This window comes from Sphingomonas sp. (assembly GCF_036402235.1).
Taxonomy (GTDB): Bacteria; Pseudomonadota; Alphaproteobacteria; order Sphingomonadales; family Sphingomonadaceae; genus Sphingomonas.
Genome location: NZ_DASWTG010000010.1, coordinates 1 through 50,268 on the forward strand (window position 1 = coordinate 1; position 50,268 = coordinate 50,268).

The window sequence follows — 50,268 nt, forward strand, 5'->3', positions numbered from 1 at the left end:
CGGTGCCCACCGATCGGTACATCACCACTGAAGGCACGATCAGCACGAGGCTACGGCATTCTTCGAGCCATTTGTCGCCGTAACGGCAGCTCGCCTGATGCGTGTCGCGCTGCCAGCCCGGCAACGCCAGCGGATCGACCGTCTCGATCGGTGCATCGGCCGGGACGGTTGCCGCAACCCAGCGCTGATCGTCGGGCGGTGTCTCGCCCTGTAGATGAACCAGGCGCTCCAGCATCATCAGCGCCATGGTGGTCGACCCGTAGATCGTCTCCCGCCCCTCGCTGTTCCAGCGTCCGCCCCCCTGGCGGGGCTTCCACACGGGGTCGCCGTTGCCGGCCGCGGTGAAAAGAACGAGCGGCGCCTTCATTGCCGTCAGGCCCGTGCGCCGAGAGCCTTCACGCTGTTGTGGCGCAGAGCCTCGAGCACCGTCTCGACGATCGCCGCGGCGTCGAGCCGCGCGTCGGCATACTGACGGTCGGGTTTGTCCTGATCCTGGAAGACGTCGGGCAGGCGCAGCGTGCGGACCTTGAGGCCCGCATCCAGCAGCCCCTCGTCCGACAGCCAGGTGAGCAGATGCGCGCCGAAGCCGCCAATCGCGCCCTCCTCGATCGTCAGTACCACCTCGTGCGTCGCGGCCAGTCGGCGGACGAGCTCGTAGTCGAGCGGCTTCGCAAAGCGCATGTCGGCGACTGTAGTCGACAGCCCCTTCGCATCGAGCTCGTCGGCGGCCTTCAACGCTTCGCCGAGACGGGTTCCGAGCGAGAGGATCGCGACCTTCTTGCCTTCGCGGACGATGCGGCCTTTGCCAATCCCCAGGCGCTCGGGCGTGGTCGGCAGCGGCACGCCGATGCCTTCGCCACGCGGGTAGCGCACGGCGATCGGGCTCGAATCATGCATCGCCGCTGTGTGCACCATGTGCACCAGTTCGGCTTCGTCGGCGGCGGCCATCACCACCATGTTCGGCAGCGTCGCCAGATAGGTGACGTCGAAGCTGCCGGCGTGGGTCGAGCCGTCGGCGCCGACGAGTCCGGCCCGGTCGATCGCAAAGCGGACCGGCAGGTTCTGGATCGCCACGTCGTGGACGACCTGGTCGTAGGCGCGCTGCAGAAAGGTCGAGTAGATGGCGCAGAACGGGCGGTGGCCCTGCGCGGCGAGGCCGGCGGCGAAGGTCACCGCATGTTGCTCGGCAATGCCGACGTCGAAGGTGCGCTCGGGGAACGCCGCCTCGACCTTGTCCAGTCCGGTGCCGGACGGCATCGCAGCGGTGATGGCGACGACCTTCTCGTCCCGCGCCATTTCGGCCTTCAGGGCATCGGCAAAGACGGCCGTATCGGCCGGCGGACCGCCGCCCGGGCCCTTGTCCTGCTTGCCCGAGACGATGTCGAACTTGACCACGCCATGATATTTGTCGGCGGCATTCTCGGCCGGGCCGTAGCCCTTGCCCTTCTTGGTCACCGCATGGACCAGGATCGGCCCTTCCTCCGCGTCGCGGACATTCTCCAGGATCTCGACCAGCGCCTCGACATTATGCCCGTCGACCGGCCCGACATAATAGAAGCCGAGTTCTTCGAAGAGCGTGCCGCCAGTCACCCAGCCGCGAGTATATTCCTCCATCTTGCGGGCCGCCATGTGCAACGGCTTCGGCATCGCCCGCGCCAGCTTCTGCGCAACGCGCCGCGGCCCAAGATATTTGTCGGACGACACCAGGCGGGCCAGGCTGTTGCGCAACGACCCCACCGGCGGCGCGATCGACATGTCGTTGTCGTTGAGGATGACGATCAGGCGATTGCCTGCCTGCTCGGCATTGTTCATCGCCTCATAGGCCATGCCCGCGCTCATCGATCCGTCGCCGATCACCGCGATCCCGCGGCCCGGCGTGCCTGCGAGCTTGTTGGCGACCGCAAAGCCCAGCGCGGCCGAGATCGAAGTGGACGAGTGCGCCGCGCCGAACGGGTCGTACTCACTCTCGCTGCGCTTGGTGAAGCCGGAGAGGCCCCCGCCCTGGCGCAGCGTGCGGATGCGATTCCGCCGGCCGGTGAGGATCTTGTGCGGATAGCATTGGTGCCCGACGTCCCAGACCAGCCGGTCCTCGGGCGTGTCGAACACATAATGAATCGCGACGGTCAGCTCGACCACGCCGAGCCCCGAGCCGAGATGCCCGCCGGTAGTGCCCACCGCGCTGATCGTCTCTGCGCGCAGTTCGTCCGCCAGCTGGCGGAGCTGGGCGGGCTTGAGCTTGCGGAGATCGTGCGGCGTGTCGACCGTGTCGAGCAACGGCGTCTTGGGAAGGTCGGCCATCTTGCGCACTTACTCCAGCGTCATGATGCTGTCCAACGCCCCTGCAGCGGCAAGGGGTGCACGGTCATGAGCGAAAGGTGAGCAGTCGCTGAAACGGCCCCCGGCCCTCAGGCGGCACGACGCATCGCCAGGGCGCGGCCGAGGCTGCGTGCCGCATCGAGATTGGCCTGCTGGCTCTCGCCATGCGATTCGAGCAGCAACTCGTGCCGCACTACGCGCGCGCCGCAATAGTCGAAGATGCCGTGATCGATCTGGGTGCGCATCGCCCCGAAATAGCCGTGCCGCGCATATGTGCCGGCATCCGCTCCGGCCACGGCGACCAGCACCACCTCGAGGCGGCCAAGCTTCTTGCGCTCGTCATCCCCCGCATACCCATAGGCCCAGCCATTGGTGAACACGCGGTCGATCCAGCCCTTGAGCAGCGCCGGGAAGGACCACCAATAGACAGGGTAAACCAGCACCAGCCGGTCGGCGCGGTCGATTCGCTGCTGCTCGGCGAGCACGTCGGATGCAGGCGTCGCGGTCAGCAGATGCGCGGCGAGATCTTGCGCGGTCTCGCGCGGATCGAAGCCCTCGGCGGCGAGATCGGCGATCTCCACCGATGCCGCGGGATCGGAGTCGCGCAGCCCGTCCGTCACCGCCGCCGCGACCGCGTGGGTCAGCGAATCGGGATCGGGATGGGAGATCACTACCAGGTTACGCATCGTCAGCCTCCAACATGTCTGGAAATCGGGCATCAAGCTTATATACTGATAGTAAGTTACTAATGGTAGGTTATATGTCAACCCCTCGCACCCGAATGTCGCGCGAAAGTCGGCTGGCGCAGTTGATGGCAACCGCCTGGAGCATCATCCGCGCGGAGGGGACCGATGCGCTGACGCTGGGGCACCTCGCCGAGCGTGCAGGCGTGACGAAGCCGGTGGTGTACGATCATTTCGGGACGCGCGCCGGGCTGCTCGCGGCATTGTTCCGGGATTTCGACGCGCGCCAGGACGAGCTGATGGACGCGGCGCTTGCCGCCAGTCCGGCCACGCTCGACGATCGTGCGCAGGCGATGGCCGGCGCCTATGTCGATTGCGTGCTGACGCAGGGGCGCGAGATCCCGGGCGTGGTCGCCGCGCTGGAAGGGTCACCCGAACTGGAGCAGATCATGCGCGCATTTCGCGCGATGTTCCTCGAGAAATGCCGCGCGCTGTTCGTGCCCTTCGCCCCGTCGGGCACGATTTCAACGCCAGCGCTCTGGAGCATGATGGGGGCGGCACAGCTGCTTTCCTATGCCGCCGCGACGGGCGACGTCACGCGGGAGGAAGCCATTGCGGAGCTGGCGCGCACGATCCGTGCGATGACCATGGCGGAACGCTAGTTCAGTTGCAGTCCGCGCACTTGCCGCGCACCTCGATCACCGGCCGTACCGGCGTGAAGCCCGCGCCGCGCGCGGCGGTGCGCACAGACTTGGTGATCGTATCGTCGTCGATATGGGTGGTCTGGCCGCACGAGTCGCACACCAGGAAGATGCAGTCGTGCAGGCAGTCAGGATGCGCATTGGCGACATAGGCATTGGCGCTCTCGACCCGCCGCGCGAGGTTCGCGCTGACGAACAGGTCGAGGATGCGATAGACGCTGTTGGCGGCGACGCGGCGTCCCTCACGCTTCGACACCGCTTCGGCGATGTCATAGGCCGAAGCCGGCTTGTCGAACCCGGCCAGCGCCTCGAAGATCGAGGCACGCATCGCTGTCCATTGCTCGCCGGCCTTCTCCAGCGTCGCCTGTGCGGCGTGCGCGAGATCGGCGCCCTGCGGCTCGTGATGGCTATGGTCGTGCGCGTGCATGGGTGGAATGTAGGCTTGCGAAGGCTTCGCAGCAAGCGTCAGTAGGTCGCGCGCCGGTTGAGGTCGTGGCCGAGCGCGAGGACGGCGACGCCGATCACCGTCCACAATATCTCCTGCCCGCCATGCGGCAGCGTGAGGGCACCGGCCATCATGCCGAGGCCGAAGGCACCGACGGCGGACGGCATCATATAGCCGTGCTTCCAGATGCCGCGGCCGAGCGCGACCAGTCCGAACAGGATCGCCAGGACGAGCCCGATCTCATGGATCGCGGGATGGAGGAAAGACCCTGCCGCCGATGCCAGCGCGAGCAGCACCGTGCTGGCCACGCAATGCGCCAGGCACAGGCTCGACAGCCCGATCGCAAAGCGATCGAATCGCGAATCGACCTGTTCCCAGACTCGGGGGGCAAGCGCATGGGCCATGCGCGCCATATAGAAGCAGGCCCGCAAAGTTACAACATAACATCGTCTGCCCGATACCGCGGTTTTTCGGGCGTTTCGCTGGCATTTGCGGTCGGCAGCGCATACACCGCGCGCGTGTCACAGTTCAATCAAACCGCCCGCCCCCGCGCCATCGCCAACTGGCTGTTCGCCGTCGCCGTGCTGATCGTCCTGATGGTTGGCGTGGGCGGCGTCACCCGGCTGACCGAGTCGGGGCTGTCGATCACCGAATGGAAGCTGGTGACGGGCACCCTGCCCCCGTTGTCCGAAGCCGCGTGGCTCGCCGAATTCGAGAAGTACAAGCGCATTCCAGAATATCAGCAGATCAATGCGGGGATGAGCCTGGAGGCGTTCAAGGGCATCTATTTCTGGGAGTATCTGCACCGGTTGCTCGGCCGGCTGATCGGCGTCGCCTTCGCGCTGCCGCTGGCGTGGTTCGCGATCCGCCGTGCCATCCCGCGCGGCTATGGCCTGCGGCTGGCGGGGCTGTTGATCCTCGGCGGGCTGCAGGGCGTGATCGGCTGGTGGATGGTGACCTCCGGCCTCGCCGAGCGCACCGACGTCAGCCATTTCCGGCTCGCCGCGCATCTGCTGCTCGCGCTGTTCATCCTGGCCGCGCTGATCTGGACCGCGCTCGACCTGCGCGCGCTGGCGCGCGATCCCGGCTACCGCCCGGCGCGGCTGACGGGCGTAGCGTTGTGGACTGGCCTCATCCTCTTCATCCAGCTCGTCTATGGCGCGTTCGTGGCGGGGCTGAACGCCGGGCTCGTGACCAACGAATGGCCACTGATGAACGGCAAATTCTTCCCGTCCGAAGTGCTGGCGGTGCGGCCGTTCCTCGATGCGATGCTCAACGATCCGGCGATGATCCACTGGTTCCACCGCTGGTGGGCGTGGGTCACCGTGGCGGCCCTGATCGTGCTGGCGCGCCATGCCAAGGCAGCCGGCGACCGCGGGGCCTCGATCGCGATCCATTGCGCGTTCGGGACGCAGATCCTGCTCGGCATCGCGACGGTATGGACCGGCGTGAACATCCATGTCGCGGCGACCCATCAGATCGTCGGCGCGCTGGTCGTCGCGGCGACGGCCTGGGGCGCGCATTCGGTGGGGCGGCGGCGGTGAGCGACATCGCGCTCGTTCATGCGACCTTCACCAGCGCTGCCGAGGCCGAGACGATCGGGCGGCAAATGGTCGAGGCGCAGCTCGCCGCCTGCGTCAATCTGCTCGGCCCGTGCAACTCGATCTATCGCTGGGAAGGCAAGGTCGAGACCGCGGCCGAATATCGCGCGCTGTTCAAGACGACGCCGCAGCTCGCCCGCGAGCTGGCCGACCGGATCGCGGCGCTGCACAGCTATGACCTGCCGGCGATCGAGATCTGGCCCGCAGCCGCGGGAGATGCGATCGCGCGGTGGGTCGACGATTCGACGCGTTGATCGCCGCGATCCTCCTCACGGCGCAGGCGAGCGCCGCCATGTTCGCCCCGCCGCTCGACCGGCCGCTGCGCGCGGTTACCGAAATGGCTCGAACCGATGCGGGAGTGACGCGGCGCTTCACCAACGCACGGCGGATCGTCTTCCGCCGCCAAGGCGAGGACTATCGCGCCGAGGTGACGCTCGAGGCCGGCACGCCGGTGGCGGAGGGCGACGATGATCCCGCCGCGATGTTTCGTGCAGGATTCGCGCGGATCGCGGGCCGCACCGTGGTGCTGCATCTCGACTCCGCCGGGCGCGTAACCGCGATCGAGGATCAGGCTGCGGTATGGAAGGCGTTTCTCGACGGCATCGCGGCGCTGGCGCCTGCGGGTTCGGGCGATCTCGACCGAAAGCGTGCGGGCCGGATCCGCGCAATCCTCACCATGCTGGCGCCGATGCCGCCCGAACGCCAGCGCGCGACGCTTGCCTCGCTGGTCGAGCCGCTGATCGCCGCGGACATCGCCGCGGCGGGCGAGTCACCGCCGCGCGCGGTCCGCGTTCCCGCAGGGCCGGCCTTCGGCGCCGCGCAGTTGAGCGGCCTCCGCAGCGTGCGACGTGCCGCGGGCAAGCTGGAAGTCGTCGTTACCGCCGAGGGCCCGGTCGCGATCGCGGGGCCGGACGCCGCCGCGCAGGGGCGCATGTCGCTCGAAACCCTGCGGCGCGTCGATCCTGCATCAGCGCTGGTGATCGAGAGCCGCGAGGAAGTCCGAACCCGCCTTCCGGACGGCTCCACGGTATCCGAACGGACCACGACGACACGCCTGGAATAGCGAGGGTATCATAATACCCGTCAACAAAGCCGCGGTTTTCTTGACTTTCACGCCTCATTTCGTCATTTGGCCGCCGTTCGCGCCGTCCGTGATGGGCGGCGCCATGCATTTTAACATGAGGTCTGGCCCCATGAAGGCGCTGATGAAGACCACCAAGTCGGTGAAGCCGGCCGAGGTGGAGAAGAAGTGGCATATCGTCGACGCCGAAGGTCTGGTCGTCGGCCGCGCCGCGGTGGTGATCGCCAACGTGCTGCGCGGCAAGCACAAGACGAGCTTCACCCCCCATGTCGATTGCGGTGACAATGTCATCGTCATCAACGCCGACAAGGTGCGCTTCACCGGCAAGAAGCTGGCCGACAAGGTCTATTACAAGCACACCGGCTATGCCGGCGGCATCAAGGAAATCACCGCCGCCAAGGTGCTCGAGGGCCGCTTCCCCGAGCGCGTGCTGGAAAAGGCCGTCGAGCGCATGATCCCGCGCGGCCCGCTGGGCCGCCAGCAGATGCGAAACCTGCGCATCTACAAGGGCGCCGAGCATCCGCACGAAGCGCAGAACCCTGAAGTCCTCGATATCGCGGCGATGAGCCGCAAGAACAAGGTGGGCGCATAATGTCCGACAATCGCCAGTCCCTTTCCGATCTCGGCGCCATCGCCGCCGGCGCCCCCGAGGGTGCCGAGGCCGCGACCAGCGCCGACGCCTATCTGGCCGGTGCCCCGGTCGTTGAGACCGCGCCGCTGCGCCAGCAGGAGCTCGACGCCTATGGCCGCGCCTATGCGACCGGCCGCCGCAAGGACGCCGTCGCCCGCGTGTGGATCAAGCCCGGCTCGGGCAAGATCACGATCAACGGCCGCGACCAGGAGGTCTATTTCGCGCGTCCGACGCTGCGCCTCGTCATCAACCAGCCGTTCGGCGTCGCTGAGCGTGACGGCCAGTATGACGTGATCTGCACCGTCAAGGGCGGCGGGCTTTCGGGCCAGGCCGGCGCGGTCAAGCACGGCATCGCCCAGGCGCTGACCAAGTATGAGCCGGTGCTGCGCGGCCCCGTCAAGGCGGCCGGCTTCCTGACCCGCGACAGCCGCGCGGTCGAGCGCAAGAAGTACGGCAAGGCCAAGGCCCGCCGCAGCTTCCAGTTCTCGAAGCGCTGATCCTTTCCGGATCGAACGCTACAAGGGCGGCCCCGCAACGGGCCGCCCTTTTTCGTTGCACGGCAGGGCGAACGCACCGCGCGAAACGCCTGGCCCCATCGCCCCACCCGTCCATTTTTTCGATGAAAGCTCAATCCGATACCCGGATCGGTTAAGAACTGTGGCACCTGCGCATCAATCGGCGCGTAATAGAGTCATTTGTAACGACGGAGACTTGACGTCACTCCGCATCCGCATAGCCTCGCTCAAATCCAACCCGGTCTGGGCCGTCCGGGTCAAACACAGGGGGCAACCATGAACTTCGCTCGTCCGCAGCGGCGCGTCCGCGCTTCGCTTCTCCTTTCAGCCGCCGGGCTCGGCCTGGCGCTCACCGTCCCGGGCATCGCCCAGGCGCAGGCGCTGACCCCCGGCGAGCTGGTCGATAGCCCGCACGACACCGTGCGCATCGCCGACCTTGTGGAAGCGCCGCACGCCGCCCCGCTCAGCGTGGCTCCGGCAACGCAGAGCGGCTTCGTCGCGCCGGACGAAGCGATCGATTCGCCGCACATCACCATCAACAACAATTTCACGCCGACCCAGGCATATGACCCCACCAACATCACCGGCATCGGCCAGGTGATCACCGATGCCGGCGGCGGCTTCATCGGCACCTGCACGGGCACGCTGATCAATCCGCGCACGATCATCTTCGCGGCGCATTGCGTGAACACGCGGGCGGCGACCGCCTATGGCGCAAATTCGGGCGGCGTCGGCGTCGGCGTCGGCTTCGAGACGAATACGCGCGCCAACGCCGCCGGCCAGACCGACGAGCTCGTCCGCTGGCTGCTCGGCGGCACCGGCGGTGCCGGCCGCTTCCAGTCGAACACGGCGCAGGCGTTCTACAACATCAACCAGGTGTTCTACGATCCGCGCTCGCAGGCGCCGGCATCCTGCACCAGCGCGACCTCGTGCTTCCTGGAGGCCGACGTCGCGACTGCGGTGCTCGACACGCCCGCGCGCAACGTGCCGACCTGGGCGCTGCTGTTCTCGCCGCTGCCGACCCCCGGCAGCATCAACACCGCGACCGGCACCGGCTATCACGTCAACATCGGGGGCTATGGCGCGTTCGGGAACGGGACCACCGGCTCCTCCACCAACGGCAATTATCGCCGCCGCGCGGCCGAGAACATGCTCGGCGCGCTGGTGTCGATCAACACGCGCAACGAGTTCCTGTTCGGCACCCCGGGCTCGCCCTCGCGTCCGCAACAGCTCTACTTCCTCGATTTCGACGATCCCGCGCGCGGCACTGCAAGCGCCAATCCGCGCGACTTCAACGGTTTCCGCGACAATGCGCTGCCGCGCGAGGGCACGACCGGCCCGGGCGATTCGGGCGGCCCCCTGATCCTCGACCGCACCTTCTCGAAGCAGGTCGTGATCGGCGTCCTCTCGGGCGGATCGACCTTCTTCACGGGGCAGCCGGGCGGCAGCTACGGCACGCAGAGCTTCTATCAGCCGCTTTTCCTCTACTGGGACTGGATCGTCGCCAACAACCCCTATCGCTATGTCACCGCAGTGGCCGGGAACCGCAACTGGGAGGACGGCACCGCCTGGGTCACCGAACTCGACCCCAATTACCAGATCATCGCCAACGGCCAGCTGGTCAACGGCCTGCCCACGCATCTCGGCGGCGCCAATTCGGGCAACGGCCCGCAGTTCGGCGAGATGTGCTTCCAGTCGCCGAGCAGCTCGTCCAACCCGGCGAGCAACGAGTGCGTGGACATCGCGACCGGGCAGGTCCGCAACAACGTGCCCAACGGATCGAGCGAGTCGAACGCGCCTGCGCTTGCCGACGTCACCGGCAATAGCGGCCTGAGCCTGCCGGAGGAGACCGCGCAGGCCGCCCCGGGCTATACTGACACGGTGCGCCCCGCGCCAACGATCGCGAACGGCCTGCCCGGCGCGACCAACTTCACGCCCAACAATGTCGACGGGGTGCGCACCACCGGCCAGATGGGCCGCTACTATGACGTCACGCTGCGCAATGCCGGGGTGGTGACGCTCAATTCGGCCGTCACGATCGACCGGTTCTCGATCATGGGCGCGACCTCGCAGCTGACCATCGCCAGCGGCGCATCGCTCACCAGCCTGATCGAGATCCGCCAGAACACCGGCACCATCGTCAACAACGGCACGCTGGCGTCGCCCGGCGACTATCTGATCCTGTCGGGTCTGCTAACCGGCACCGGCCAGGTCAATGCGCCCTTCACTACCAGCGTCCTGGGCAGCATCGCGCCGGGCACGCTGACCACGCCGGGCACGCTGACCTTCAACGGCAGCCTCATCCTGTCGTCCGGCTCGGGCTATCTCGTCGATCTCGGCGCGAACGGCACGTCGGATCGCATCGTGATCGCGGGTGCCGGCAATCAGGCGAACCTGGGCGGCAATGTGCAGCTCTCCTATTCCGCCGCGACGCTGCGGGGCGGCAACAGCTATACCATCCTCACCGCACAGGGCGGGATCACCGGCACGTTCAACGCGCCGACCTCGCTCAGCGCGATCCTGCGCCCGACGCTGAGCTACACCGCGAACTCGGTGGTGCTGAACATCGTCGCGGGCCGGTATCAGGACGTGGTCTCGCCTTCGGACACCATCGCCTACACCTATGCCCGCATCCTCGATTCCAACCGCAGCCGCGCGGCAAGCTACGACACGCTCTACGGCCCGCTCGACCTGCAGAACGCGGCGACGATCAACGCCACGCTCGGGGCGCTCGCCCCCGCGATCGAATCGACGGTGCAGACGCTGAGCTTCGCTGCGGTGGATGCGAATGCGAACTTCATCCGCAATCGCATCCGCAACCTCGACGCATCCGGCCTCGACGGCACGGTGGCGCACTATGGCCGGCCGATCCAGGTCGCCGCGCTCGGCCTCTCGCCCGCAATGGGTGCCAAGCCCGTCGCCAGCGACATGGCGCCCCCGCTGGTGCTGCAGGAAAGCGCGCTGCCCGACAATATGAGCGGCTTCGTCTCGGCCGGCTATCTGACCGGTGACGGCCGCAGCATGACCGGCATTGGCGGACGCGACGATTTCGACGGTTGGTATGTCGGCGGCGGGATCGAGGTCGCGGTGGGCGACAAGGGCTTCGTCGGCTTCGCGCTGTCCTATTCCGACCTCGACGGCACCGCCTCCTTGGCCGGGCAGACGGCACAGAACCAGGCCTTTCAGGGCACGCTCTACGCCAAGACCGGCACCGCGGGCGGCCTGATCGTTGACGGCCATGTCACCGCCGGCGCGCTGAACACGAAGACGCGGCGCGTGATCAACTTCCTCGGCACGCCCTACACGCTCCGCGCTTCGGACGCCGCGCTGGTGCTCAGCACCGAGCTCGGCATCAGCAAGAACCTGGGCGGTGACGCGTTCGAGATCACCCCGCGCATCGCCGGGCGCGGCACCTATATCGGCTTCGGCAGCGCGCTCGAGAGCGGCGGGCCGGTCGCGCTCGACTTGCGGCGTCGGGAGTACAACAGCTGGCAGGGCCGCGCGGGCATCACCTTCGGCGCCGGCAAGGCATCCACGGTGCGCCCGTTCGTCACCGGCACCTATGTCCATGAGTTCAGCGACCAGCCGGGCGCAGTCTTCGCCAATCTGGTCGGCGCGCCCAGCGGCTTCGCCTTCGCGCTCAACGGCGAGGACAAGGACTGGGGCGAGATCAGCGGCGGCCTGACCTTCAAGGCGGGTGCGGTCGACCTGTCGGTTTCGGCCGACACCACGATCGAGCGGAGCGACGTATCGGTGCAGACCTATCGCGGATCGGTCACCTTCCGCTTCTGATCTGCCGGACTGGGATTGAAGGGGCCGTCCCTTCGGGGGCGGCCTTTTCTTGTCAGGGTACGGCGCCGGCCCGCGCCCCCACCCGGCCGCCCATAGGATACTGGCGTTAGGCGGCCGGGTGAGAGCGCGCCGGCACCACTTCAGCGAAGCTGAACGATGCTATGCTGGCGACAGGCGTCGATCCGGCGCAGCGCCCATGCGGCGCACGATCGTCTCGATCCCCTCGCCGATGCGAAGCTCGTTGAACGAGGGCGGGCTTTCGCGCACGCGTTCCGACAGCGTCCCTGCGCCGATCAGCCGCACCTCTCCCGCGCCGCTCGCCTCGCGGATGTCGAACGGATCGTGGACGTGCCCGCTCAGCACCGCGTCCGCCCCGGCCGCAGCCAGTGCCGCAAGCGCCGCGCGCCCGCCGCGCGTATGCGAACTGCTGCGCGTCCCCGCCTCGATCAGGGGGTGATGGCAGGCGATCAGCACGCGGTGGCCATCGGGTGCCGCCTCGACGAGCGCCAGCGCCTCCTGCAACGCGCGAGTGCTGACATGGCCCTTCGACCAGTTGAGCCGCCACTGGAAGCGCGCGGTGGTCTTGAGCGGCACGATCGCGAGGCCGGGCAGGTCCAGCGGTCGCTCGATCATCCGCTCGAGCGCGCGGTAGCGCCGATAGGGCGTCACGAAGCGCGCCCACAGGTTGAAATAGGGAAGGTCGTGGTTGCCCACCTCGACCGTCACCGGCGCGTCGAGGGTCTCCAGCCATTGCGCCGCCGCCTCGAACTCGCGGGTGCGCGCGCGCATGGTGAGATCGCCGGTCATCACGATCGCGTCGGGCCGCTCGGCGCGGACGCAACCGGCGAACCAGTCGAGCGCCTCACGGTCCTCCGCGCCGAACTGCACGTCGCTGACGTGGAACAGGCGAATCATGCCGCTTCCTCGCGGGTGGCGATGAAGGCGGGGGCTGTCATTCCCCCGCTCACCTCGACATCGGGGTCGAGCGTCACCGGCTCGCCATCGAACAGCGCAAGGACCGGGCGGCTGCACACCGGCCGCAGCCGCGTCGCGCGCTGGTCGGTCACCGCGCGCGCTGCGATCCAGTCCCCCGTCAGCCAGTTCCAGCCAAGCTCGGCGATCGAGGCCCAGTCGCGCGCATCGATCGCCGCGACCTCCAGCGCATCGGCGGCAGGCGCGACGAACACCGCCTGATAGCGCCCGCGCATTCCCGGCACGCCCGCGACCCGGATCCCCTTGCCGAAGGTCTTGCGCCACGCGCTGCGGATCGCGCCCAGCACTCGCGCAACACGGCCCTTGCGCGCAGCTTCACGCGCACGCGCCCAATGGGCGGCGGGGCCGAGGATCAGGCCGACGAACGCGCGGTGCGGCCCCGCCTCGACATAAGGGAGCGCCACCCGCCGCCCGCCTTCATGCGCGGCATGGATGATGTCGGCGGGCTCGGCATCCCCGTGCAGCGTCTTGGCGAGCAGGTTCATCGTACCGCCCGGCAGAATCAGAAAGGCGCCGTCCCATTCCGCGAGCGCGCAGAGCGCCGCGTTGATCGTTCCGTCACCGGCGAACAGCACCACCGTATCGGCACGCGCCTCGGCCAGTTCCGCGACCGAAGGGATCGCCTGATCGGGAAAACCTGTCCGCCCCGCCAGCACGAGCCCGCGTTCCTTGAACACCGCTTCCAGCGCTTCGCATTTCTCCTGCGTCGCCGATCCCGAATTGGGGTTGGTGATGAACCACAGCCGCTCCACGGAGCTGCTAACGCACGAACGCCGATCGCGCCGCATCCATCCGCTCGATCGCGGCATCGAGCACGTCGTCGGCCTTGGCGAAGCACAGCCGCACCAGATTGGTCACCGGTGCCTGCGCGTAGAAGGCCGAGACCGGAATCGCGGCGACGCCAGCTTCCTCGATCAGTCGTTCACAGAAAGCCATGTCATCCAGCGCGATGCCCGACGCTTTCAGATCCACCGACAGGAACCACGTCGCCGCTGAGGGCAGCACATGATAGCCCCCGGCGGCGAGGCCGCCTTCCAGCCGGTTGCGCGCGCGCTGGAAGCCCGCGACCGATTCCGCGATCCAGTCGTCCTGCATCTCCAGCCCCGCCGCCACCGCCCATTGCAGGTTGGGGGCGGTCGAGAAGGTAAGGAACTGGTGCGCCCGCGCCAGACCCGCGACGATCGGCGGCGCGGCGCACATCCAGCCGACCTTCCAGCCAGTGAGGGCGAAGATCTTGCCCGCCGATCCGATCTTCACCGTCCGCTCGCGCATGCCCGGCATCGCCATCAGCGGCGTGTGGCGCGCGCCGTCATAGACGACATGCTCCCAAACCTCGTCGCACACCGCGATCAGGTCTCGCTCCACGCAGAAGGCGGCAAGATCGGCCAGTTCCTCGCGCGACAGCATCGCGCCAGCGGGGTTCGCCGGGTTGTTCACGACGATCAGCCGCGTGCACGGCCCCGCCGCTTCCTCCAGCGCTGCGCGCGTCAGCCGCCAGCTTCCCGGCTCTAGCCGCGCCAGCCGTGCCACGCCGCCGGCACGCTGAACGAGCGGGAGATAGGCGTCGTAGAGCGGCTGGATCAGGATCACCTCGTCCCCCGGCGCGATCAATGCCGCGAAGGATGCGGCGATGGCCTCGGTAGCGCCCGAGGTGACGATGACCTCCTCGGGCGAGAGATCGAGTTGCTGGTGGCGCGCATAGTGCGCGGCGACGGCCTGCCGCAGCTCGGCGAGGCCAGCCATCGGCGGATATTGGTTCGAGCGCGTGACGAGTGCATCCGCCGCGGCGCGGACCACCGGCACGCAGCCCTCGCCATCGGGAAAGCCCTGCCCCAGATTGATCGCACCGCTCGCTCGCGCCCGCGCCGACATCGTCTCGAAGATGGTGGTGCCGAGCGCGGCGTAGACCGGGTTCATGTCCGCAGCATGCCCGAGCGGCGCGTCAAAGAGAAGAAGGGGCCGTGCAGGCCCCTTCAAAGCGTCCGGTTGGAAAGGATCAGCGGTCCTGCTGATCCTTGCCGGGTTGGCGTTGCTTGCCTTGGCCGCCGTCCTGCTGGCGTTGCGGCTGGCGCTGCTGCTGCTTCTCCATCTTCTGGCCGCGTTGCTGTTGCTGCTGGCCGCCCGGATTCCGGCCCTGGTCGCGCTGGTTCATCACATCTCTCCCGATGCCCGCTCGCCTTGTTGAACGAGCCGCCATGGCAATCGATCCGCGATCCGTCGCGTTTCGCGCTCTTTTGCAGCTACTTGACCGGCCGCTTCTCGAGCTTGCGCGCCAGCGTGCGGCGGTGCATCCCCAGCCGCCGGGCGGTCTCGGAGATGTTGAACCCGGTCGCGGCGAGCGTCTCGTTGATCATCTCCCATTCGTGCGTCTTGAGCGAGGCCGCCCGCGGCGTAACCGGCACGTCGGGATTGCCCGGCGCCTTGCCGAACGCGGCCTCGATATCGTCGGTGTTCGACGGCTTTACCAGATAGTGGCAGGCGCCGAGCTTGATCGCCTCGACGGCGGTGGCGATGCTGGCATAGCCGGTCAGCACCACGATCAGCGTCGCCGGATCCTGCGCGTGAAGCCTCGCCACGCAGGGCAGGCCCGATGCCGTACCGAGCTTCAGGTCGACCACCGCATGGGTTGGCGTCTCCGCTTCGAGCAACGCGTCCAGCTCGGCCGGGCTGGCCGCCACCCGCACCCGATAGCCGCGCCGCTCGAACGAGCGCTGCAGCGTGCGCGCGAAAGTCGCGTCGTCCTCGACGATGATAAGACTTGGGATCAGGCTCGGCTCCCCCATCAGCGTGTTTCCGCATGGATCAGCGGCAGGATCAGTCGCACCTCGGCGCCGCCGCCCGCCGGATTGCGCGCCTCGATCCGCCCGCCCATCCGCCGCGCGACATTGCTGGCGAGAAACAGGCCAAGGCCATGCCCGGCCCCCTTGGTCGAGCGGTACAGCTCGCCGACATGCGCCAGCGCTTCGGGATCGAAGCCCGGCCCATAGTCGCGCACGACGATCGCCAGCATCCCCTCCTCGACCTTGCCCGTTAGGCGAAGCCCGAACGGCGAGGCTTCCGCCGCGTTGTCGAGCAGGTTCGCCACCGCCTGGCGCAGCGCCGGATCGACCGCGATGACGGCCGGCCCGGCATCCTTGGTGCTGGTCGCGATCGGCACCTGCGGATGCGTCGGCTGCCACGCCTCGGCCAGCTCGGTCAGGAAGGCCGCCGCCGCCATGCTCTGCATTGCCTCCCCGCGCGGCCGGCCTGCGGAATGGAGAATGTCGGAGACGATCGCCTTGCAGCGCTGCACCTCGGCCTGCATCTCCTCGACCTCCTCCGCCAGTTGCGCGTCGCCGGCGATCGCCGGCACCCGCCGCCAGTCGGCCAGGATCACCGAAAGCGTGCCGAGCGGCGTGCCCAGCTCGTGCGCCGCGCCCGAGGCGAACAGGCCCATGCGGACGATCCCTTCCTCTTCCGCGGCATGCTGGCGAAGATCGGCGACATGCGCGTCCCGCGCGCGCAGGTTGCGGCTGATCCGCACGATGAACAGCACCAGCAGGCTGGCGACCATCACGAAGCCGACCCAGTGGCCGATCGCGAACAGATCGCCATGCGCGACCACCAGCCCCGCGGGTAGCAGCAGCGGCACATAGCTGACAGTGAGCAGCGCATAGCTGCACGCAGTGGCGGCCACGAGTATGGCAACGGCCGCAGGGGGAAGCAGGATCGCGCCGAGCACGACCTGAAGCAGGTAGAGCGAGATGAACGGGTTGGTCGCGCCGCCGCTGAAATAGAGCTGGAGCGTCAGCACCCCCATGTCGATGAGCAGCGCGAGCATCACCTCCGCGTCATGGACGCGATGGCGCGGCAATGCCATGGTCGCGAGCAGGTTCGCCACCGCCAGCAGCGCCGCGACCCCCAGCATCTCGACCACCGGCAGCGGGACCCTCAAGCCGAAATGGACGAGCAGGATCGCCAGCGTCTGCCCCGCCACCGCGATCCATCGCAACTGGATCAACTGGCGCATGTTCTCCGCAGCGGCGGTCTCGGCGATGAGGCGGGGGCCGCGGCGGGTGAGCGCGAGCAGCGGCGCGTCCATCACGCCGACTTCCGCCGCAGCAGGAGGAACAGCGCGGCGAGGCCGATCCCCGCCAGCCCGAACCAGGTGAGCGCATAGACGAGATGGTTGTTGTTGAAGCGCAACACGGTGAGCCCGCCTACCGGCCATCCGCCCGGATTGGGGGTCGCATCGGCATCGATGAAGAAGGGCGCGGCGGGTCCGATCCCCCGTGCCGCAGCGATCGCCGGCACGTCGCGCGAATACCAGCGGCCGCCCGCCGCGTCGTTTGAGCGCAGGAACCCGCCCTGCGGCTCGCTCGCACGAAGAAGCCCGGTGACGGTCACGGGGCCGGCAGCCTGTGCGGCGGCGCGCGTCGCGGGATCGCGCCGCTCGGCGGGCACGAAGCCGCGATTGACCAGCACCATGCCCTGCGCCGCGCGCAAAGGGGTCAGCACCCAGAAGCCCGCGCCATGCATAGTGAGCGCCTGCACCAGCGTCTCGCGGTCATGGAGGAAGGTCCCGGTCACCCGGATGCGGCGATATTCGCTGCTCCGCACGTTCAGCTGCGGCCATTGCGCCCTTCCGGGCATCGCCACCGGCGCGGCGCGCGTCCCGGCCTCGACCCGCGCGATCAGGTCCAGCTTCCACGCCCGCCGCTCGACCTGCCACACGCCGAGCGCCGTGAACCCAAGCGTGGCCAGCAGCGCCAGCGCAATGAGGAACGCGCGTTTCATAGCGGTCTCAGGCCGACGGCACGTCCACCATCGGCATCATGTTGGAGTTGAGGTGGAACATGATCCACAGCGACCCCGCGATCACGATCAGCACCAGCACCGCGGTGAAGATGTACGCCATCAGCGTCCAGCCGCCCTCCGACTGGGTATTGACGTGCAGGAAGCAGACGGTGTGGACCAGGATCTGGACGATCGCAGCACCGACGATCAACACGCCGGTCGTGGCCGCGTCGAGCGGGCCGGTCATCACCAGCCAGAACGGCACGGCGGTGAGCACCACCGACAGCAGGAAGCCGATCACGTAGATGCGGCGCGACGCGTGCGGGGCGCCGTGGCCAGCTTCGGCATGGGTAACGTCGCTCATCGCAGGACCCCGAGCAGATAGACGAAGGTGAAGACGCCGATCCACACGACGTCGAGGAAGTGCCAGAACATGCTGAGGCACTGGAGCCGCCGCTGGTTCTCCGGATGCAGCCCGCGCTGGCTCAGCTGGAACAGCATGACCACCAGCCAGATGATGCCAAAGGTGACGTGCAGCCCGTGCGTCGCGACCAGCGTGAAGAAGGCCGAGAGGAAGGCGCTGCGCTGCGGCGTCGCGCCCTCATGGATCAGCTCGGCGAACTCGAACAGTTCGATGCCGACGAACGCCGCGCCCAGCAGCCCGGTGACGATCAGCCAGACTTGCGTGCTGCGCAGCTTGCCTTCCTGCATCGCGATCATCGCGAAGCCATAGGTGATCGACGAGACGAGCAGGATCGCGGTGTTGAGCGCGACCAAGGGCAGCGAGAAGATCTCGCGCGGGATCGGCCCGCCGGCATAGGCGGTGCTGAGCACGCCGAAGGTCGCGAACAACGTCGCGAAGATCAGCGCGTCGCTCATCAGGTAGATCCAGAAGCCGAGCAGCGTGGAGCCGCCCGGCTCGTGGTGATGCTCGTCCTCGACCAGATAGAAGGTAGGCTCGCGCGCTTCGGTGCCGTTCAGTGCTTCCGCGGCCATGGTCACGCTCCCGCCGCGAGCAGCGTGGTGCGCGCGTCCTCTTGTTCGGCGACCTCATCCACCGGGATGTAGTAATCGCGGTCGTAGTTGAAAGTGTGCGCGATCGAATAGACCAGCAGCGCCACTGCCGAGACCGCAGCCAGCCACCAGATGTACCAGATCATCGCAAAGCCCAGCACCGCGGCCAGCGCAGACAGGATCACGCCCGCGCCGGTGTTGCGCGGCATGTGGATGGGCTTGAAGCCCTTTTCCGGCCGCCGCGCGCCGCGCGCCTTCATGTCATACCAGGCGTCGAGATCGTGGACCTGCGGCTGGAACGCAAAGTTGTAATTGGGCGGCGGCGAGGAGGTCGACCATTCCAGCGTGCGGCCGTCCCAGGGGTCGCCGGTGGTGTCGCGCAGCTTGTCGCGGTTCTTGATGCTCACCGCAATCTGGATGACGAAGGCGGCGATGCCGATCAGGATGATCACCGCGCCGATCGCCGCGATGATGAACCAGGGTTGCAGCGCCGGATCCTCGAAATGGTTCACGCGGCGCGTCGTCCCCATCAGGCCGACGATGTAGATCGGCGTCCAGGCGACCCAGTAACCAATCACCCAGCCCCAGAAGGTCACCTTCCCCCAGAACTTGTCCAGGCGGAAGCCGAACGCCTTGGGGAACCAATAGTCCATTCCCGCGAACAGGCCGAACACCACGCCGCCGATGATCACGTTGTGGAAGTGCGCGACCAGGAACAGCGAGTTGTGCAGCACGAAGTCGGCAGGCGGAACCGCCAGCAGCACGCCGGTCATGCCGCCGACGACGAAGGTGATCATGAAGGCGACGACCCACATCATCGGCAGCTCGAAGCGGATGCGGCCGCGATACATGGTGAACAGCCAGTTGAAGATCTTCGCGCCCGTCGGGATCGAGATCACCATGGTGGCGATGCCGAAGAAGCTGTTGACGCTCGCGCCCGACCCCATGGTGAAGAAATGATGCAGCCAGACGAGGTAGGACAGGATCGTGATGACCACCGTCGCATAGACCATCGACGAATAGCCGAAGAGCCGCTTGCCGGTGAAGGTCGAGGTGATTTCGGAGTAGATGCCGAACACCGGCAGGATCAGGACGTACACCTCCGGGTGTCCCCAGATCCACACCAGGTTCCAGTACATCATGGCGTTGCCGCCAAGGTCGTTGGTGAAGAAATTGGTGCCGACATAGCGGTCGAGCATCAGCATCGCGAACGCGGCGGTCAGCACCGGGAAGATCGCGACCACCAGCACGTTGCTGCACAGCGCGGTCCAGCAGAACACCGGCATCTTCATCATCGTCATGCCCGGGGCGCGCATCTTGATGATCGTCACCACCATGTTGATGCCCGACAGCGTCGTGCCGATGCCGGCTATCTGCAGCGCCCATAGATAATAGTCCGGCCCTGTGCCGGGACTGTTCTCGATATTGCTGACGGGGACATAGTTGAGCCAGCCGCCGCGCGAGAATTCGCCGACGAACAGCGAGGCCATCACCAGTAGCGCGCCCGCGACGGTCAGCCAGAAGCTGAGGTTGTTGAGGAACGGGAAGGCGACGTCACGCGCGCCGATCTGAAGCGGCATGACATAGTTGACGATGCCCACGACCAGCGGGATCGCCACGAAGAAGATCATGATCGTCCCGTGCGCGGTGAAGATCTGATCGTAGTGGTGCGGGGGGAGATATCCTTCGCTCGCGCCGAACGCGATCGACTGCTGCAGGCGCATCATCAGCGCGTCGGCAAAGCCGCGCAGCAGCATGACGATGCCGAGGATCATGTACATGATCCCGATCTTCTTGTGGTCGACCGTCGTGAACCACTCGGTCCAGAGATAGCCCCACAGCTTGTACTTGGTCACCGCGCCGACGATGCCGAGGCCGAGCAGGACGACCACGGCAAAGGTGACGAGCAGGATCGGCTCGTGAACCGGGAAGGATTCGAGCGTCAGGCGGCCGAAGATCGTCCGCGTGATGGATTCATCGAACATGACGGCTCCGAAGGATCACGCCGCACCGGCGCGCGGCGCGCCGGGCAGGGTGGAGAGATTGAACGAGGTCTTGTGGTCGCCATGCCCGCTGGCGCCGCCCTGCTTGGATTCGGGCGAGGTGCGGTTGGGGCCGTCGCCCTTCTCCTCACCCTTCTTGAAGATCGCGCCCTTGGGCTTGTCGCTGTCCGGCGGCGGGCTGCCGTGGCCCGAATGCATCGCGCCGCCCGCACGCTGGTCGTGCCGCATTGTGTCGCTCATGCACGGCGTGCCCGGGCGGACGCAGCGATTGTAGACCCGGTCGAACAGCGTGTTGTCGACACTGGCGAAGTACATCGCCGGCACGCGCTCGCTGGGCTTCTCCAGCGCGAGGTAGCGCTTGGTGTCAAGCGCCTGGCCGCCGGCCTTGACCCGGCCGACCCAGGCGTCGAACCCGCCCTGGTCCACGCCATAGAGCTTGAAGCGCATGTGCGAGAAACCCTCGCCGCTATAGTTTGCGGACATGCCGCGGAAGGTGCCTTCGCGGTTGATCACCGCGTGCAACTGGCTCTTCATGCCGGGCATGACGTAAATCATCCCGGCCAGCGTCGGCGCGTAGAAGGTGTTCATCATGTTGGTCGAGGTCAGCTCGAACCGCACCGGCCGATCGACCGGCAGCACCAGCTCGTTGACGCTGGCGACGCCCTGCTCGGGGTAGATGAACAGCCATTTCCAGTCGAGCGAGACGACCTGCACGATCAGCGGCCTGGCCTCCGGATCGGCCGGCTTGCTCGCGGAGATGCGATTTAGCGGCCGGAACGGGTCGAGCAGATGGGTGCTCCACCAGGTCAGCGCGCCGAGGCAGATGATGATCAGCAGGGGTGCGGACCAGATCACCAGCTCGAGCGCGGTCGAGTGGTCGAAATCGGGATCGTAGGTCGCGTCCTTGTTGGTATGGCGGTAGCGCCACGCGAATAGGATGATCAGCGCGATCACCGGAACGATGATCAGCAGCATCAGCGCCGTCGAGATGTAGATGATGTCGCGTTGCTGCAACGCGATGTCGCCGGCCGGATCGAGGACCGAGCGGTCGCACGCGGCGAGCATTGCCATGAGCGGCAAGAGCGTCAGGTTCCGGCGTGCAGTGGACAGTTTCGTGTCTTCGCGCATGGACCTCCGCCTATCCCGGCGCAGGTCCGCGCCGACATTGGACATTTTGTCCTATCCCCGTCGCGGCGCTTTTCTGGTGCAGCGGACGTTGAAACGCCATAATATCGAAGAAGCTGCCGGAGCAAAGCCATATGACTGCACCGATCGCCGCATCAACCTCGACTCCGCTCGAGCGCGACGCCCGTCTCGTCAGCGCCCGCGAGCACAAGATCGCCCCCGGCGAGATCGCGATCGGCGTGATCGTGGGCCGCACCAGCGAATTCTTCGACTTCTTCGTCTATGCCATCGCTTCGGTCCTGGTCTTCCCGTCGCTGATCTTTTCCTTCGCCGATCCGCTGACGGGAACGCTCTATTCCTTCGCGCTGTTCTCGCTCGCGTTCATCGCGCGCCCGCTCGGCTCTGCGATCTTCATGTGGATCGATCGCAACCATGGCCGCGGCGTGAAGCTCACCATCGCGCTGTTCCTGCTCGGCGGGTCGACCATGGCGATGGCATTCCTGCCCAGCTACGATCAGGCTGGCATGGCGGTGGTCTGGGTGCTCGCGCTGCTGCGCATCGGGCAGGGCATCGCACTGGGCGGCGCGTGGGACGGACTGCCCTCGCTGCTCTCGCTCAACGCGCCGCCGAACCATCGCGGCTGGTATGCGATGATCCCGCAGCTCGGCGCGCCGCTCGGCCTGATCGTGGCGGCGGGGCTGTTCGCCTTCTTCATGTCGACGCTGTCGGACGCGGATTTCCTCTCCTGGGGCTGGCGTTATCCCTTCTTCGTCGCCTTCGCGATCAACGTCGTTGCCCTCTTCGCCCGCCTCCGCCTCGTCGCGACGCCCGAATTCGAGCGGCTGTTCGAGAGCCGCGAGCTTCAGCCCGCGCCCTTCTGGGAAACGGTGCGCGAGGAAGGGCGGACGATCGTGCTCGGGTCGTTTGCGCCGCTCGCCAGCTTCGCGCTGTTCCATCTCGTCACCGTCTTCCCGCTCTCCTGGATTCGGCTGAACACCGGTGAGGCGGCGGAGCGGTTCCTGGTGATCGAGATCGTCGGTGCCGTGGTTTGCGTTCTCGCCATGCTCGCATCCGGCTTCATCGCCGACCGCGTCGGGCGGCGTGCGGTGCTCGGCGTCTCGGCGGTGCTGATCGGTGCCTATAGCGGCTTCGCGCCTCAGCTGCTGGGTGCAGGCGGTTTCGGCGAGACGGTCTATATGATCGCGGGCTTCATCCTTCTCGGCCTCGGCTTCGGCCAGTCGTCGGGCGCGGTCAATGCCAGCTTCTCGAGCGAGCGCCGCTATACGGGCGCGGCGACCACCGCCAACCTCGCCTGGCTGATCGGCGCCGGTTTCGCGCCGCTGGTCGCGCTTTTTCTGGCGAGCAATTTCGGCCTGTGGTCGGTGGGCGCCTATCTACTCTCCGGCGCAGCCTGCACGCTGGCCGCGCTCGCGATCAACCGCGACTGGGCGCGACCGGGGGCGTAGCGGCTGGCGGAGGCACCCATCTGCCCCGATCACAAACGAAAAGCCCCGGAAAGCGAAACGCTTTCCGGGGCTTTTGTAATGGTGGGCGCGGCAAGGATTGAACTTGCGACCCCTGCGATGTCAACACAGTGCTCTACCACTGAGCTACGCGCCCGAAACCGCTTGGCGATTGCCTTGCGGCGAATCTCGGGAAGCGGCCGTTTAGCGGGGGCCGACCACCCATGCAAGCACCCGAATCAATTCCGGCTGGGAACCTGCTCCATCTCGAACAGGCGGTCCACCTCGAGCACCAGGTCGCGCAGGTGGAAGGGCTTGGAGAGGACGCGCGCCGAGGGAATCTGCTTGCCGGCCTTCAGCGTCACCGCGGCGAAGCCGGTGATGAACATCACGCGCATGTCGGGCGCGATCTCGCCCGCCTTCTGCGCTAGCTCGATCCCGTCCATCTCGGGCATCACGATGTCGCTCAGCAGCAGGTCGAAGCGCTGGGCCTCGATCAGCGGCAGCGCCGCCGTGCCGCGATCGACGGCGGTAACCGAATAGCCCGAACGCTCGAGGGCGCGCGCGAGGTACTCGCGCATCACCCGATCGTCCTCGGCTAGAAGAATCCTGATCATCCCTACCCCTTGTCGCGCTGTACGCGCTGCGCCGGCCCCTCGAATCCGGAACCGCCGCCAAGAAACAGATTATGCCCGAAGGGCTTAAGATTTTCCAGCCGCGCGCCGGTGGAACGGAAGCGTTGCCGCGAGCGCGCCGCCCGCATAGGGTCGATTCGTGAGCGCCGCCCCATCCTTCGACCGCCACGGGCCGGACATACCGGCCTCCCCCGTGGTGCTGTCGGTGCCGCATGCCGGGCGCGACTATCCGCTGCCCCTGCGTGCGGCGCTCCGCGTACCGCTCGCCGGCCTGCTCCCACTGGAGGACCGGCATGCGGACACGCTGGCGCTGGCGGCGCGTGGAGCGGAGACGCTGTTCATCGCCAACCGCGCGCGGGCCTGGATCGACCTAAACCGGGCCGAGCATGATCGCGATCCGCGGATCGACGAGGGCGCCGGGCCGATGCCCGAGAGCGCGATGTCGCTCAAGCTGCGTAGCGGCCTTGGCCTTGTCCCCCGTCGCGTGGGCGGAGCCGATCTGTGGCGCCGGCGCTTCGCCGACGAAGAGGTGCGCCAGCGGATCGAACGCGACCACCGCCCCTATCATGCGGCGCTCGCGACGGCGCTGGCGGCCGCGCGCGGCCGGTTCGGGGTCGCAGTGCTGCTCGACATCCATTCGATGCCGCCCCTTGCCACCGGAGGCGCGCGTGTGGTGATCGGCGACCGGTTCGGCCGCTCCGCCGCCGCGCGCTTCATCGGGCGGATCGAGGGAGTGGCCCATGCGGCAGGCGTGCGGACGGCAGTCAACACGCCCTATGCGGGCGGCCATGTCCTCGATCGCCACGCCGATCCGGCGGCGAACATCCACGCCATTCAACTCGAGATCGACCGCACCCTCTATCTCGACCGCCGCCGCGACCAGCCCGGCCCTGGCTTCGACTCGACCGCGGCGCTGCTTCGCCGGATCATCGATTCGATCGCGGACGAGGCGTTGCCGCTCGCCGCGGCGGCGCAATAGGACCTCGACGCCAGTTCGCACAGAAGGAATCTCGCGACTTCTTCCGCCTGCAAGGCAGACGCAGCACAAAAAAACCGCCCGGCGTTGCCACCGGGCGGCCAAGGTTCAGGGAGGAGACACGCCCGAGGGCGTGCCGCACGGTTCCGCGAAAGGGGGGACACGAAACCGTACTGACAGAGATATAGGAGGGGTTGACCGTGGCTTCAAGGCCACGATCGAAAATGCGACGAAAGGAAGAGGTTTGCCCGCCAAATCCTTCATCTGCGGCGGAGAATCGCCTGCAGGACAGGTGCGACGCGCATATCGGGTGGCATGATCCCGAAGGCAAGAAAACGCCGCGCCCCTGCCGCCGTTCGCGGCAGGGCGCGCGGAAATCAGGCGGCGGGCGCGATCTGTGGCGCGACGTTGCCCTGCTGAAGCTGGCGCGCGAAGATTTCGCGCATCAGGCCGAGCGAGAAGAGATGTGCATAGATCAGCGGCAGCATGCCGTTCTGCGCCATCTTGCGCAGCTGGTCGCCGCGCAGCTCGTTGAGCTTGTTCTCGTCCACCATGCGGAAACCGCGATAGATATAGGGCTGTTCCGAACCTTCGGGCTGGATCGCCACTTCTCCGTCCATCAGCAAGCCCATATCGTTGAGTTCCTTGAGGAACGCATTTGTCTTTTGCCCCGCGATCTCGAACTCCTCGTTGAACTTGAGGATGTTCTGGACCAGCTCGGTCGGCTTGCCGTCCTCGAACAGCGCATCGCCTTCGTCGAAGGCGCCGATCGTGTCGGAAGTCGGATCGAAGCAGAGCGACAGCTCCTCCGAATCCGGGCGCAGGCGCGCGAGCAGATAGGGATAGCGGCGGATATAGGCGGGAATGTACAGATTCTCGCCTTCCTTGATCTTGCCATCGGCGCCGAAGAAGACATTGACGCCCTCGTTCAGCCCCATCAGGCCCAGCGGCACCGAATCGTCACCGACCGAGAAGACGATCGGCATGCTGCGCTGCACCAGGGGGAACTCCTCCACCGTCAGCGGGATCGCGTGCTGAGTCGCCATGAATGGCGCTGAATTGGCCTGGCGGATGCGCCAGCTGCCGTGCAGTTCGCTCGAAAGCGGCTGGAGATCATTGTAGAAAAGCGGAAGACCCTGTGCTTGCGGCGCGCTGGCCATGAAACTCTCCTGGGAATGAAACTGCCGCGGTCTATTGGCCCGGGCGCTCCGGCGCAAGGGAAACGAGCTTGCCGGGGTTGAACAAGTTGCGAGGATCGAAGGCGTGCTTGATCGCGGCTAGCGCATACATCCTTGCGGGCGAGGAAAGCCGCGCCAGTTCGTCGCGCTTCATCTGGCCGATGCCGTGCTCGGCCGAGATCGATCCGCCCGCCGCGACCACCAGATCATGGACGAATGGGCTGATCACCTCCGCGTTTGCCCGGGCCCAATCGGTCGGGCTGCCGGCCGGCGCGCGAACGTGGAAATGGACGTTGCCATCGCCCAGATGACCGAACGCGCCCGCGCTCACGCCCGGAAAGCGCGCCTCGACCGCCTTGGCGCCGTCAATCATGAAATCGGGCATCCCTGCCACCGGGACCGATATGTCATGCTGCAGGGCCGGACCACTGGCGCGCTCGGCTTCGGAGATCGATTCGCGCAGCTTCCAAAAGGCTTCCGCCTGCGCCTCGCTCGCCGCGATCGCCGCGTCCGCGACGAGGCCGCGCTCGAGCGCCGAGCCGAGCAGCCGTTCGAGCAGCGCCCCAGGCGGCTCCTGATCGGCGCTGGTCGTCACCGCTTCGATCAGCACATGCCAGGGGTGCCTCTCCCGCAACGGCGCGCGGGTGCCGGGGATGTGCCGCAGCACGGCGTCGAGCGAAGGGGCGGGGACAATCTCGAAACTCTCGATCGTATCGGTTGCCGCCTCTAGTGCGCGCAACAGCGCGAGCGCGGCATGCGGCGAGGCGACGCCGGCCCATGCGACGGCGCGCGCGCGCACTGCCGGCACCAGCATGAGACTTGCTGCGGTCACCACACCCAGCGTCCCCTCCGCGCCGATCAGCAGCTGATTCAGGTCGTAGCCGCGATTGTCCTTCTTGAGCGCGGCGAGGCCTTGATGAACGCTTCCGTCCGGGAGCACCGCCTCCAACCCCAGCACCAGCCCGCGCATCGTGCCGAAACGCAGCACTTGCGTGCCGCCGGCATTGGTCGAGACCAGCCCGCCTACGGTCGCGCTGCCCTTCGCGCCAAGCGTCAGCGGGAAGCGCCGGCCCTGCGCCAACGTCGCGGCATGAAGATCGGCGAGAATCACGCCCGCCTCCACCTCGGCGAGGTTCGCCGCGGCATCGATCCGCCGCACCCGGTTCATCCGCCGCAGCGAAAGGATCAACGCCGATCCGTCCGCGGGCGGAGTCGCACCGCCGACCATCGAGGTATTGCCACCCTGGGGGACCAGCGCGACACCATGGTGCGCGGCCAGCGCCACCATCGCCGCCGCTGCATCGGTCGAATCGGGCTGGAGGATCGCCCCCGCTGCACCGTGGTAGCGCCCGCGCCAGTCGTTCAGCCATGGCGCGATGGCATCCGCATCGGTCAACGCGGCCTTCGGCCCGAACCGCGCCGTCACTGCATCGATCAGTATCTGCTGCGCCGCCGTCATGCGGCGGCGCTACCATCGGGCGCCCCGGCCTGCAATTCATCCACTGTTCAAGCGCCCACGCTATGGGGCATGGTGTAATGGTGAATCTGCTGCTTGCCGCCACGACTGCGCTGTTGTTGCCCTCAGCTCCTCCCGCGGAGGGACGAAAGGCCGCACCTGCCGCCACCGGCACGGCGCGGCTCGCGCAGGTGCGTATCCAGCAGCATTTCGTGATTCGGGTGCCGCGCCCGGACTCCGTCCGCCGTGTTTCCGCGCCGGCCGCGCCGCTGCCGCCGATCGCCTGGGTCGAGAAGGATTCGGACAAGTGCGTCAAGATCCAGAGCCTGGCCGGTGCCACGATTACGCGCCCGGACAGCGTCGACCTGTTCCTGTCGGGCGGCAAGCGCGTGCGTGCGCGGCTGGGCAACGAGTGCCCCGCGCTGGATTTCTACACCGGCTTCTACGTCAAGCCGACCAAGGACGGGATGGTCTGCGCCAAGCGCGACGCATTCCGCTCGCGATCGGGCGGCGAATGCCGGATCAAGGCGTTCCGCACGCTGGTCCCGCAGCGCTAGTATCCGGTTTACCTTGACTTTGCGGCGCATTTCATCAATGCGCCCGGCTGTTTAATGCGGGCCTTTGCCCCTTCTTTCCGGACATCTGGATGAGCTTCGCCGATCTCGGCCTCTCTGACGAATTGCTGAAGGCCGTCACAGAGGCCGGCTATACCGACCCGACCCCGATCCAGCGCCAGGCGATCCCTTCGGTGCTGATGATGCGCGACCTGATCGGCATCGCCCAGACGGGCACGGGCAAGACCGCCTCGTTCGTGCTGCCGATGATCGATATCCTCGCGCAGGGCCGCAGCCGCGCGCGCATGCCGCGCAGCCTGATCCTCGAGCCGACGCGCGAGCTTGCCGCGCAGGTCGCCGAGAATTTCGAGAAATACGGCACGCACCACAAGCTCAGCATGGCGCTGCTCATCGGCGGCGTTCAGATGGGCGATCAGGTCAAGGCGCTGGAAAAGGGCGTGGATGTCCTCATCGCCACGCCCGGCCGCCTGATGGACCTGTTCGAGCGCGGCAAGATTCTGCTCACCGGCTGCAACCTGCTGGTGATCGACGAGGCGGACCGCATGCTCGACATGGGGTTCATCCCGGATATCGAGAATATCTGCACCAAGCTGCCGGCCAATCGTCAGACCCTGCTGTTCTCGGCGACGATGCCGCCACCGATCAAGAAGCTGGCCGACAAGTTCCTGTCGAACCCCAAGACGATCGAAGTGGCACGCCCCGCGAGCACCAACACCAACATCACCCAGCGGCTCGTACCGGTCGCCAACAGCGCATTCGAGAAGCGCAAGGCGCTGCGCCAGCTGCTCGGCGCCGAGGACGTGCGCACCGCGATCATCTTCTGCAACCGCAAGACCACGGTGCGCGAGCTCAACAAGAGCCTCAAGAAGCACGGCTATCGCTCGGCCGAGATCCATGGCGACATGGACCAGGCCTCGCGCATCGCCGAGCTCGAGCGGTTCAAGGCGGGCGATGTCAACATCCTCGTCGCCAGCGACGTCGCGGCACGCGGGCTCGACATCAAGGGCGTGAGCCACGTCTTCAACTTCGACGCGCCCTGGCATCCGGACGATTATGTCCACCGCATCGGCCGCACCGGCCGCGCGGGCGCCACGGGCACCGCCTACACGCTGGTAAGCCCTGCCGACGCTGAGGCGATCGACAATATCGAGAAGCTGCAAGGCCAGAAGATCGAACGGGTCGGCGAGCTTCCAGCTACCGAGAAAGCGACGGTAGAGAAGAAGAGCCGCGGCCGGAAGGCCGACAAGCCCAAATCGGACCGGAAGCCCCAGGACAAGCCGAGCAAGGAAGAACGCCGCGAAGAAGCGCGCGAGCCGCGCAAGGACGAACGGCGACGCGAAGCAAAGGCCGATACGCGCCGGGACGAGCGCCCGCGCCGTGATCGCGACCACCGCCGCGACTCGTTCGACGACGGGCCGGATGATGGCTGGAACGGCCCCGTTCCCGACTTCCTCAACTTCACCATTCCCCCCGCGTGACCGCAGCCGAAGACGGGGACGATTTCCTCGACTTCACCCCGCTCCCCGGGATCGCGAGCCCGTGCGTCAACATCTGTCGCATGAAGGACGGGCTGTGCGAGGGATGCCGTCGCACCCTGGGCGAGATCGCCGAATGGTCGACGGCGACCGACGACCGTAGGCGGGAAATCCTGGCACGCATCGCCGCAGCCGACCGCGGCTGAACCGGGCATGATCAGCCTTGCGGGGTGGCGCGCCGCATCGGCGACGGCTCGTCCCCCCGCTTGATGAAGGTCAGGAACACGCGCAGATTCTCGGTCGGGTGGGTATTCTCGATCCCGTGCGCCACTTCCAGCGGCGTATGGACATGGTCGCCCGCTACGACGGGCACGATCTCGCCGTCGATCTCCATCTGCCCGCGCCCGCTGATGATGTAGTAATATTCGTCGAACGACCCCTCGTTGTTGCGGTTGTCGAGGAAGTGGACATGCGTCCCTTCGCTCCCGCCCGGCGACAGGTCGTAGATCAGGAAGTGGGCAGGCTTCGGCGCACCGGCAAAGGAAAACATCTTGACCCCGCCCTTGCCCTTGCCGGCGTGGATTCCCTTCACCTCGATCATTCCCTGGGCCTCGCTGTCCTTGGCATAGGCTGGCTTCGGGCGCGCACCGAGCGCCTCCGTCGCGGCCAGTGCCCTCTGGCTCAGCATCGCGAAGCACGCACCGGCTGCGGCCAACGCATCGCGGCGATTCAGCTTCGCGTCCTCTCTGTCGGCCATGCGCGCTTCCTCCCTGTCCAGCGCATCCTCAGCCATGCGGCCGGTGTGCGGCGAGCATGAGATCGGGCACTGCCGCCCCCGTCCCCAACGCCAGATCGGCGACATAGCGGCCCACGGCGGGGCCATGCTTGAAGCCGTGCCCGCTCCCGCCGCCCACAATCCACGCGTTGGCCCAGGCGGGATGCCGGTCGATCAGCAAATGGCCGTTGTCGGTGTTCTCATACTGGCAGACCCGCGAATCGGCGAGCGGGCGCCGGGCGAGATCGGGGAAGCGGTGCGCGAGATAGGCGCGAACATCCGCCAGCGCCTGGTCCGTGATCCGGCGGTCGCTGCCGTCGGGATCGAATCTGGGCCCGTGGGCGTCGAGCGCGATCTTGAACCCGCGCGCTTCGATATCGGGAAAGCCGTAGTGCAGGTCCTTGCTGCTCACATCCACCCATGCGGGCAGGTGCGCACCATCGAACCGCACATCGCCGGGGGCAGGGGCGAAGAAGAACACGTCCTGCCGCGTCGGCACGATCCGGCTGCCCACCACGTCCGGGAACAGCTTGGGCAGCCACGGGCCGCAGGCGAAGACGAATTGTTCCGCGCGCAACGCCTCACCCCCCGTTCCGGTGACCGTATCCAGCACGGAAAGGCTCCCGCGCGGCGGATCGATCGCGAACTGACGAAAGCTCCCGCCAGCCTTCACGAAATCGCCGACCAGCGCCTGCACGCTGTTGCGGGCCATCAGCGCGCCCATGGTGGGTTGCATCACCCCAACCGCGATCCCGCTAAAGTCGATCTGCGGCCAGCGCTTTGCCATGTGGGGCGCGGCGAGCCTGTCGATCGGGATGCCCAGCGCGCGCTGCATCGCGATGCTGCGGTCGATCTGCGCACTATCCTGGGGATAGAGGTAAAGCGCCCCGGTCTTGTGGAACAGCCGTGCCTCGTGCCGCCGGCCCAGCGCGTGCCATTCGGCGAGCGATTCCCACGCCCAGCGGGTGTAGAGTGCGTTGCCGGCATATTCTGTGCGGATCAGCCGGGTTTCCCCGCCCGACGAAGAGCGGTTGTGCCCCACGCCCCACGCATCGGCCAGCAGCACCCGCTTGCCCCTGCGCTGCAGGTTCCAGGCGGCCCATGCGCCGAACACGCCCGCGCCAACAACGATGACGTCCCATCGATCGCGGGACACGGTTCGGTTTCGGGCCTTGGCAGATGAGGGGACCAGCGCCGCGGCTGCGACGGCGCCGAGCAGCTGCCGCCGCGAAGGCAATGCGGCATTCGGGAAGGGATCCGGATCGGTCATTCGCCCTCCTCACGAGAGTTGAGCGATTGAAACCCTTCGTGACGCGCTCGGCCAGTCCCCCGCGGGGTAATGCCCGCGGCATGGCGGGTAAGCGCGTCCTCTAGCCCAGCGCCCGGCCCGCCACCGCGTCGAGCTTCGCAAGCAACGCGGGATCGCGCGCGGACGGCGCGGTGATCAGCGCCGTATCAAGGCAGGTGTCGATCGGCGATGGCGTGCGGATCTCGGGAAGGGCATGAAGCAACCCCGTCACCATCGCGCGTGCCTTGGCGGCATTGCTCGAGAGCTGCGCGATCACTTGCGCGACATCGACCGCCGCCTCTTCCTCGCGCCAGCAGTCATAGTCGGTCACCATGCCGACCAGCGCATAGGGCAGCTCGGCCTCACGCGCGAGCCTGGCCTCGGGCATCGCGGTCATGCCGATGATGTGGCAGCCCCAGCTGCGATAGAGATGGCTCTCCGCGCGGGTCGAGAATTGCGGCCCCTCCATCGCTAGATAGGTGCCGCCTTCATGGGTTTCGGCCCCGGCCGCCCGCGCCGCATCGGTCGCCAGCCGCGAAAGGCGCGGGCAGACCGGATCGGCCATCGAGACATGCGCGACCATGCCGCTGCCGTAGAAGCTCGACGGGCGGCCCTTGGTGCGGTCAATGAACTGATCGGCGATGGTGAAGGTGCCCGGCGCGCGCTCCTCGGTCAGCCCGCCCACGGACGAGACTGCGAGCACATCGGTAACGCCAAGGCGCTTGAGGCAGTCGATATTGGCGCGGCTGTTGAGCTCAGACGGCGAAATGCGGTGCCCGCGCCCGTGCCGCGGCAGGAACGAGACCCGCGCATGCCCCATCCGCCCGGTGAAGATCGCGTCGGACGGATCGCCCCAGGGCGACGCCACGCTCACCCATTCGCCGTCTTCTATCCCCTCGACATCGTAGAGTCCGGATCCGCCGATGATCCCGATATGCCAGCCGCTCACTCGACCCCCTGCTTGCTCACTCTCGGGCGCGCATAGGCGAAGTAGATGACAACCCCGAGCGCGTTCCACGCGAGGAACCACAGCTGGGTCTTCATGGGCAGGCTGAAGAACAGATAGATGCAGCCCAGCACCGCGCCGCTGCCGACCAGCCACCACAAGGGCGTGCGGAACAGGCGCGGCGCATCGGGCGCGCGGCGGCGCAGCACCATCATGCACACCGCCACCGCGGTGAACGCGGCGAGCGTCCCGGCATTGGCGAGCGCAGCGATCTCGTCGATCGGCAGCACGCCCGCGATCACCGCGACGATCGCGGCCGTGAACAGGGTGATGCGCACCGGCGACCCCCGGCTGGACACCTTGGCGAGGCCGACGGGAAGCATCCCGTCTCGCGCCATGGTGAAGAAGATGCGGCTTTGACCGAATAGGAAACCGAGTAGCACGGTGGGCAGCGCGATCACCGCGGAGACGGCGAGGAAGGTCGCAAAGCCGGGGCGGCCGAGATCACGGAGGATAAGCGCGAGCGGCTCGGGGCTGTTGGCGAAGTGCGTGAACGGCGTCGCGCCGACCGCCGCCACCGCGACCAGCATGTAGATGGCGATGCACGCGATCATCGATCCGACGATGCCGATAGCGAGGTCGCGGCCGGGGTTCTTGGTCTCCTCGGCCGCGGTCGAGATCGCGTCGAAGCCGTAAAAGGCGAAGAAGATGATCGCCGCCGCCGCCATCACGCCGCGCTCGACGCCGTCGGGCGACACGGTCTTGGCGAAACCGAACGGGGCGAACGGCTCCAGGTTGGCGCCGTTGAAGTAGGGCAAGGCCACCGCAACGAACACCGCGAGCGCGATGATCTTGACCACCACCAGCGCCGCGTTGAGCGTCGCGCTCTCCTTGGTGCCGAAGCAGAGCAGCCCCGCGACCACCGCGATGATGAAGATCGCGGGCAGGTTGACGATGCCTTTCGCATGCGGCCCGGCCATCAGCTCCATCGGCACGCCCGCCCAGGCGTTCAGCAACGGCGCCGCATAGCCCGACCAGCCAACCGCCACGGTGCTGACCACCAGCGAGTATTCGAGGATCAGCGACCAGCCGACCACCCAGGCGATGATCTCCCCCAGCACGGCATAGCTGTACGTATAGGCACTGCCTGAAGCGGGCATCATCGTCGCCATCTCGGCATAAGCGAGCGCGGCGCAGGCGCAGATCGCGCCGGCGATGACGAAGGACAGGATCACGGCGGGTCCGGCCTTGCCCGCGCCGACTCCGATCAGAGTCAGGATGCCGGTGCCGACGATCGCGCCGACGCCGAGGGCCACGAGGTGCGGCCAGCTCAATGTGGCGGCGAGGCGATGCTCGGGCGCATGCTCCGCCGCGCCTTTCACCGTCTTGGTCCGAAACAATCCGCCAGCCATATGCGCCCCCTTGGTTACAGGTGAGACCTGCGCCGCAGCCCGCGCCGCGTCAACGGTTCATGCGACAGACAGTGATCGGGGCGCAGGATCGTTACGCTATCGCCAACCGGAGCACTCTCGATGGACCGCCGCCTGTTCCTGTCCTTCGTCGGCCTGGGCGCCGCGACGCCCGCGCTCGGCCAGTCGCGTGACGACGAAGCGCGCAATCCGCAGATCGACTATCCGGGGTTCCAGCGGCTCACCGGCGACGTGCGCACGTTGCGCGCAGAACGGCTGCTTCCATTCGACCGGTTCAAGGCGGAAGCCGCGTCGCCCGGCACATTGCTGCTCGACGCGAGGTCCGAAAGCGCCTTTCGCGAGGGGCATATCAAGGGCGCAGTCAACCTGCCCTTCCCCGATTTCAACGCGGAGTCGCTGGCGGAGACGGTCGGGCCGAACGTCCACCGCCGCATCCTGATCTATTGCAACAACAATTTCTCGAACCGCACGCGGCCCGTGCCGATGAAGGCGCGTCCGCTGGCGCTCAACATCCAGACCTTCATCAACCTGGTCGGCTATGGCTATCGCAACGTGTGGGAGCTGGCCGACGTGATCGACTTCAACGATCCCAAGGTGGAGTGGGTGCGGGGGTAATATTCCCCCCTTCAGGGGAGGTGGCATCGCGAAGCGATGACGGAGGGGCCGCCGCGAAGACGGCGGAACCGCTTCAGCCGGATACCGCCCTCTGCGGGGCGGCCCCTCCACCGCCTCCGGCGGTCCCCCCTGAGCGGGCTCAGGGGAGGAATTAGGTCACCGCGCCGCGAACCGGATCGCCTGCCCGCCGCCGGGCGCGAGCGCCAGCACCAGCTTGTCGCCGCGCTTCACCTTCTTCGTCTCGATCACGTATTTGTGCCGCGTGTCGCTGTCGAAGCGCGTGTCCGGCGCATCGCGATAGATCTGCGCGGTATAGGTCCTGCCCGGGTCGAGGAAGTCGAGCGCGACCTCCAGATTGCGGCCGCTCTCGTCGGTAACCGTGCCGAGATACCAGTCGGCGCTGCTGCGGTCCTTGCGCGCGATCGTCACATAGTCGCCGACCTCGCCATTGAGGATACGCGTATCGGCCCAGTCGACAGGCACGTCCTTGATGAACTGGAACGCGTCCATCAGCCTGGCATAGACCTCGGGCTCGTCCGCAGCCATCTGCACCGGCGAGTAGATCACGACATATTGCGCGAGCTGCTTGGCGATAGTCGAGGGGATGTCGCTGTCCTTCTCGCCCTTGAGGCTGAGGATGCCAGGCGTGAAGTCCATCGGCCCCGACAGCATGCGGGTGAAGACGAGGTTGGCCTCGTGCTCGGGCGGGTTCTTGCCGGCCCAGGCCATATATTCCTGCCCGCGCGCACCTTCGCGCGCGAGCCAGTTGGGATAGGTGCGGCGCAGGCCCGTATCCTTGATCGGCTCGTGCGGATCGACGCTCACCTTGTGCTTCGCCGCGGCCAGCACGACGCGAAGATGGTGGTTCGACATCCACTGGCCGTCATGCCATTCGCGATGCTCCGAGCCGTCGGGATCGACCCGGCCGATCTGGCCGGCATCGGCGACATAGCCGGTCTTGACCACCTTCTGGCCATGCGCCGCCGACCAGGCGAAGGCCTTGTCGAGCTGCTTGTCGTAATGGCTCGCCGAGCCGCCGGTCTCGTGATGGCCGATCAGCGCGGTGCCCTTGGACTTGGCATAGGCGGCCAGCGCCTCGGCATCGAAATCCTCGGTCGGGCCGGCGAAATCCATGTCGGTGCCGTTGCCGAACCAATCGCCGTCCCAGCCGACATTCCAGCCCTCGACCAGCACGCCGGGAATGCCGTTCGCACCGGCGAAGTCGATATAGCGCTTCACGTTCGCGGTGGTGGCGCCGTGCTGGGGACCCCGCGCCCAGGTCCACTTGCCCTTGATCATGTTCCACCACACGCCGACGAACTTGCCGGGCTTGACCCAGCTGACGTCGCCGAGCTTGTTGGGCTCGTTGAGGTTCAGCGTCATGCGGCTGCCGGTGTAGAGGCCCGCGGCATCGTCGGCGATCACCATGGTGCGCCAGGGCGTGGTAAACGGACCCTGCTTGACCACCTTGGCCGGGCCGGCCCCGGGCGAGAGCTGCGCCTTGAGCCGCGTGCCGGTCACGCGCCGCAGCCACATCGACGAATAGTCGACCAACGCCGCCTCGTGGAACGCGATATGCGTGCCGTCCTCGAGCTTCACGGTGATCGGGGTATGCGCCTGCCCGACCTCGGCGATCTTCGTGCGGTTGTAGAGATATTCATAGCGGTTCCACTCGCCCGCGGGAATCCACCATGCGGTGCCGTTGCCGGCGATCCCGAACTCGGTCAGCTCGTCGGCGATGTTGGCGTGCTTGAGGTTGGGCTGATCGGGAAATTCGTAGCGGAAGCCGACCCCCTCGTCGAAGATGCGGAACACCACGTCCATCACGCGGGCGAGCGCGGTCGTCTCCTTGAGGCGCACGCGGAACTCGGTGTGGCGATCGCGGATCGTCTTCCATTCGCCCCAGGGCTGCTCCCAGGTCGTATCGGCTGAGGTCGTCGCCTGGCTCTCGATCGCGAAGCGGCGCTCGAGCTTGGGCGCATCGGTGAGCAGGAAGCCCAGCCGCGACGGCTCGATGAGCACCTTGCCGTTGCGCGCGACGGCATAGTGCGGCCGCCCGTCGCCATCGACGGTCACGGTGACGCGGAGCTTGCCGTCGGGCGAGGCCGCGCTGACGCCGCCTTCCTTCAGCGCGGTGTTCTGCACCACGCCCTGCGCCAGCGCCGGCATCGCCATCATCGAAGTCAACGCTGTCAGCGCGATCAACCTGCTCATCACACTCTCCTGTTACGCCGCCATCTTCTCAGGCGATTTGTTCGAGCACCAACCCGCTATAGGCGGGCAGCGACCCCGGGGCGGCAGCGTTCACCGCCGCCAGCACGCGGAACCGGTCCGGCTGGGCTGGATGCCACGCCAGCGGCGTCTTGCCCAGATTGAACGCACAAGTCAGCGCCTGCCCGTCGGCGGTGCGCGTGAAGACGAGCAGTGCCTCGCCCACTTCCTGCACCTCCATCGATCCGCTCCGCAACGCCGGATTGGCGGCGCGCAATGCGATCAACCCGCGCGTCAAATTGAGCAGCGAGCCGTTCTCCCTGGCCTGCCGATCCACCGCGAGGGCGGCGTGATCGGGGCCGAGCGGCAGCCACGGCTTGCCATTGGTGAAGCCGAGATTCGCGGCATCCGCCCGCCACGGCATCGGCGTGCGCACGCCATCGCGGCTCAGCGTCAGCGGCCAGTTGGCGATCGCCTCGGGGTCCTGGAGCTGGTCGAAGCCGATCTCGACCTGAGTCAGCCCCAGCTCCTCGCCCTGGAACAGGATGGCGTTGCCACGCAGGCACATCAGCAGCAGCATCTTCATCGCAGCAAAGGCGCCGCGATGCTCGGCATCGACCCAACGCGACACGGCGCGCGGCGCGTCATGATTCTCGAACGCCCAACTCGGCCAGCCGGTGCCCGGCGTGTCGGGCCAAGTCTCGACCGCCTTCTTGACCAGCGCGGGGGTCAGCTTGCTCGCATAGAGGAAGTCGAAGCCGTATGCGCTGTTGAGCCGCCCCTGCCCCTCGGTAAAGGCGTGCATCTCGGCCTCGGGCGTCGGCCCGCCGACCTCGGCCACGGTGAACCGCCCGCCATAGCTGTCGGTCAGCGCGCGGTGCCGCTCGAGAAAGCCGACAATGTCCGGATGGCTCTGATTGTAGATGTGCTGCTGGAAGTCGAACGGGCGCGTGCGCGCCGCGCCGGTATCGGGCGCAGGCGGATTGTCACGCAGCAGCGGGTCGTGCATCGCGAAGTTGATCGCATCGACGCGGAAGCCATCGACCCCACGGTCGAGCCAGAACTTCGCGGCCGCCAGCGCCCCGTCCTGCACTTCGGGATTGTGCAGGTTGAGATCGGGCTGCTCGCTCAGGAAATTGTGCAGATAATATTGGCCGCGCCGCGCGTCCCAGGTCCAGGCCGGGCCGCCGAACACCGATTGCCAGTTGGTCGGCGGCGAACCGTCCGCCTTTGCGTCGGCCCAGACATACCAGTCGGCCCTGGCATTGTCGCGGCTCGCGCGACTTTCCCGGAACCACGCATGCTGGTCGGAGGTGTGCGAATAGACCTGGTCGATGATCACCTTGAGGCCCAGCGCATGCGCCTTCTCTATCACCGCATCGAAATCGGCAAGCGTGCCGAACACCGGATCGACCCCGCAATAGTCGGCGATGTCATAGCCGAAGTCGCGCATCGGCGAGGTGAAGAAGGGCGAAAGCCAGATCGCGTCGACGCCGAGCGCGGCAACGTGATCGAGATGCGCGGCCACGCCCGGCAGGTCGCCGATCCCGTCACCGTTGGTGTCGGCGAAGCTGCGCGGATAGATCTGGTAGATCACCGCGCCGCGCCACCAGTCACGGCGCGCTTCGCTCGCGGGCATGCGCGAGGGCTCGCTCACTTGGCGCCTCCCGAGGCGGCGCAGGCGACATAGCCGAAGGGCGGCAAGGTGACGGTAACGCTGCCCGGCGCGCTGGCGCTCGGCGCGCACTGGCCGACAAGCCCGGTAAAGACCGAGGAGCCGACGCCCACCTCCACTTGCCGGGTGATCGGTGCGCCGCTGGTATTGAACGCGACCAGCACCTCGGCGCCGGTCTGCGGGTCGAAGCGCGAGACCGCGAACAGACCCGGCTTCTCGTCATAGGCACGCGTCACCTGCCGCCCGCGCGACAGCCCCGGCGTCGCCTTGCGGATCGCGGCGAGCTTCGCGATCTCGGCATAGAGCGGGTGCGCGGTGTCGAAGTTCGACTCCGCCGTGGTCCTGGTCGTGCCGAGCAGCCTGTTGTCGTTGAAGATCGCGACCTTGCTCGGGAACATGTCCTCGCGCGCATCCTGATCGTTGCCGTCGCCGACGAAGCCCTGCTCATCGCCGGCATAGATGGTCGGCACGCCGCGCAACAGCAACAGCATCGCATGGCCGAGCTTCACCCGCGCCAGCACCTCATCGTCGCTCGCCTTGGGGAAGGCCTTGCGCACATCGGTCGAGAAGCGGCCGTGATCATGATTGGAGATGAAGGTGGGCAGCCGCAGCGCAGCCTCCGCGCCGCCCTCATACAGCGCGTCGCGGTCGAACATGGCGGCGAGCACGTCCGGCCCCTTCTCGCCCGCCACGGTGTGCTGGACCGCGGCGCGGAAACCGAAATCGAGCACGCTCGGCAGCTGATGCACGCGCGTATGCAGTGCGAGGTCGCCGACGTCGCCGTCGTTCGCAACCTCGCCGAAGATATGGAAATTGGGAATCCCCCTCGCCTTCGCGCGCTCGATCATCGCCTTGGAAAAGCCCTGCCAGAACTCCGGATTTACGTGGCGGGCGGTATCGATCCGGAAGCCGTCGATCCCGAAGTGATCGATCCACGCACCATAGATGTCGATGAACCCCTGCAGCACGCGCGGGCTCTCGGTCATCAGATCGTCCAGCCCGACGAAATCGCCCATCGTCGAGCTTTCGTTGCGAAAGGTGGTGTTGCCGCGATTGTGATAATGGATCGGGTCGTTGAGCCAGGCGGGCAGTTTCACGTTCCGCTCCGCCTCGGGCACGAACGGCGTATAGGCGTAGGCCGGGTCGGTGAGCTTCGCGAAATTATCCGGCGTCTGCACGCTGTCACCGAGGAAGCCCGGGTTGATTGCTGCCCCCTCCACCCCGCCCTTGCGCTGATAGGGATAGTCGGCGCGGCTGCGATAGGCGCACGCGCTCTTCGGGCATTCGCGATACTGGATCACGTCCGCCGTGTGGTTGGTGATGATGTCGAGATAGACCTTGATGCCGCGGGCGTGCGCCGCGTCGACGAACGCCTTCATCTCCGCATTCGAGCCGAAATGCGGATCGACGCGGGTGAAATCGGTGATCCAGTAGCCGTGATAGCCGGCGGATTCCTCGCCCGGCCCGCCTTGCACCGGCTTGTTCTTGTAGATCGGCCCCAGCCAGATCGCCGTCGCGCCGAGCGACTGGATATAGTCGAGCCGCTTGATCACGCCCGCAAGGTCGCCGCCGTGGAAAAACCCCTTGTGCTGCGGGTCGAACCCCGTCGCGTAGCGATCACCCTTGAGGCCGCCCTTGTCGTTCGACGGGTCGCCATTCTCGAACCGGTCGGGGAGAAGGAAGTAGAGCACCTCCACCTCGGGCGTGCGGGCGCGCAGCTCGGCCGGGGTTGTAGTCTGCGCAGTGGCTGCGGTTCCGGCAAGCAAGGTCAAAGCGAGGGCGAGGCTTCTCATGCGATACTCGACTGGCTGAGGGTGGAAGGCGCGCCGCAGAAGCGCGCGAGATAATCGGCATGGCCGGGCATGCGCGCGGCATCGCGCGCATAGGCATCGGCCACGGTGGCGAGGAACTGATCGAGCTGGTCGGCGCCCAATTCGTCGGCGAGCGGGTGCCAGCGATCGGGCACGATCCCTTGCCCGGCCAGCACCTGGATCCAGCCGGGGACGTCGAACAACTCGTCGGCCTCCCGGATGATCCGGCCGCTCGAACGGAACATGTCGAGGCGGAAGTTGAGACTTTCGGGAAGCGCCATGTGACGTTGCGCTTCCCAGAAGGGATCATCTCGACGGTTGGCGAAATAGTGGAGGATCACGAAATCGCGAATCCGCTCGATCTCAAAATCCGTCAGCCGATTGTACGCGTCGCGATCCGCAGCCGCGACCGGACCATTGGGCAGGAAATCGAGCAGCCGGGTGATGCCGCTCTGGATCAGATGGATGCTGGTCGATTCGAGCGGCTCGAGAAAGCCCGAGGCCAGCCCGATCGCGACAACGTTGCGGTTCCACGCCTTGCGCCGTTTGCCCGCACGGAACTTGAGAAGCCGCGGATCGGCCTGCGGCGCGCCATCGAGATTGGCAAGCAGCACCGACGCCGCCTCGTCCTCGCCGATATGCACGGAGGAGAAGACATAGCCATTGCCGGTGCGGTGCTGGAGCGGGATGCGCCATTGCCAGCCGGCGGAGCGCGCTGTCGCGCGGGTATAGGGGATCAGCGGTTCGACACGCTCGCACGGCACGGCGAGCGCCCGGTCGCACGGAAGCCAATGCCCCCAATCCTCGAACCCGGTCTCGAGCGCGCCCTCGATCAGCAGGCCGCGGAAGCCCGAGCAGTCGACGAACAGATCACCCGCGACGCGCACGCCGTCCGCCAGCACCAACGCCGCGATATCGCCGCTTTCGCCGCCACGCTCGATGCCCTCGATCCGCCCTTCGATCCGCGAGACGCCCCGCGCCTCGGCATAGCGGCGCAGATAGGCGGCGTAGAGGCCGGCATCGAAGTGAAAGGCAGAGGGCATCGGCGGCAAGGCGCTGCCCGCCGCGCGCTCGACATGCGCGAAGCGGTTCGCCTTGGCCGCGACATCGTTGAGCACATAGTCGCCCAGCGGCCTTGCCCGGCCCGCGGCGCGGGCGCGCAGCCAGTAATGGTGAAAGGGGAGCAGCCCCAGCCCGCGCCCGACCTGCCCGAAGGCATGCATGTACCGCTCGCCCGGCGCACCCCAGCCGTCGAACTCGATGGCGAGCTTCCACGTCCCCTGCGTCTCGCGCAGGAACTCCGCCTCGTCGATGCCGAGCGCCTGGTTGAACAGGCGGATCATCGGGATCGTCGCCTCGCCCACGCCGACCGTGCCGATCTCGTCGGACTCGGCCAGCGTGATCGCCCAGCCGCGCCCGCAGAAGCGCGCGAGCGCGGCCGCGGTCATCCAGCCCGCGGTCCCGCCGCCGGCGATGACGATGCTGCGCTGGGACATGGGATCGGCCATCCTTCAGCGATCCTCAAAAACGTCCCCGCCGCGATCTTGCCGCGGCGGGGAGGCGGGGGAAGGTCAGAGCTTGTAGCTCAACCCGAGCAAGTAGCGGACGCCATAGCGCTGATGGTCGACCGTCAGGCTTTCGTTCGCGGCCTCATGGGTGATGAACGGCTCGTCGGTCAGGTTCTGCGCCTGCGCCAGAATGCCAAGCCCCTTGAGCGGGCCGTTCTGGAACTCGTAGCCGATCTGCGCGTCGACAATCGTCTCGGCCTTGGCGAGCCGCTGGATGCGCTCCGTGCCGATGCCGCTCAGTTCGGCCAGGAAGCTCGACCTGTGGCGCACGCTGGCGCGGGCCGAGAAGCCCCATTTCTCGAAATAGACGGTGCCGTTGGCGACCCACTTCGACAGGCCCGGCAGCGGCTGCGACGGGTTGTTCGGATTGGGCGTGATCGAGCTTTCGGTATAGGAGACGCTGCCCAGCACGCCGAACCCGTCGAGCGCTTCGGAGAGATTGCGCAGCGAGAAGGTCGCCGAAAGCTCGGCACCGTAGAGCTGCCCGCCCGAGCCATTCTGCCATTGCGTGACGATGCCCTGGCGCAGTGCCGGCGCCGGCCCGCTGGTCACCGGGAAGCCGGTGAAGTCATAAACCTGGCTCTGCTCGAAGATATAGGTCTCGAGGTGCTTGTAGAAGCCCGCGAGCGCGACATAGCTGTCGCGGCCGAAATATTTCTCGACCGACAGATCGACCGCATTCGCGATCCACGGCCGCAGCCGCGGATTGCCGCCCGAACCGCCCCATGGCGAGAAGTTGATGTTGGTGTTGGCCGCGCGCGACGGGTCATAGCTGAAGTTGATCGCAGCGCGCATCTGATCCATCCGCGGCCGGGCGAGCTGCCGCGCAGCGCCGAAGCGGACGGTGAAGCCGCCGTTCAGGCGCGCCACGATGTTCAGGTTGGGCAGGACATAGGTGTAGCGCACCCCGTCCGACACATCCTTCACCGTCGCAACCGGCGAACCGCTCGCGGCGAGGCCGTTCGAGAACTGATCGACCGAGACGACCTGCGCGCCGACATTACCGCCAAGGCGCGAGCCATCCGACATCTCGACATCGATGTCGTAGCGGGCGTAGCCGGTGATGATCTCCTCGCGCACGCCCCAGCCGAACGCGAAGACGTTCGCGTCGGTCGCCGGGTTGAAGTTGTAGATGCCGCTATAGGCCAGCCCCAGCGGATCGTAGCTGACCATCCCAGGAATGCCGAGGAAGCCGAGCTCGGTCGGGTCGAGCAGTTGATCGGCGGGGATCGCGACGCTGGTGTTGTGCAGCGGATCGGCGGCGTTGGCCTTCAGCCCCAGATACCAGCGCTGCAGATCGAGCGTCTTGTCGCGCTTGGAGTAGTTTGCGCCGAAGGCGATTTTGCCCTGATTTTCGCCCAGCTCACGCTCGACATCGAGGCGGAAGGCCATCAGCTCGTCGGTGGTGTTCGGGTTGTTGAGGAAGCCGTCCTGGCCGCCCGGCGTGTTGTCCGCTCCCCAGCCCTGCGGACTGGTGAGGAAGATGCGCGTGGGATCGGCATAGTTGAGCGTCGGCTTGAAGCTGTAGCGGCCCTCCGCACCGCGGCTGAAGCCGAGCGTGTCGTACGGCCCATTGCCCGCGCCGCGCGACGTACCCGAATAGGTTTCGAGCACCTTGTCCTCGCGATCGACGCGCGAATAGCTGGCGTCGCCGGTGATCTTCCAGCCCCCGGCCATATAGGCGATGTTGATGCCGCCCGAATAGAGATCCGCCTCACGCAGATTGGCATCGTTGCGGATCACGCCCTTGACGTTGCCCCAGGTGCCGTCGGTGATCACTCCATCGGTGACGGTATAGCCTGGCTGGAGCACGGCATTGCCCCAATAGAGCGGAAATTCGATGCCGCGCAGCGTGTGCTCGTCGCGGAACTTCGAGTAATAGGCGTCGAGCAGGATGTTGAAGTCGGACGAGGGTTTCCACTGCAGCGTCGCCATCGCGGTGGTGCGTTCAAGCTCGGTCGACTGCACATAGGGTTTGGCGCCGCCGATGATCTGGGCGCCTTGCGCCGCGGCATATTCGGGCCGCGGGGTGAAGGTGTCGTCCGACGTATCGCCCGGCGTCCCCTGCGTGTTGCGGATGCCGTAGAGATCATTGTTCGTGTCGAAGGTCGGATAGCCCCAGCTGTTGAACCGTTCAAACTGAGTGGGCGAATTGATGTGCGCGACACCGAAGGTGATGCCCACCGTGTCGTTGGCGAACTGATCGATATAGGTGAGGCTGGCGCGATAGCCCTTGTCGTTGGTGCCGCTGTTGAGCTTGCCCGGCGAGACGATCTCGCCGCGCGCGTTGACGCTGAGGGTGCGGCGGCCGTAATCGAGCGGGCGAAGCGAGCGCAGGTTGATCGTGCCCGACAGGCCCTGGCCGATCAGGCCGGCATAGGGCGTCTTGTAGACATCAACCGCCCCGATCAGTTCCGAGGGATATTGGTCGAATTCGACGCCGCGATTGTCACCGGTCGACACCTGCTCACGTCCGTTGAACAGAGTCGAGGAGAAATCGGGCGAGAGGCCGCGCACCGAGATGACCTGCGCGCGCCCGTCGAGGCGCTGTGCGGTGAGGCCGGGCAGGCGCGCGATCGCCTCGGCGATCGAGTTGTCGGGCAGCTTGCCGATATCCTCGGCCGAGACCGATTCGACGATCTGGTTCGAGTCGCGCTTGGTCGCGACCGCGGTCTCGATTGCACGGCGGAAGCCGGTGACGGTGACCTCGTCGCCTTCGTCCGCGGCCGCCTGCACGGCATCCTGGGCAAGGGCAGGCGATGCGAGGAGCAGCGTGGCTGCGATCGCGGAGCCGCTGGCGGTGATGGTGAGACGGGCGGCGAGTCGGGCAGCCCGATGGCCGGTGGCGGTGTAACGCATAGTTCCTCCCCTAAGCCGGTCCAATTCTGACCGGATCGCGCCGGTTGACAGCGCGTTGATCCTCCTATGCGCGCCAAGCCGCCGCCGGGGCCAGCAGACGGCATACGTATTCACTGGCGCAGCGGCGCTGCAGCATGCCCCGCGACATTGACGCAGGGGACGAAAGGGAGTGAACATCACGCAGCCAAGCAGAGGGCACATCTGCGGGCGCAAAGGGGAGAGAGTGCCGCGGCCATGCAACGCAAGCCGACATCGTTCGATATCGCGCATCTGGCGGGCGTCTCGCAGCCAACCGTGTCACGCGCGCTACGCGGCGGCCCCGGGGTGAACGAAGCGACGCGCAAGCGGATCGAAGCGATCGCCCAGAAGCTCAACTACCGCGTCGACAAGGCCGCATCCAACCTGCGCAGCCGCCATGCCGAGACACTGGCCGTGCTGATCTTCCAGGACGAGACCGCCGACGACAGCGCGATCAACCCCTTCTTCCTGTCGATGCTCGGCTCGATCATGCGCGCCTGCGCCGATCACGGGCAGGACATGCTGGTATCGTTCCAGCAGCTCGCGAGCGACTGGCATCAGGATTTCGAGGATTGCCGCCGCGCCGACGGACTCATCCTGCTCGGCTATGGCGACTATGAGCTGTACCGCGACAAGCTGACCGAGCTGATCGCGCAGGGCACGCATTTCGTGCGCTGGGGATGCGTCGAATCAGGCGGCATCGGGCTGACCGTGGGCTGTGACAACCATGGCGGCGGGCGCGAGGCGACACGGCACCTGCTCGGTCTCGGGCGGCGCAACATCGCCTTCCTCGGCCATGCGTCGAGCCACTATCCCGAGTTCCACGATCGCTATCGCGGCCATGTCGCGGCATTGAAGGAGGGCGGGATCATTCCGCGCAAACGGCTCCAGTTCGATGCGCTGACCAGCGAGGAGGCCGGCGCCGCTGCTGCCGAGACGCTGATCGCGAGCGGCGAGAAATTCGACGCCGTGCTCGCCGCGAGCGACCTGATCGCGATCGGGGCGATGCGGGCGTTCGCCGCGCGCGGTATCGCCGTGCCCGAAGAGATCGCGGTGGTCGGCTTTGACGATATCGCTGCAGCGAGCTTCACCAATCCGCCGCTCACCACTGTGCTGCAGGATACGCGCGCCGCCGGGCGCACGCTGGTCGAGACGTTGCTCGGCCGCATCCGCGAGGAGCGGGTACACGACGTGCTGCTGCCCGCAAAACTGGTGGTGCGCCGCTCGTGCGGGTCGACCGCCTGACCATTCAAGGAAGCTGAAGTGGAAAAACCCCGTCAGGGCTTTTGGGGCCTGTTCAACCTGTCGTTCGGCTTCTTCGGCATCCAGATCGGCTTCGCGTTGCAGAATGCGAACATGACCCGGATCTTCCAGTCGCTGGGGACAAGCATCGAAGATGTGGCCGCACTGTGGATCGCAGCGCCGCTGACCGGGCTGCTGGTGCAGCCGGTGATCGGACATATGAGCGACCGCACCTGGCTGGGGCGGCTTGGACGGCGGCGGCCCTATTTCCTCGCCGGCGCCATTCTTGCCGCGCTGGCGCTGTTCCTCATGCCGATGGCCAAGATGCTGCTGTTTGCGGCGGTGATGCTGTGGGTGCTCGACGCCGCGCTCAACGTGTCGATGGAGCCGTTCCGCGCATTCGTCGGCGACATGCTGCGCAAGGACCAGCATAGCGCGGGCTATGCGGTGCAGACCGCGTTCATCGGCGCGGGCGCGGTGGTCGGATCGATCTTCCCCTGGGCACTCGAGCATCTCGGCGTTTCCAATGCCGCGCCGGGCGGCGGCATCCCGGACACGGTGCGCTACGCCTTCTGGTTCGGCGGGGCGGCGCTGTTCCTGGCCGTGCTGTGGACGATCGTGAGCACCAAGGAATACAGCCCCGAGGAGATGGTGGCGTTCGACGGCCCGCGCGCCGAAGCGGACGAGACGGTGATGCGCGTACTGGCAGCACGCGGCAGCACCTCCAGCCTGACTTGGATCGCGGCGGGCGCGGCGGTGATCGTCGCGGTCGGACAATTGGAGCTTGAGAAGGAAGTCTACCTGCTCGGCGCTTTGCTAGCGGGCTATGGCGTGGCGAGCCTGATTGCGGTCGCGCTCGCCCGGCGCGGGAGCCGCGCGAACATGCTGAGCCATATCGTCGGCGACTTTGCGGGCATGCCGCCGCTGATGAAACGGCTCGCGGTCGCACAGTTCTTCAGCTGGTCGGCGCTGTTCATCATGTGGATCAACACCACGCCGGTGATCGCGCAATATTTCTACGGCGCGGTCGATGCCGCCGACCCGCGCTATCAGGAAGGCGCCAACTGGGTTGGGGTGCTGTTCACCGTCTATAACGGCGTCGCGGCGGTCGCGGCGCTGACTTTGCTCCCGCTGCTCGCGGCCTGGATCGGCAAGGCGCGAACGCATATCGTCGGGCTGCTGTGCGGCGTGGCGGGGTTCGCGAGCTTCTTCGTGATCAGCGATCCGCACTGGCTGATCGTCAGCGAGATCGGAATCGGCGTCGCCTGGGCCTCGATCCTCGCCATGCCCTACGCCATCCTTGCCTCGAGCCTGCCGCAGGCGAAGCTCGGCATCTATATGGGCCTGTTCAACGTGTTCGTGGTGGTGCCGCAATTGCTGGTCGCGACGGTGATGGGGTCGATCATGAAGCGCTTCTTCCCCGACGAGCCGATCTGGACGATGGCCTTCGCTGCCGCGACCCTGCTGGTCGCCGCGGTGGCGATGCTGCGGGTGAAAGAGGCCTAAAGCGCAGCGAAGTCGATCGGCGCGTGGCGGTCTAGCGTACGGGAATTGTCGGGCATTGGGTATTTGAGGCCGGTCGCGCAGTTGAACAGCATGGCGCGGTCATCGGGCGAGATCAGCCCCTTGGCCAGCGCCTTGCGCCACGCCGCCAGCGTCGCCCCGCCCTCGGGGCAGAGCAGCAGGCCGTCAAGCCGTGCGGCATCGTCGACCGCTTCGAGGATCGCGGCGTCGCTCACCGCCATCGCGAAGCCGTTCGACTGGCGCACCGCGTCGAGGATCAGGAAATCGCCCACCGCCTGCGGCACGCGGATCCCAGCGGCGACGGTGTGCGCATCCTCCCAGCGCGTCGCATGGCGCTCGCCCTGCTCCCATGCCCGGACCATCGGCGCACAGCCCTCGGACTGCACCGCGACCATGCGCGGGCGCTTCTTGTCCGTCCAGCCCAGCGCTTCCAGCTCGTCGAACGCCTTCCACATGCCGATCAGGCCGGTGCCGCCGCCGGTGGGATAGAAGATGACGTCGGGCAATTCCCAGCCGAGCTGCTCGGCAAGCTCGATCCCCATCGTCTTCTTGCCCTCGATCCGGTACGGCTCCTTGAGCGTCGACAGGTCGAACCAGCCATTCGCCGCCTTCCCCGCCCCAACCAGCTTGCCGCAATCGTCGATCAGCCCGTTGACGCGATAGACGCGCGCACCTTGCGCCGCGATCTCGCGCACGTTGATCTCGGGCGTGTCGTCGGGACAGAAGATCACGGCCTCGATCCCGGCCTGCGCGGCATAGGCCGCGGCGGCAGCACCGGCGTTGCCGTTGGTCGGCATCGCGATGGTGGTGACGCCCAGCTCCCTGGCCATCGAGATCGCCATGACGAGTCCGCGCGCCTTGAACGAACCGGTGGGCAGGCGCCCCTCGTCCTTGACCAGCAGCGTCGTGGCGCCGGCGCCCGCGGCGATCTTGCGCAGCGGCACGATCGGCGTCGCGATCTCGCCCAGGCTGACGATGTTCGCCGTCTGCCGCACCGGCAGCAGCTCGCGATAGCGCCAGAGGTCGGCAGGGCGCCGCGCGAGATCGGCGGGCGAGACCGCACCACGGATCGCGTCGAGATCGTAGCGCACCAGCAGCGGCCGCCCTACGCGCGAGAGGCCGTGCAGCGTGTCGGCCTCGTAACGTTCACCCGTCATCGAACATTCGAGATGGGTGACGAAGGTCGGGCGAGCGGCGGTGAGATTGTCGTCGTAGCGCATGGGCGCCGTTTAGAGGCGGTTCGCGCGGCGGTCGAGCAGGCTAATCGATCCGTTCGGCGTGCCAGCCATCGCCGGTGATCGTGCGGTCGCCCACGGCGCCGCGATAGGCAGTGCCGTCCGCGGCGAAGCTAAGCGCCGCACCGGCAAGGAGTGCATCGCGGATCGCGCGACCGTCGAGCGTGCCGGAGACGCGGTTGTAGCGCTGGTCGATCCTAAGCGTCGCGGTTGAGCCGCCGGCGCGAGTGAGGCGCCATTCACCGCCTGCGATCGCGGGGATCGTCCAGCGATAGACCCGCTTGTCGGCGATCTCGCGGCGTTCCTCGGGCGGCCAGTCGCCCATATCAAAGGCATGGCTGACGACGCGCGCGCCAGGCTTCATCTCGCTCAGCAGCTTGGGCTTGAGCCGCTCGTTGACGGCGGGGAGAAGGTAGAGCGTGACGACGTCTGCGTCGCGCAACGAAACGGTGAACAGATCGTCGCGGACGAAGCGGGCGCGTTCCTCGAGCCCGTCGAGCCGGGTCAGCGAACGCGCGCGCGCGACCAGCCCAGCATCGATCTCCACGCCCAGCGCATTGGCTCCGCGCCGGGCAGCGGCACGCGGGATGCGGCCATCGCCCGAACCGAGGTCGATCAGCCGCTCGCCGGCCTTGAGGCCTGCCATGTCGAGCATGCCTTCGACTACTTCGGGAGGCGTGGGGACATAGGGGACGTCGGCTTCTTTCGCCGCGCGCGCGGCCGCGGGCGCTGCCAGCAGGCAGCCGGCGCCTAGCAGGACCGCGCGGCGGGACAGCGGCATCTCCATTGCACCACCGTGGCGCAGCGGCGAGCCCGATACAATCGCCGTCCGCCAGCTCCGCTCCGCCGATCTGCACCGGGCAATAAAAAAGCCGCCCGAAGGCGGCTGTCGTGATGGTTGCGGGGGTTGGATTTGAACCAACGACCTTCAGGTTATGAGCCTGACGAGCTACCGGGCTGCTCCACCCCGCGCCATCATTCAGAACGCAAAATGCGCCGCGCCGGTTAGCGCGACGCATTGCTGTGCGTATCTGACATTGTGAATGGGTTTCTTCCAATTTCCGCTGCCACCGGCTGCAATGCCTGGCGACGACCTACTCTTCCAGCGCTTGAGCGTTAGTACCATCGGCGCAGTCAGGTTTCACGGCCGAGTTCGGGATGGGATCGGGTGGGTCACTGACGCTATGGTCACCAAGCAATGAAGCAGGTGGCTGCGGTATTGGGTTTCAAATCGATGCGTGCACCAAGGTTTCGAGTATCAACCTCAATGAACAGCAGAGCTGTCATTGATGGTGGGACTCATCAAGCGCGAATAGGACAATTAGTACTGGTTAGCTCCACACGTTACCGCGCTTCCACATCCAGTCTATCAAGGTGGTGGTCTACCACCGTCCTAAGAAATCTTATCTTGAGGGAGGCTTCCCGCTTAGATGCTTTCAGCGGTTATCCCGTCCATACATAGCTACCCTGCTGCGCCGTTGGCACGACGACAGGTACACCAGAGGTATGTTCAACCCGGTCCTCTCGTACTAGGGTCAACTCCTCTCAAATTTCGACGCCCACGGCAGATAGGGACCAAACTGTCTCGCGACGTTCTGAACCCAGCTCACGTACCACTTTAATTGGCGAACAGCCAA

The 50,268-nt window shown here is 66.8% G+C and carries 45 protein-coding genes, 2 tRNA genes and 2 rRNA genes; 15 read left to right on the top strand and 34 right to left on the bottom strand.

Going from position 1 to position 50,268, the window contains the following annotated elements; all coding sequences use genetic code 11:
• The 3 genes from VGD28_RS01740 to VGD28_RS01750 all read right to left on the bottom strand — a co-directional run.
• A partial coding sequence (locus VGD28_RS01740) for an RES family NAD+ phosphorylase (protein WP_331026612.1) occupies window positions 1-367 on the bottom strand: 367 nt, incomplete at its 3' end.
• Window positions 368-372: 5 nt separating this feature from the next.
• Window positions 373-2,298 carry a 1-deoxy-D-xylulose-5-phosphate synthase gene (gene dxs / locus VGD28_RS01745; RefSeq protein WP_331026613.1) on the bottom strand — a complete coding sequence of 642 codons (1,926 nt, stop codon included), beginning with the start codon at window positions 2,296-2,298 and terminating at the stop codon, window positions 373-375.
• 107 nt (window positions 2,299-2,405) lie between these two features.
• The gene (locus tag VGD28_RS01750) at window positions 2,406-3,002 is read right to left on the bottom strand and encodes an NAD(P)H-dependent oxidoreductase (RefSeq protein ID WP_331026614.1); all 597 of its coding nucleotides are present in this window, start codon (window positions 3,000-3,002) and stop codon (window positions 2,406-2,408) included.
• 125 nt (window positions 3,003-3,127) lie between these two features.
• Here VGD28_RS01750 and VGD28_RS01755 point away from each other — a divergent pair, with 125 nt between their 5' ends.
• Window positions 3,128-3,661 carry a TetR/AcrR family transcriptional regulator gene (locus VGD28_RS01755; RefSeq protein WP_331026615.1) on the top strand — a complete coding sequence of 178 codons (534 nt, stop codon included), beginning with the start codon at window positions 3,128-3,130 and terminating at the stop codon, window positions 3,659-3,661.
• Between the two features lies 1 nt (window position 3,662).
• On the opposite strand, the gene VGD28_RS01760 is transcribed toward VGD28_RS01755, so the two are convergent.
• A complete protein-coding gene (locus VGD28_RS01760; protein WP_331026616.1) occupies window positions 3,663-4,127 on the bottom strand; it encodes a Fur family transcriptional regulator in 465 nt (154 codons plus the stop codon).
• A 38-nt stretch (window positions 4,128-4,165) separates the two neighbouring features.
• On the bottom strand, window positions 4,166-4,549 hold the full coding sequence (locus VGD28_RS01765; RefSeq protein WP_414714452.1) for a MerC domain-containing protein: 384 nt from the start codon (window positions 4,547-4,549) through the stop codon (window positions 4,166-4,168).
• A 114-nt stretch (window positions 4,550-4,663) separates the two neighbouring features.
• Here VGD28_RS01765 and VGD28_RS01770 point away from each other — a divergent pair, with 114 nt between their 5' ends.
• The 6 genes from VGD28_RS01770 (at window position 4,664) to VGD28_RS01795 (ending at window position 11,765) form a co-directional block, all read left to right on the top strand.
• Window positions 4,664-5,689, top strand: a complete 1,026-nt coding sequence (locus tag VGD28_RS01770; protein WP_331026618.1) for a COX15/CtaA family protein — start codon at window positions 4,664-4,666, stop codon at window positions 5,687-5,689.
• On the top strand, window positions 5,686-6,000 hold the full coding sequence (cutA, locus tag VGD28_RS01775; RefSeq protein ID WP_331026619.1) for a divalent-cation tolerance protein CutA: 315 nt from the start codon (window positions 5,686-5,688) through the stop codon (window positions 5,998-6,000). Before VGD28_RS01770 ends, cutA begins: the two co-directional genes overlap by 4 nt.
• Complete coding sequence (locus VGD28_RS01780) at window positions 5,976-6,809, top strand: hypothetical protein (protein ID WP_331026620.1); 834 nt, start codon at window positions 5,976-5,978, stop codon at window positions 6,807-6,809. Before cutA ends, VGD28_RS01780 begins: the two co-directional genes overlap by 25 nt.
• A 130-nt stretch (window positions 6,810-6,939) precedes the next feature.
• Entirely contained in the window at window positions 6,940-7,419 is a 480-nt protein-coding gene (gene rplM, locus VGD28_RS01785) for a 50S ribosomal protein L13 (protein ID WP_331026653.1), read from the top strand.
• Window positions 7,419-7,955 (top strand): 30S ribosomal protein S9, encoded by a 537-nt coding sequence (rpsI, locus tag VGD28_RS01790; protein WP_331026621.1) that lies wholly within the window; start codon window positions 7,419-7,421, stop codon window positions 7,953-7,955. Before rplM ends, rpsI begins: the two co-directional genes overlap by 1 nt.
• A 294-nt stretch (window positions 7,956-8,249) precedes the next feature.
• A complete protein-coding gene (locus VGD28_RS01795; RefSeq protein ID WP_331026622.1) occupies window positions 8,250-11,765 on the top strand; it encodes an autotransporter domain-containing protein in 3,516 nt (1,171 codons plus the stop codon).
• Window positions 11,766-11,924: 159 nt separating this feature from the next.
• Here VGD28_RS01795 and VGD28_RS01800 read toward each other — a convergent pair whose 3' ends face one another.
• The 11 genes from VGD28_RS01800 to cyoA all read right to left on the bottom strand — a co-directional run bounded on the left by VGD28_RS01800 (window position 11,925) and on the right by cyoA (window position 21,679).
• The gene (locus tag VGD28_RS01800; protein ID WP_331026623.1) at window positions 11,925-12,680 is read right to left on the bottom strand and encodes a metallophosphoesterase; all 756 of its coding nucleotides are present in this window, start codon (window positions 12,678-12,680) and stop codon (window positions 11,925-11,927) included.
• Window positions 12,677-13,510 (bottom strand): diacylglycerol/lipid kinase family protein, encoded by an 834-nt coding sequence (locus VGD28_RS01805; protein ID WP_331026624.1) that lies wholly within the window; start codon window positions 13,508-13,510, stop codon window positions 12,677-12,679. Before VGD28_RS01805 ends, VGD28_RS01800 begins: the two co-directional genes overlap by 4 nt.
• Before the next feature lie 7 nt (window positions 13,511-13,517).
• Complete coding sequence (locus VGD28_RS01810; protein ID WP_331026625.1) at window positions 13,518-14,675, bottom strand: aminotransferase; 1,158 nt, start codon at window positions 14,673-14,675, stop codon at window positions 13,518-13,520.
• Between the two features lie 79 nt (window positions 14,676-14,754).
• Window positions 14,755-14,910, bottom strand: a complete 156-nt coding sequence (locus VGD28_RS01815; RefSeq protein ID WP_331026626.1) for a hypothetical protein — start codon at window positions 14,908-14,910, stop codon at window positions 14,755-14,757.
• A gap of 88 nt (window positions 14,911-14,998) precedes the next feature.
• Window positions 14,999-15,541 carry a response regulator transcription factor gene (locus tag VGD28_RS01820; protein WP_331026627.1) on the bottom strand — a complete coding sequence of 181 codons (543 nt, stop codon included), beginning with the start codon at window positions 15,539-15,541 and terminating at the stop codon, window positions 14,999-15,001.
• Window positions 15,541-16,839, bottom strand: coding sequence for an ATP-binding protein (locus VGD28_RS01825; RefSeq protein WP_331026654.1), 1,299 nt, complete (start codon window positions 16,837-16,839; stop codon window positions 15,541-15,543). Before VGD28_RS01825 ends, VGD28_RS01820 begins: the two co-directional genes overlap by 1 nt.
• Entirely contained in the window at window positions 16,839-17,534 is a 696-nt protein-coding gene (locus VGD28_RS01830) for an SURF1 family protein (RefSeq protein WP_331026628.1), read from the bottom strand. Before VGD28_RS01830 ends, VGD28_RS01825 begins: the two co-directional genes overlap by 1 nt.
• Window positions 17,535-17,541: 7 nt before the next feature.
• Window positions 17,542-17,898: a cytochrome o ubiquinol oxidase subunit IV gene (gene cyoD / locus VGD28_RS01835; protein ID WP_331026629.1), complete on the bottom strand. Its 357-nt coding sequence runs from the start codon at window positions 17,896-17,898 to the stop codon at window positions 17,542-17,544.
• Entirely contained in the window at window positions 17,895-18,530 is a 636-nt protein-coding gene (gene cyoC / locus VGD28_RS01840; protein WP_331026630.1) for a cytochrome o ubiquinol oxidase subunit III, read from the bottom strand. Before cyoC ends, cyoD begins: the two co-directional genes overlap by 4 nt.
• Window positions 18,531-18,532: 2 nt before the next feature.
• On the bottom strand, window positions 18,533-20,533 hold the full coding sequence (gene cyoB, locus VGD28_RS01845; RefSeq protein ID WP_331026631.1) for a cytochrome o ubiquinol oxidase subunit I: 2,001 nt from the start codon (window positions 20,531-20,533) through the stop codon (window positions 18,533-18,535).
• A 15-nt stretch (window positions 20,534-20,548) separates the two neighbouring features.
• Window positions 20,549-21,679 carry a ubiquinol oxidase subunit II gene (gene cyoA, locus VGD28_RS01850; RefSeq protein ID WP_331026632.1) on the bottom strand — a complete coding sequence of 377 codons (1,131 nt, stop codon included), beginning with the start codon at window positions 21,677-21,679 and terminating at the stop codon, window positions 20,549-20,551.
• 131 nt (window positions 21,680-21,810) lie between these two features.
• On the opposite strand from cyoA, the gene VGD28_RS01855 reads away from it, so the two are divergent.
• Window positions 21,811-23,142 (top strand): MFS transporter, encoded by a 1,332-nt coding sequence (locus VGD28_RS01855; RefSeq protein WP_331026633.1) that lies wholly within the window; start codon window positions 21,811-21,813, stop codon window positions 23,140-23,142.
• A gap of 79 nt (window positions 23,143-23,221) precedes the next feature.
• Here the strand turns inward: VGD28_RS01855 and VGD28_RS01860 are convergent.
• Window positions 23,222-23,296: transfer RNA gene (locus VGD28_RS01860), tRNA-Val, on the bottom strand.
• Between the two features lie 82 nt (window positions 23,297-23,378).
• Window positions 23,379-23,756 (bottom strand): cell cycle two-component system response regulator CpdR, encoded by a 378-nt coding sequence (cpdR, locus tag VGD28_RS01865; RefSeq protein WP_331026634.1) that lies wholly within the window; start codon window positions 23,754-23,756, stop codon window positions 23,379-23,381.
• 157 nt (window positions 23,757-23,913) lie between these two features.
• On the opposite strand from cpdR, the gene VGD28_RS01870 reads away from it, so the two are divergent.
• On the top strand, window positions 23,914-24,753 hold the full coding sequence (locus tag VGD28_RS01870) for an N-formylglutamate amidohydrolase (protein ID WP_331026635.1): 840 nt from the start codon (window positions 23,914-23,916) through the stop codon (window positions 24,751-24,753).
• A 374-nt stretch (window positions 24,754-25,127) separates the two neighbouring features.
• Here the strand turns inward: VGD28_RS01870 and VGD28_RS01875 are convergent, their stop codons facing one another.
• Window positions 25,128-25,910 carry a SapC family protein gene (locus VGD28_RS01875; RefSeq protein ID WP_331026636.1) on the bottom strand — a complete coding sequence of 261 codons (783 nt, stop codon included), beginning with the start codon at window positions 25,908-25,910 and terminating at the stop codon, window positions 25,128-25,130.
• A gap of 31 nt (window positions 25,911-25,941) precedes the next feature.
• Complete coding sequence (locus VGD28_RS01880; RefSeq protein WP_331026637.1) at window positions 25,942-27,387, bottom strand: FAD-binding oxidoreductase; 1,446 nt, start codon at window positions 27,385-27,387, stop codon at window positions 25,942-25,944.
• Window positions 27,388-27,464: 77 nt separating this feature from the next.
• Here VGD28_RS01880 and VGD28_RS01885 point away from each other — a divergent pair, with 77 nt between their 5' ends.
• From VGD28_RS01885 to VGD28_RS01895, 3 genes are all read left to right on the top strand, one after another.
• A complete protein-coding gene (locus VGD28_RS01885; protein ID WP_331026638.1) occupies window positions 27,465-27,941 on the top strand; it encodes a hypothetical protein in 477 nt (158 codons plus the stop codon).
• An 89-nt stretch (window positions 27,942-28,030) separates the two neighbouring features.
• Window positions 28,031-29,437, top strand: coding sequence for a DEAD/DEAH box helicase (locus VGD28_RS01890; protein ID WP_331026639.1), 1,407 nt, complete (start codon window positions 28,031-28,033; stop codon window positions 29,435-29,437).
• Complete coding sequence (locus tag VGD28_RS01895) at window positions 29,434-29,640, top strand: DUF1289 domain-containing protein (protein ID WP_331026640.1); 207 nt, start codon at window positions 29,434-29,436, stop codon at window positions 29,638-29,640. The genes VGD28_RS01890 and VGD28_RS01895 overlap by 4 nt, the downstream gene beginning before the upstream one ends.
• 11 nt (window positions 29,641-29,651) lie before the next feature.
• On the opposite strand, the gene VGD28_RS01900 is transcribed toward VGD28_RS01895, so the two are convergent.
• From VGD28_RS01900 to VGD28_RS01915, 4 genes are all read right to left on the bottom strand, one after another.
• Complete coding sequence (locus VGD28_RS01900) at window positions 29,652-30,191, bottom strand: cupin domain-containing protein (RefSeq protein WP_331026641.1); 540 nt, start codon at window positions 30,189-30,191, stop codon at window positions 29,652-29,654.
• 28 nt (window positions 30,192-30,219) lie between these two features.
• On the bottom strand, window positions 30,220-31,479 hold the full coding sequence (locus VGD28_RS01905; protein WP_331026642.1) for an FAD-dependent oxidoreductase: 1,260 nt from the start codon (window positions 31,477-31,479) through the stop codon (window positions 30,220-30,222).
• Window positions 31,480-31,579: 100 nt separating this feature from the next.
• A complete protein-coding gene (gene mtnP, locus VGD28_RS01910; protein ID WP_331026643.1) occupies window positions 31,580-32,446 on the bottom strand; it encodes an S-methyl-5'-thioadenosine phosphorylase in 867 nt (288 codons plus the stop codon).
• Window positions 32,443-33,855, bottom strand: a complete 1,413-nt coding sequence (locus VGD28_RS01915) for an amino acid permease (RefSeq protein WP_331026644.1) — start codon at window positions 33,853-33,855, stop codon at window positions 32,443-32,445. The genes mtnP and VGD28_RS01915 overlap by 4 nt, the downstream gene beginning before the upstream one ends.
• Before the next feature lie 120 nt (window positions 33,856-33,975).
• On the opposite strand from VGD28_RS01915, the gene VGD28_RS01920 reads away from it, so the two are divergent.
• Window positions 33,976-34,488: a rhodanese-like domain-containing protein gene (locus VGD28_RS01920; RefSeq protein WP_331026645.1), complete on the top strand. Its 513-nt coding sequence runs from the start codon at window positions 33,976-33,978 to the stop codon at window positions 34,486-34,488.
• 156 nt (window positions 34,489-34,644) lie between these two features.
• On the opposite strand, the gene VGD28_RS01925 is transcribed toward VGD28_RS01920, so the two are convergent.
• From VGD28_RS01925 to VGD28_RS01945, 5 genes are all read right to left on the bottom strand, one after another.
• Window positions 34,645-36,702 carry a glycoside hydrolase family 97 protein gene (locus VGD28_RS01925; RefSeq protein WP_414714453.1) on the bottom strand — a complete coding sequence of 686 codons (2,058 nt, stop codon included), beginning with the start codon at window positions 36,700-36,702 and terminating at the stop codon, window positions 34,645-34,647.
• A 28-nt stretch (window positions 36,703-36,730) separates the two neighbouring features.
• Window positions 36,731-38,338, bottom strand: a complete 1,608-nt coding sequence (locus tag VGD28_RS01930; protein ID WP_331026656.1) for an alpha-amylase family glycosyl hydrolase — start codon at window positions 38,336-38,338, stop codon at window positions 36,731-36,733.
• Between the two features lie 14 nt (window positions 38,339-38,352).
• Window positions 38,353-40,167, bottom strand: coding sequence for an alpha-amylase family glycosyl hydrolase (locus tag VGD28_RS01935; protein WP_331026646.1), 1,815 nt, complete (start codon window positions 40,165-40,167; stop codon window positions 38,353-38,355).
• On the bottom strand, window positions 40,164-41,693 hold the full coding sequence (locus tag VGD28_RS01940) for a tryptophan halogenase family protein (protein WP_331026647.1): 1,530 nt from the start codon (window positions 41,691-41,693) through the stop codon (window positions 40,164-40,166). Before VGD28_RS01940 ends, VGD28_RS01935 begins: the two co-directional genes overlap by 4 nt.
• A gap of 63 nt (window positions 41,694-41,756) precedes the next feature.
• Window positions 41,757-44,612: a TonB-dependent receptor gene (locus VGD28_RS01945; RefSeq protein ID WP_331026648.1), complete on the bottom strand. Its 2,856-nt coding sequence runs from the start codon at window positions 44,610-44,612 to the stop codon at window positions 41,757-41,759.
• Window positions 44,613-44,846: 234 nt separating this feature from the next.
• Between VGD28_RS01945 and VGD28_RS01950 the strand changes: the two genes are divergently transcribed.
• Both VGD28_RS01950 and VGD28_RS01955 read left to right on the top strand, forming a co-directional pair.
• Window positions 44,847-45,875 carry a LacI family DNA-binding transcriptional regulator gene (locus VGD28_RS01950; protein WP_331026649.1) on the top strand — a complete coding sequence of 343 codons (1,029 nt, stop codon included), beginning with the start codon at window positions 44,847-44,849 and terminating at the stop codon, window positions 45,873-45,875.
• Between the two features lie 18 nt (window positions 45,876-45,893).
• The gene (locus VGD28_RS01955) at window positions 45,894-47,378 is read left to right on the top strand and encodes an MFS transporter (RefSeq protein ID WP_331026650.1); all 1,485 of its coding nucleotides are present in this window, start codon (window positions 45,894-45,896) and stop codon (window positions 47,376-47,378) included.
• Here VGD28_RS01955 and VGD28_RS01960 read toward each other — a convergent pair.
• The 5 genes from VGD28_RS01960 to VGD28_RS01980 all read right to left on the bottom strand — a co-directional run.
• Complete coding sequence (locus VGD28_RS01960; protein ID WP_331026651.1) at window positions 47,375-48,616, bottom strand: threonine synthase; 1,242 nt, start codon at window positions 48,614-48,616, stop codon at window positions 47,375-47,377. The two genes, VGD28_RS01955 and VGD28_RS01960, sit on opposite strands and share 4 nt — an antisense overlap.
• Window positions 48,617-48,656: 40 nt before the next feature.
• Window positions 48,657-49,418, bottom strand: a complete 762-nt coding sequence (locus tag VGD28_RS01965) for a class I SAM-dependent methyltransferase (protein ID WP_331026652.1) — start codon at window positions 49,416-49,418, stop codon at window positions 48,657-48,659.
• Between the two features lie 108 nt (window positions 49,419-49,526).
• Window positions 49,527-49,603 (bottom strand) — tRNA-Met (locus VGD28_RS01970).
• A 109-nt stretch (window positions 49,604-49,712) separates the two neighbouring features.
• Window positions 49,713-49,827 (bottom strand): 5S ribosomal RNA (rrf, locus tag VGD28_RS01975).
• Between the two features lie 106 nt (window positions 49,828-49,933).
• Window positions 49,934-50,268: ribosomal RNA gene (locus VGD28_RS01980) — 23S ribosomal RNA — on the bottom strand; the annotation flags it as partial.

Bases quoted from the DNA above. Each gene is read 5' to 3' on its own strand.
- VGD28_RS01750 (WP_331026614.1), bottom strand. From the start codon at position 3,002: ATGCGTAACCTGGTAGTGATCTCCCATCCCGATCCCGATTCGCTGACC.
- cyoD (WP_331026629.1), bottom strand. From the start codon at position 17,898: ATGAGCGACGTTACCCATGCCGAAGCTGGCCACGGCGCCCCGCACGCG.
- cyoB (WP_331026631.1), bottom strand. From the start codon at position 20,533: ATGTTCGATGAATCCATCACGCGGACGATCTTCGGCCGCCTGACGCTC.
- rplM (WP_331026653.1), top strand. From the start codon at position 6,940: ATGAAGGCGCTGATGAAGACCACCAAGTCGGTGAAGCCGGCCGAGGTG.
- VGD28_RS01965 (WP_331026652.1), bottom strand. From the start codon at position 49,418: ATGGAGATGCCGCTGTCCCGCCGCGCGGTCCTGCTAGGCGCCGGCTGC.
- cpdR (WP_331026634.1), bottom strand. From the start codon at position 23,756: ATGATCAGGATTCTTCTAGCCGAGGACGATCGGGTGATGCGCGAGTAC.
- VGD28_RS01815 (WP_331026626.1), bottom strand. From the start codon at position 14,910: ATGAACCAGCGCGACCAGGGCCGGAATCCGGGCGGCCAGCAGCAACAG.
- VGD28_RS01900 (WP_331026641.1), bottom strand. From the start codon at position 30,191: ATGGCCGACAGAGAGGACGCGAAGCTGAATCGCCGCGATGCGTTGGCC.
- VGD28_RS01905 (WP_331026642.1), bottom strand. From the start codon at position 31,479: ATGACCGATCCGGATCCCTTCCCGAATGCCGCATTGCCTTCGCGGCGG.
- VGD28_RS01950 (WP_331026649.1), top strand. From the start codon at position 44,847: ATGCAACGCAAGCCGACATCGTTCGATATCGCGCATCTGGCGGGCGTC.
- VGD28_RS01800 (WP_331026623.1), bottom strand. From the start codon at position 12,680: ATGATTCGCCTGTTCCACGTCAGCGACGTGCAGTTCGGCGCGGAGGAC.
- VGD28_RS01855 (WP_331026633.1), top strand. From the start codon at position 21,811: ATGACTGCACCGATCGCCGCATCAACCTCGACTCCGCTCGAGCGCGAC.
- VGD28_RS01755 (WP_331026615.1), top strand. From the start codon at position 3,128: ATGGCAACCGCCTGGAGCATCATCCGCGCGGAGGGGACCGATGCGCTG.
- VGD28_RS01885 (WP_331026638.1), top strand. From the start codon at position 27,465: ATGGTGAATCTGCTGCTTGCCGCCACGACTGCGCTGTTGTTGCCCTCA.
- VGD28_RS01890 (WP_331026639.1), top strand. From the start codon at position 28,031: ATGAGCTTCGCCGATCTCGGCCTCTCTGACGAATTGCTGAAGGCCGTC.
- VGD28_RS01960 (WP_331026651.1), bottom strand. From the start codon at position 48,616: ATGCGCTACGACGACAATCTCACCGCCGCTCGCCCGACCTTCGTCACC.
- cyoC (WP_331026630.1), bottom strand. From the start codon at position 18,530: ATGGCCGCGGAAGCACTGAACGGCACCGAAGCGCGCGAGCCTACCTTC.
- VGD28_RS01920 (WP_331026645.1), top strand. From the start codon at position 33,976: ATGGACCGCCGCCTGTTCCTGTCCTTCGTCGGCCTGGGCGCCGCGACG.
- VGD28_RS01880 (WP_331026637.1), bottom strand. From the start codon at position 27,387: ATGACGGCGGCGCAGCAGATACTGATCGATGCAGTGACGGCGCGGTTC.
- cyoA (WP_331026632.1), bottom strand. From the start codon at position 21,679: ATGCGCGAAGACACGAAACTGTCCACTGCACGCCGGAACCTGACGCTC.
- VGD28_RS01810 (WP_331026625.1), bottom strand. From the start codon at position 14,675: ATGAACCCGGTCTACGCCGCGCTCGGCACCACCATCTTCGAGACGATG.
- VGD28_RS01795 (WP_331026622.1), top strand. From the start codon at position 8,250: ATGAACTTCGCTCGTCCGCAGCGGCGCGTCCGCGCTTCGCTTCTCCTT.
- VGD28_RS01915 (WP_331026644.1), bottom strand. From the start codon at position 33,855: ATGGCTGGCGGATTGTTTCGGACCAAGACGGTGAAAGGCGCGGCGGAG.
- VGD28_RS01760 (WP_331026616.1), bottom strand. From the start codon at position 4,127: ATGCACGCGCACGACCATAGCCATCACGAGCCGCAGGGCGCCGATCTC.
- VGD28_RS01765 (WP_414714452.1), bottom strand. From the start codon at position 4,549: ATGGCCCATGCGCTTGCCCCCCGAGTCTGGGAACAGGTCGATTCGCGA.
- VGD28_RS01820 (WP_331026627.1), bottom strand. From the start codon at position 15,541: ATGGGGGAGCCGAGCCTGATCCCAAGTCTTATCATCGTCGAGGACGAC.
- VGD28_RS01940 (WP_331026647.1), bottom strand. From the start codon at position 41,693: ATGGCCGATCCCATGTCCCAGCGCAGCATCGTCATCGCCGGCGGCGGG.
- VGD28_RS01930 (WP_331026656.1), bottom strand. From the start codon at position 38,338: ATGCCCGCGAGCGAAGCGCGCCGTGACTGGTGGCGCGGCGCGGTGATC.
- VGD28_RS01830 (WP_331026628.1), bottom strand. From the start codon at position 17,534: ATGAAACGCGCGTTCCTCATTGCGCTGGCGCTGCTGGCCACGCTTGGG.
- VGD28_RS01935 (WP_331026646.1), bottom strand. From the start codon at position 40,167: ATGAGAAGCCTCGCCCTCGCTTTGACCTTGCTTGCCGGAACCGCAGCC.
- VGD28_RS01925 (WP_414714453.1), bottom strand. From the start codon at position 36,702: ATGAGCAGGTTGATCGCGCTGACAGCGTTGACTTCGATGATGGCGATG.
- dxs (WP_331026613.1), bottom strand. From the start codon at position 2,298: ATGGCCGACCTTCCCAAGACGCCGTTGCTCGACACGGTCGACACGCCG.
- VGD28_RS01875 (WP_331026636.1), bottom strand. From the start codon at position 25,910: ATGGCCAGCGCGCCGCAAGCACAGGGTCTTCCGCTTTTCTACAATGAT.
- rpsI (WP_331026621.1), top strand. From the start codon at position 7,419: ATGTCCGACAATCGCCAGTCCCTTTCCGATCTCGGCGCCATCGCCGCC.
- VGD28_RS01945 (WP_331026648.1), bottom strand. From the start codon at position 44,612: ATGCGTTACACCGCCACCGGCCATCGGGCTGCCCGACTCGCCGCCCGT.
- VGD28_RS01825 (WP_331026654.1), bottom strand. From the start codon at position 16,839: ATGGACGCGCCGCTGCTCGCGCTCACCCGCCGCGGCCCCCGCCTCATC.